Source organism: Streptomyces sp. NPDC016851 (assembly GCF_055562795.1).
In genome coordinates, this window is record NZ_JBVHEP010000043.1 from 1 (window position 1) to 47769 (window position 47769).

Below are 47769 nucleotides of genomic sequence, written 5' to 3' on the forward strand. Positions count from 1 at the left end.
TGGTGCAGATGTCGCAATCCACACCGAAACCAGGGGCCCTCACCTCATTCAAGGACCACTCAAGGCGTGTCGCCTGTCACCAACGTCCCCGGACAACACACCTAGGCTCCGGTGCATGGTGCATGTACTCAGCAGCCGGATTCTGCTCCGTCCCACCGACCCCGAGCGCTCCCGTGCCTTCTACGGTGAACAGCTCGGGCTCGCCGTGTACCGGGAGTTCGGTACGGGGCCGGAGCGCGGGACCGTCTACTTCCTCGGCGGGGGCTTCCTGGAGGTCTCGGGCCGGTCCGAGACCCCGCCCGTGCCGGCCACGCGGCTGTGGCTCCAGGTCGCCGACGCGGCGGCGGCGCAGGACGAGCTGCGGGCGAAGGGCGTGGAGATCGTCCGGCCGCCGGTGAAGGAGCCCTGGGGGCTGGTCGAGATGTGGATCGCCGATCCGGACGGGACGCCGATCGTGCTGGTGGAGGTCCCCGCGGACCACCCGATGCGCTACCGGCCGGGCATCTGAGGTCACCCGGGGCGGTGCTCCCAGCCCCGGTCGGTCCGGGTCAGTTCGCGGAAGCCCGCGCCCGTCAGGTGCCCGAGCATGGTGCTGTCGGCGGCGGATTCGTAGGCGACGAGCCGGTCCACACCGCACAGCCGGAGCCAGTCGGCGGCCTGGGCGAGCAGCCAGTGCTCCAGTCCGGTGCCGTGCTGCGCCGGGTCGATGTGCAGGTTGCCGATGTCGGCCAGGCCGGCGGCGCGGGCGTGCCGCTCGGGGCGGGCCAGGGCCGTGTCGATCTCGACGAAACCGAGGCGGGTGCCGGCGCGGGCCGTGAAGCGGGTGCCGCACTCCCCCAGCGTGCGCTCGACCGTGACACCCGGCCGGGGTTCGGGCTCCGGCAGGTCGGCCACCCGGGCGATCAGGATGACCTCGGTGTCCCCGGCGTGCCGGAAGCCCGCGCGTTCGTAGACGGCGCGGATGTGCGGCCAGTTGCGGGGCAGGCCGTGGACGAGGGGGGCGGGCAGCGCGCCGTCGGCGTACCGGACGCGGGCGTTCCAGCGGGCGAACCGTGCCAGGCACGCCCGCATCAGCAGGTCGGCGGCCTGGTCGGCGTCCGGCCAGAAGGACGCCGCCGGACGGCACACGAACCAGTTGATCTCGGCGGCGTCCCGGTAGGCCTCCCCGACGTCGGCGTCGGCGCGGTAGCGCAGCAGATGGGCCGCGGCGACGACGTACTCGCGCTGCTCGGCGACGAGCGTCGTCCGCTCGGCCACCCACGGGTCGGTGATGAACTCGCCGGGCTGCCGCTCCAGGTCGCCGAGGACGGTGTTGACGGAGACCGAGACTCCGGGGACGACGGCCGCCACGTGCATGTTGACCAGGTCGGTGAGCTGGTCGCGGTCGGCTCGGCGGAAGGGGCGCACCTCGAGCGCGGGCATGGGAAACCTCCGGGCGGGGTGAAGGAGCTGGAGGCCGCCACGCGGTGCGGTACGGGGACGAGGGTATGCCGGGGCCGGTGCGGCACACCAGTGGGTTTCCCCGGATGGCAGGGAGAACGGGCTGCGGCTTAGCGTGCTGGAGAGGCTCATGCCCGGGGACCCCCTGTGGAAGGAACGCCATGAAGCTCGACGCACCGGTGACCGGCGGGCCCTGCTGGACGGAGCTGGGGACCACCGACCTGGAGGCGGCCCAGCGGTTCTACACGAGGCTGTTCGGCTGGCGGCCCGAGACGGACCCGCGTCAGGAGGCGGGGGGCTACACCGTCGCGCACCTCGGGGACGCGGCCGTCGCCGCGCTCGCTCCGCTGTACCAGCCGTCGCAGCCGGTCGCCTGGAACGTGGCGTTCGCGGTGACCGACGCGGACGCCGCCGTCCGTGAGGTGACCGAGGCGGGCGGGGCGGTGCTGTTCGGCCCGACGGACGTGTTCGACGCGGGCCGGTTCGCGGTGGCCGCCGACCCGACCGGTGCCGTGTTCCAGCTGTGGCAGGCGGGCACCTTCCCGGGCGCCGGGCTGTTCAACGCGCCCGGTTCGCTGGGCTGGGCGGAGCTGTACACCCGGGATCCCGAACAGGCCGTGGCCTTCTACAGCCGGGTGTTCGGCTGGACCGTCAAGGCCGCGGAGCGGTACACCCAGTGGGGCGTCGACGGGGCGGATTTCGGCGGCATGGTGACGATGGACGACAAGTTCCCGCCGGAGGTTCCGGCGCACTGGCTGCCGTACTTCGCCGTGGCCGACGTGGACGCCACGACGGCCGTCGTCCAGAAGCTCGGCGACGTCCTGATGATCCCCACCTCCCTGCCCGGCGGCCGGCGCATCGCGGTGCTGCGGGACCCGCAGGGGGCGATGTTCGGTGTGTACCGGGCGGGCGACGAGGGCTGAAGACGGCGTGTGACCCCGGGGCCGTCGTCGCCTCAGCTCCGCAGCGCGCCCAGGCGGCCTTCCAGCTGGGCGAGCAACTCTCCGAGCAGGGCGGCCAGTTCGCCCTGCTCGGGGGCGTCCAGGCCGGACAGGGCGGCGGTCTCGTAGGCGAGCTGGGCGGGCAGGATGCCGTCGACGAGTTCGCGTCCGGCGTCGGTGAGGCGGAGATGGGCGACACGGCGGTCGCGGGTGTCGCCCCGGCGTTCGACCAGGCCGCGTTCGGTCAGCTGCTTGAGGCGCTTGGTGACGGCGGCGCCGGAGGAGAAGGTCTCCCGGGACAGTTCCCCGGGCGTCAGCTCGTGCCCGGTGCGGCGCAGCGCGCCGAGCAGATCGAACTCGGGACGGGTGAGCCCCGCCCTGCGCAGCGGCGCGTCCTCAGCCTGCTGGAGGAGGGCGGCGCAACGGTTGATCCGTCCGATGATCTCCATCGGCCCGGTGTCGAGCCCGGGATGGACGGCCTGCCACTGCCGGACGACGGTGGCGACGGTATCGCCCCGCCGCTGCCCGCCCGGGTCCCCACCGACCGGTTCCCGCCCGGCCGCCGGGTGCTCACCGCCCAGGCCTGCTCCGGCCACGGGGGTTTCACCGGCCAGGGCCCCGCTGCTCAGGGCAGAAACCTCTGGCCCCGGCTCCGGGTCCGCGGCCCCCGCCGCCGACTGGGGGCCGTCCCCCGGGCCGCCTCCGTTGGGCGATGGTCCCTCCGTCGCCGTCATGGCCGTGCGTCCTCCGTCTTCGTGTCCGTGCCCCGGTCCGGGAGCAGCCCCTGGCGTCGTGCCGTCGCGGCGAGCGTACGGTGTCCGGACTGTTCGGCGAGCACGACCCGCTCCTGGGGCAGGGCGCGCTGCCACCATTCGCCGGCCGCCGCGTCGGCGGTGGCGCGCAGATCGGCCAGGGCGACGGCGAGGGCGCGGCGGGCGGTCTCCAGGGCGGCGGGGTCGGGATGCGTCTCGGCAAGGAGGCGGGCGGCGCGCTCGCGGGCCCGTTCGGCGGCGGTCAGGGCGCGTTCGACCCGGTCGCCCGCCCTCCGGTTGGTGACGGCCACGGCGGCGGCGAAACCGACCAGGGCGCCGACGACCGTGTCCACGAGCCGCTCGGTCATCAGCTCGCCCGGCTTCTGGTACCCGGCGAACTCGGTGATGAGCAGGGCCATGGGGGTCACGCAGACGCTGCCGAGCCAGTAGTTGCGGCTGATCAGCAGCTCGGCGCCGAAGCTGAACGCGAGGCAGCACACCACGAGAGCCCCCTCGCCCAAGTGCGCGAGCGGTACGACGGCCGCGAAGACGAGCACTCCGACGACGTTGCCCACCACGCGCTGGACGGCCCGGTTCCAGGTCAGGGCGAGGTTCGCCTGGTAGAGCGAGGCGGCGGTGACCAGGGCCCAGTAGGGGCGGCCGATACCGAGGGCCAGGGAGGCGTAGCCGGCGAGCGCGCAGCCAAGCGCGGTGCGTACCGCGAGCGGGGTCAGCGGGCCGAGCCGCGCCCAGAGGCCTTGGGTCGCGTCCACACCGAACAGTTCGTCGGCGGCCGCCAGGGGCAGCCCGGCCTGCGGGACGGGCCCGGTGCCGCGCAGTGCGTCCGCCCAGGCCCGCAGCCGGCCGGCGTCCGCCTCCGTCGGCGCGGCGAGGGCCACCTCGGCACGGACGACGAGCCGTTCGAGGGCGCGCCGGGTACGGGACCGGGCACCGGTGGACGGCAGCGACTGCCAGGCGGCCTGCACGGCCGCGTAGCCCGCGGCCCGGGCCCGGGCCTCGCCGGTGCCGTCGGTGCCGCTCGTGTCGGCGTACGCGGCGGCGGCCTTCAGCGCGGCGGCGGTGGCGCGGCGCTCCGGTCCATGCGGGCGGACCAGCGCGGGCGCCATGCAGACCAGCCAGGCCCAGCCACCCGTCGCGGCGGCCAGTGCCAGATGGCCGGGGACCTGGGCGAGGGTCTGCGGCGCGAAGAGCGAGGCGGAGCTGACGAACGTGAGGACGACATGGCCGGGCGGTCCGACCCGGGTCGCGTCGCACAGCGCCTTCTGCGCGGCGGCCAGCAGTGCGCCGACGGTGACCAGCACGACGGCGCTGCCGGTGAGCGAGGCCGCGACCAGGGCGACGGCCAGCCCGCCGAGCATGCCGAGCACCACCCACACCAGGGCCCCGGCCCGGGCGGCGTAGGGCCGGTTGTGGGCGTACAGCGCGCACAGGGATCCGGCCATCGTGTACATCGCCAGGTCGAGCCGGCCGAGCATCAGCAGGGTGAGGTTCGGCGGGGCGATCGCCGCGACCACGCTCAGCGCGGGCTTGAACCAGATGTCCGAGGGACGGCCGACGCGCAGCACGCCCGCCAGCGGCAGACGCCGGGCGGGCGGGGAAGCGGAGGTCGCACTGCGCAAGGGACTCATGGAACATGAGATTAGCAGGTGTTTTACTCGTAAAGGATATCTCCTCACCTGCTGTGCTCCGTCGAATGCTCCCCGTATACATCCTTGCGCTCGCTTGCGCGCCGCACGGCCCGGGCATCGATGGACCGACTGCCGAGCTGACCGACCGTCGAGCGGGGAGGACGCGCGTGCACGGAACGGCTACGTCCGGCTGGCTGCTGGTGGCGCTCTGCGCGGTGACCGGCGCCTACTGCCTGGTGCGGATGCGCAGCGGCGCCGGGGAGGAGCGCGGCGCCGCGGGCGGTGAGGCGCTGATGGGTTTCGGGATGGCCGCGATGGCCGTGCCGGCGGCGGTGTTCAGTCCGCCGCCGTGGGCCTGGCCCGCCTACGCGGTGCTGTTCGGGGCGGCCGCGGTCCCCGCGCTGTGGGCGGCGCGGACCGGTGCGCACCACCTCCACCACCTGGTGGGGGCCGGGGCCATGGTCTACATGTCCGTCGTCATGGCGGGCGCTCCCGCACACGCGCACGGGCAGGGGGGATCGGGGGTTCCGCTCCTGACGGGTGCACTGCTGCTCTACTTCGCCGGATACGTGCTGGTGACCGGCGTCCGGCTGGTGCCGGTGGCCGCCATGGCGGGCGGTGGGGCCGGGGGCGGCGGGTCGGCCGGGTGGGGCGACCGGCCGGAGCTGGCGCGGGCCTGCCGGCTGTCCATGGGGATCGCGATGGTGGCGATGCTGCTGACGCTGTGAGCAGGACCGTCCCGGCCCGCCGTACGGATCCGTTGTCTGCGTCACTTCGGCGCCACAAGTCGTATCCCTGGGCGGCGCATCGCTCATAGGCTGCGCATCATGATGCTCCCCGCGGCACTGTTGCTGCTCGGCGCCCTGATCGCAGTGGTCGCCCCCCGGCTGCTCGCCCGGGCGGACTGGCCCGATCGTGAGCCGGTCGTGGCGCTGTGGGTGTGGCAGTGCGTGGTGGCGGCCGTGCTCGTGTGCTGTGCGCTGTCGATGACGCTCAGCGCGGCCGCCGCCTGGCACGTGGTCGGCGGGCCGGTCTTCGCGACGGCGCCGGGCCCGGTCGTCGAGGCCTACGCCCTCGGTACGGCGGGCCCCTGGGCGGCGGCCACCGCCGTGGCGCTGGCCGGCGGCGGGCTGTGGAGCGCGGCGATGCTGGTCCGCGAGGTCGGCGGGGCACGCGCGCGGGGCCGCCGCCGGCGAGCCGATCTGCTGGTCAGGGCGCCGCTGCTGCCGGGAGAGGTGGCCGTGTCGGGCCGGCTCGTCGTCCTGGAGAGCGAGCAGCCCGACGCCTGGTGGCAGCCCGGCGCTCCGCCGCAACTGGTCGTCACCACGGCCGCGTTGCGGCGGCTGAAGGGCCGGCAGCTGGACGCGGTGCTCGCCCATGAGCAGGGGCACGCGCGGGCCCGGCACGACTGGCTGCTGAACTGCTCCTCGGCACTGGCGGGCGGCTTTCCGCAGGTGCCGGTGTTCGCCGCGTTCCGCGACGAGATGCACCGCCTGGTCGAACTCGCCGCCGACGACACGGCGTCCCGCCGCTTCGGCCGCCTGACCACCGCCCTGGCCCTGGTCGAACTCAACGAGCACCGCGGCGTGTTCGGCCCCTGCCCGACGCCGCAGGCCCATGTCCCGGCGCGGGTGCACCGGTTGCTCACTCCCCCGGACCGGCTGCCCCCGACACGCCGACTGCGGCTGACGGCGGCGGCCGCCCTGGTGCCCGTCGTGCCGGTGCTGGTGGCGTTCGTACCGGGGCTGCGGGCGCTGGGATAGCCCGCCGCGTGCTCCGGGGCGCCTGGGGCTTCGTACCCGTCTTCGGAGACGTGGGGCGTGGCCGTCTTCGGAGACGTGAGGCATGCCCGTCTTCGGAGACGTGAGGGTGGCCTCCGGGTGGCCGAAGTGTGCGGTCCGCGTGTCGAAGATCGCCGCTGTACTGGATCCGGAGCCCCCGGTTCGGCGAGGATCGCATCATGCACACCCCGTCCGTCGACTCCCCGCCCCGCCCGCAGCACCGCACCGCCGCCCGGTCGGCCGGCGTCCTGGCCCTGTGCTCCGCCCTGCTGCTGACCCTCGTCGCGGCCAGATGGAGCCCGCTGATCAGCACGGACGGAGACATCTCCGCCACCACCCACCGCTGGGCGGTCGAGGAATCCGGCATCACGCAGGCGTGCCGCATCCTCACGGACTGGGTGTGGGACCCGTGGACCATGCGGGTGCTGTGCGCGGTGGTGGTCGTGTGGCTGGTGGTGCGTCTCGCGGCGCGCTGGACGGCGGTGTGGCTGGCGCTGGCCGTCACGCTGGGCACCCTGGTCCAGCAGGGCCTCAAGGCCCTGGTGGACCGCCCTCGCCCGGTCTGGCCCGACCCCGTCGACTCGGCCCACTACTCGGCCTTCCCGTCGGGCCACGCCATGACCGCCACGGTGGTGTGCGGCCTCCTCCTGTGGCTCCTGCGCCGGCACGGTGCCGGCCGTGCCCTGTGGCGTACGGCCGTGACCGTGGCCCTCGTCTCCGTGGTCGGCGTGGGGCTGACCCGGATCTGGCTGGGCGTCCACTGGCCGACGGACGTGGTGGGCGGCTGGCTGCTGGGCGCGCTGGTGGTGGCCCTCGCGGTGTGGACGCACGAACACCGGCAGCCGCGCGACCGCCCGGACAACGCCGCCTCGTAGGATCGCCCCATGACGGCTGTGCTGTTCGACTTCTCCGGAACGCTGTTCCGTGTCGAGTCCACCGACTCCTGGCTGCGCGGCGTCGTGGCCGACGCAGGAGTCCCCTTCACCGAGCCGGAGTTGGCCGCCGCCGCGCGTGCGCTGGAGGCGGTGGGGGCGCTGCCCGGCGGTGGTGATCCCGCGCGCGTTCCGGCTGAACTCGCCGACACGTGGCTGATCCGGGACCGGAGCGCCGCGCTGCACCGGGCCGCCTACACCGGACTCTCCCGCCAGGTCACGCTGCCCGACCCGGCGTTGCACGACGCGCTGTACGACCGCCACATGTCTCCGGCGGCATGGACCCCGTACCCGGACGCCGTCGAGGTGCTGGGCACGCTGCGGGAGCGGGGCATCCCCGTCGGGGTGGTCAGCAACATCGGCTGGGACCTGCGCCCGGTGTTCCGCGAGCACGGCCTGGACCGCTACGTCGACGCGTACGTCCTGTCGTACGAGCACGGCATCCAGAAGCCCGACCCTCGGCTGTTCGCCACCGCCTGCGAGGCACTCGGCGCCGATCCGGGCCGGACGCTCATGGTCGGCGACGACCGCAGGGCGGACGGCGGGGCCACCGCCCTGGGCTGCGGGGTGCACTTCGTGGACCACCTGCCGGTGACCGACCGGCCGGACGGGCTGCGGCCGGTCCTGGACCTGGTGAGCTGAGGCCACCCAACCAGGTCACCTGGCCGTCTGCTCGCCCGCCTCGGACGATCCCCCGTGTCGCCCGAGGCAGACGGCATCGCCGGCCCGGACCGCTCGGGTCCTGGCCGGACGCCTCTGAGTATAGTTGGCTGGCAGCCAGTCAACGCAGGAGTTACAGCATGTCCCCGCGCAGCGCCTCGGTCAATGAAGAGTTGCGGAGGCGTTCGAAGGAGCGGCTTCTGCAAGCGGCGGTCGAGCTGGTCGGCGAGCGCGGCTTCGATGCCACGACGCTCGGCGACATCGCCGACCGGGCGGGCTCGGCCCGCGGTCTGGTCTCTTACTACTTCCCGGGCAAGCGCCAGCTCGTGCAGTCCGCCGTGCACCGGCTGATGCACCGCACGCTGGAGGAGGCGCTGGAGCGCGAGCCGCGCACCGAGGACGGCCGGGAGCGGATGGCGCGGGCCATCGACGCGATCCTGGGGCTGGCCCGGGACCGGCCCGTGCTGATGCGCCAGCACATGGCCGGGCTGTTGCAGGCCGAGGGCTTCGTGCCCTGCCCGGAGCAGCGGCGCCTGGCCGAGCTGCTGCGGGACACCGTCGCCCGGCACGGGTCGCGGGACGTCGACAGCGACTACCCGATGCTGCGGGCCCTGCTGATGGGCGCCGTGTACGCCGCCCTGGTGCCGGGGGTGCCGATGCCGGTCCCGGTGCTGCGGGCGGAGTTGTTCAACCGCTACCGGCTCGACTGGGAGCTGGGCCTCCCGCCGGAGGCCAAGGCCTCCGGCGGGAGGAGCGACCGGGATCTGTCGCGGTTCTTCGCGACCGGGGACGCACCGGAGTGCGGCCCGCGGGGTCAGTCGAAGTAGTCCGGCTGGGTCTGCACGTTGAGCTCACGCAGGTGGACCCACCGTGCCGGGTCCGTGCGCCGGTCCTTGATCTTCAGGACGTCGAAGCCCTTGGTGATCTCGTTCGAGTAGATGTAGCCGTTGTAGTAGTACGCCGACCACGAGCCTCCGAAGGTGAGCTGGTCGGTGCCCAGCGGACCGCGCTCGAAGTAGGCGATCTCCCTGGGCTTCGACGAGTCGGTGAACTCCCAGACGGAGACACCGCCCTGGTACCAGGCCTGGACCATCAGGTCCTTGCCCTTCACCGGGATCAGCGAGCCGTTGTGGGCGACGCAGTTCTCGGTGTCCGCCTGGTGACGGGGGATCTTGAAGTAGCTGCGGAAGACGAGCTTGCGCTGGTCGCCCTTGCCGACGATGTCGTAGATGCCGTCGGCGCCGCGGTTCGGGCCGGTCGCCTCGTTGCAGGTGGCTCCGCTGCCGCCGCCCAGCTCGTCGGTGAACACGACCTTGTTCGCCTTCTGGTTGAAGGTCGCCGAGTGCCAGAACGCGAAGTTGACGTTGTCCTGCACCCGGTCGATGACCTTGGGGTGCTCCGGGTCCTTGACGGAGAACAGGATGCCGTCCCCCATGCAGGCGCCCGCGGCCAGGTCCTTCGACGGCAGCACGGTGATGTCGTGGCAGCCGGTGGTCTTGGACACGCCCGGGTTGGTCGGTCCGCCCGGGTTGCCGCCGCCGTCCGGCCCCTCACCGGGGAACAGCACGGGGAAGCCCACGACAGCCGCCTTCTCGGGCGCGTTGCGCGGCACCTTGATGACGGAGATGCCGTCGTGCGGCGGCTGGCAGTCCGGGTACGTGGCGTTCGGCGAGTACGAGGAGACGTACACGTAGACGTTCCGCCGCTCCGGCACCAGCGTGTTGGTGTGGGAGCCGCAGGCGGTCTCGACAGCGGCGACGTACCTCGGGTTCCGCTTGTCGCTGATGTCGAAGACCTTCACGCCCTCCCACGAGGACTTCTCGGTCGCCGGCTGCGTCGTGCTGTTGCAACTGCTGTCACTGCGCGAGGAGTCGGTGGACAGGAACAGCAGGTTGCCGGAGACGGAGATGTCGTTCTGCGAGCCCGGGCACAGGACCTGGGCGACCGTCTTCGGTGCCCTGGGGTTGCTGATGTCGAAGATGCGGAAGCCGTCGTAGTTGCCGGCGAAGGCGTACCTGCCCTGGAAGGCGAGGTCCGAGTTGGTGCCCGGCAGCACGTCCTTGGGGATGTTGGCGACGTGCTCGATGTTGGCGGAGTGGACGATCTCGTCCTGGCCGGGTATCTCGCCGTTCTCGATGGCCTCGCGCGCCTCTGCCTGCGCGCTCTTGGAGACCCCCTTCGGCGCGACCGGAGTGTCCCCGGGATCGGGGACCGCACCGGCCGGCGCGGCCGTGAGAAGCGCGGCCAGCAGTCCGCCGGCTGCTGCGGCAACTCCCAGTCGTCTGCGCCGCGTTCTGCGGTAGTTCAACAGGATCACTGTTTTCCTCCCTGGTTCCGTTCACTGCGGAACGGTTCACGCACCACGCAGTATCGTCTTCGCCATGCTCATACCAACAGGGGGCAACAGAATCGCAATGAAGATTCTCGATCAGTGAGCCGCGAAAGCGTGCTAGGACGGTCGTAACACTCACAAGGTGTCTTCCAACACGCCTGCCACAGGAGGTCGTTGTGCTCTTCCGCCGTGCGTCGTCCCGCGCGTCCGTCGTCACGACAGGGCTGGTCGCCCTTGCCGTGCTCACGGTCGGCGGCTGCGACTCCGGTCCGGACCGGAAGCCCGCCGCGGCGGACGGGCCCGCCGTGATCGCGCCGGGTGAGCCTGGAGAGCCGAACCGCACCCTGTCCGCCGAGGAGGCGGCCGGCCGGCGCTCGGAGAACGACTCCCCCAACTCGGCGGACGTCTCCTACGTCCGCATGATGATCGAACACCACGCCCAAGCCCTCGTGATGACCGAACTCGCCCCGCAGCGGGCCGAGTCGACGAAGGTGAAGCGGATCGCCGCACGGATCGCCGCCGCCCAGAAGCCGGAGATCGAGGCCATGAAGGGCTGGCTGAAGTCGCACGGCAAGCCGCTGAAGGCGGAGCGGCACGAGCACGCCGTGATGCCCGGCATGGCGACCGAGGCCCAGCTGAAGAAGCTCCGCGCGGCTGACGGAAAGGCTTTCGACCAGATCTTCCTGACGTTGATGACGACCCATCACCAGGGTGCGATCACGATGGCCACGGATGTGAAGGGGCAGGGCAACAACATCCGGATCGAGGAGATGGCCGACGAGGTGATCGCCCAGCAGACGAGCGAGATCACGCGGATGCGGGACATGCTCTAGCCGATTTCCGGTCCCGGCCGATTTCCGGTCCGGGTCGCCGCCCCGGTTCGGCCCCGTTCAGCGCCGTTCAGTGCCGTTCAGCGCCGGGCGCGGCGCGGTGTCAGGAGGCCGGCGTCCCGGGCCTGGCCGATCAGCCTGAGGGACGTGCGGCGGCTGTGCCCGGTCGCGCACATCACGGCGAGGACCGGATCGGCACCCTCCTGCTGGGCCGCGCGGTACTCCCGCGCCACCAGCCACCGTCCCTGTGCACCGGGCGGCCAGGCCGGCCGGGCCCGCCGCCCCTGCCCTCCGCCGCCTTCGGGAGTCGTCCCGGCACCGGCGCCGCACGCCTCGGCCAGCGAGTCCTCGATCCAGTCGGCGAGCACCGCCAGGTCGTCGAGGGACAGCGCGGGCTGCGCGCGTACGTCCTCCACGCCGACGCATCCCCCGGCCACGACCGCCAGCGCGTCGACGTGGGCGCCGTCCGTGAAGACCAGCCGGACGTCGAACCACCGCGTGGCGTCCTCGTTCTCCCGCACCTCCCACGCGGGCCGCACGGACACCGCGCCGTCCGCCGGAGAGCGATCGGAAAGATTAAGAAAGGATGCTTCCAGCACACACTGAACGTAACCGAATGATCACATTCCCTATAGATCGGACACGCGCCCCGAGCGGAGCACTGCACCCTGTCAGCGGAGCCCGGCCGGTGCGATGCTGGAGGCATCAGCGCTCTCGTGAGATCCCCCGGGATCCCGGGTAAGGAGTTCCGCCGTGCTGCGAGTCGCCGTCGTTGGCTCCGGGCCGAGCGGGTGCTACGCCGCCCAGAGCCTCGTCCAGCAGGACCCCGAGGTGCGCGTCGACGTCCTGGACCGGCTGCCGTGCCCGTACGGCCTGGTCCGGTACGGCGTGGCTCCGGACCACGAGAAGATCAAGTCGCTCCAGAACAACCTGCGCACGATCCTGGAGCACGACCGGGTCCGGTTCCTCGGAGGCGTCCAGGCAGGTCCCGGCGGAGTGCCGGTCACCCGGCTGCGCGAGCTCTACCACGCGGTGGTGTACTGCGTGGGCGCCTCCACCGACCGGCATCTGGGCATCCCCGGGGAGGACCTGCCGGGCAGCTGGTCGGCGACGCAGTTCGTCGCCTGGTACAGCGCCCATCCGGACGCCGTGGACGCCGGATTCCTGCGGGACGCCCGGTCGGCCGTGGTGATCGGCGTGGGGAACGTGGCTGTGGACGTCACCCGGATGCTGGCGCGCGGCCTGGCCGAGCTCAGCCCGACAGACATGCCGCAGGCGGCCCTGACGACACTGGCGGCGAGCCGGGTGACCGAGATCCACATGGTGGGCCGGCGGGGCCCGTCCCAGGCCCGCTTCACCACCAAGGAGCTGCGCGAGCTGGGCACCCTGCCGGAGACCGACGTCATCGTGGACCCGGCCGAGCTGACCCTGGACCCCGGGTACACCGACCCGTCCGCCCTGCCCGCCGCGCAGCGACGCAACGTGGAGGTACTGCGCGGCTGGTCCGAGACGCCGCCGAGCGGTGCCCCGCGCCGGATCCGGCCGCGCTTCTTCCTCCGCCCGGTCGAACTGCTCGCCGAGCGGGGCCACGTGGGCGCGGTGCGGTTCGAGCGGACCGTCCCGGACGGACACGGCGGCGTGACGGGCACGGGCCGGTTCGAGGACATCGAGGCCCAGCTGGTACTGCGCTCGGTGGGCTACCGGGGGGTGCCACTGCAGGGGCTGCCGTTCGACGCGGACAGCGGCACGGTGCCGAATCTGGCCGGACGCGTCCTGCGCGAAGGCGTCGTCGCGCCGGGCGAATACGTGGCCGGCTGGATCAAGCGGGGCCCGACAGGCGTCATCGGCACGAACCGCCCCTGCGCGAAGGAGACGGCGACGTCGCTCCTGGAAGACGCCCCCGCGCTCGCCATCAGGGCCGTACCTGACGACCCCCTTCCGGTCCTGCGTGCCGAAGGCACCGACGCGGTCGAATGGACGGGCTGGCAGGCGATCGAGCAGGCGGAAGCGGACCTCGGCGCATCACTGGGCAGGGGTGTGGTGAAGCTCCCCGACTGGCAGTCCCTCATGACCGCCGTGCACGGCGACGTGCTCTAGGGGCGCGGGGAACTGCGCGACAAGCCACGAACCACCCGCGGAAAACGACGAACGAGTCACCCACCAAGACGGACGACTTGCCGCGCCGCCGCATCGAGCACCGCATCCAACAACCCCGGAAACAGCTCATCCAGATCCCCCCGCCGCAGCCCGTTCATCTTGGCGGTCCCCCGATACACCTGCCGAATCACCCCACTCTCCCGCAACACCCGGAAGTGATGCGTGGTCGTGGACTTCGTGACCGGCAGGTCGAAGTGCGAACAGGACAACTCCCCGCTGGCCGCGGCAAGCTCCCGCACGATCCGCAACCGCATCGGGTCGGAGAGCGCATGCAGCACCCCTTCCAGCCGGATCTCGTCACGCACGGGATGCGGCAGGTCGCGACTACTGACGGCGGGAGAGGTCACGGCGGCTCCACTTTCCTTCTGGGATCCCATTTCCTTCGGGGATCCCATAGTACGAGAACCCTCGTAGTTTGACATCCACCGTACTACGATGCCTATCGTACGAGCCGACATCGGCCCCGTGACGAATGGAGTCCGCCGTGACCTCGCTCTTCGAGCCCTACACCCTGCGCGATGTGACGATCCCGAACCGCGTGTGGATGCCCCCGATGTGCCAGTACTCGGCGGCACCGGAGGGCCCGGAGACCGGCGTCCCCCACGACTGGCACTTCGCGCACTACGCCGCCCGCGCCACCGGCGGCACGGGCCTGATCATCGTCGAGGCCACCGCGGTGTCCCCCGAGGGCCGCATCTCGCCGTACGACCTCGGCATCTGGAACGACACGCAGGTCGAGGCGTTCCGCCGCATCACCCGCTTCCTCACCGCACAGGGCACGGTGCCGGCGATCCAGCTGGCCCACGCCGGCCGCAAGGCGTCGACCGACCGCCCCTGGAAGGGCGGCGCCCCGGTCGGCCCGGACGCCCACGGCTGGGACTCCGTCGCGCCGAGCCCGCTCGCCTTCGACGACCGGCACCCGGTCCCGGCCGAGCTGACGGTCGACCAGGTCAAGGACGTGGTCGGGCAGTTCGCCGCCGCGGCCCGCCGCGCGCTCGCCGCCGGTTTCGAGATCGCCGAGGTCCACGGCGCCCATGGCTACCTGATCAACGAGTTCCTCTCCCCGCACTCCAACCACCGCACCGACGCCTACGGCGGCTCGTACGAGAACCGCACCCGCTTCGCGCTCGAAGTCGTGGACGCCGTACGGGAGGTGTGGCCGCAGGACAAGCCGCTGTTCTTCCGGATCTCGGCGACCGAATGGCTCGACGAGGGCGGCTGGACCGCGGACGACACCGTCCGCTTCGCCGCCGACCTGCGCGCCCACGGCGTCGACCTGCTGGACGTCTCCTCCGGCGGCAACGCCTCCGGCGCGCGCATCCCCACCGGCCCCGGCTACCAGGTGCCGTTCGCCGCCCGGGTGAAGCAGGAGACGACGCTGCCGGTGGCCGCGGTGGGGCTGATCACCGAGGTCGAGCAGGCGGAGAAGATCCTCGCCAACGGCGAGGCCGACGCGGTCCTGCTGGGTCGCGAGCTGCTGCGCAACCCTTCGTGGGCGCGGCTCGCGGCGCGGGAACTCGGTGCCGAGGTGCGGGTGCCGGACCAGTACCACCGGTCGGTCTGAGCCGGCACCCGAACCCCAGGGCACACCGTCGGCCTCAACCGGTCGCGCACGCCGTCCCGTTGAGGGCGAACGTGGCCGGGGCGGCGCTGTTGCCGCCGTGCGCGGCCTGGTAGCCGATGCTCACGCTCGCGCCCGGCGCGATGGTGCCGTTGTAGGACACGTTGGTCGCGGTCACCGACCCGGACGAGGGCGTGTAGGTGGCGCCCCAGCCGCCCGTGACCGTCTGCCCTGCCGGGAGCGTGAAGCCGAGCTTCCAGCCGTTGACCGTCGTCGTGCCGGTGTTGGTGATGGTCACGGAGGCGGTCAGGCCGGTGTTCCAGGCGTTCACCGCAGCCGTCACCTTGCAGGCGCCGGGCTGGGGCTGGGGAGCCGGGCCCGACTTGTCGAGGCCGAAGAAGGTGAGCACCCGGGAGGCCATGCCGTGGGCGTACAGGTTGTGGCCGACGCCCTGGAGGCTGACGGCCTCCACGGGCGCCCGGTCACCCGTGCCGCCGTAGCGGGTGCGGATCCAGCCGGACTGCGGCGTGTCGGTGGCGGCCGGCGTCTGGCTCACGCCCTGGACGTTCGTCCACTGTTTGATCTGCTCCCCGAAGTTGGGGTAGCGCAGGACGTCGTCCTCGGTGCCGTGCCAGATCTGCATGCGCGGACGGGGGCCGCTGTACCCGGGGTACGCGTTCCGGACGAGGTCGCCCCACTCTTTGGGCGTGCGGGTGAGCGTGCCGCCCGAGCAGTTGCTGTTCCACTCGGAGCCGTCGGTGGTGGCGAAGCAGGCGAACGGCACGCCGGAGAAGGCGGCGCCCGCCGCGAACACGTCGGGGTAGTCGCCGAGCAGGACGTTCGTCATCATCGCACCGGAGGAGATGCCGGTGGCGAACACCCGGCCGCTGTCGGCGTCGTAGGTGCGGGCCACCCAGTCGATCATCGACTTGATGCCGACCGGGTCGCTGCCGCCGCCGCGGCGCAGCGCCTGAGGCGAGGAGACGTCGAAGCACTTGCTGCTGCGCGTGACGGACGGGTAGAGCACGATGAAGCCGTACTGGTCGGCCAGGGTGTCGTACTCGGTGCCGTTGTACATGTCCGGTCCCGAGCCGGTGCACCAGTGCACGGCGACCACGACCGCCGGGTTCGGCGTGACGCTCTCCGGCACGTACAGGTACATCCGCAGGTTGCTGGGGTTCGCGCCGAAGTCCGTGACCTCGGTGAGGGTCGCGGTGGGTACGGCCTTCGCGCCGACGGCCTCGCGGGCGGGCTCGCGGGCGGCAGCCGCGGGTGCGGTGAGCGCGGTGGCCGCCAGCAGCGGCAGCAGCACGGCGAGGAACGCGAGGAGCGTCGACCGCAGCGGTCTCCTCGTCGCGGGGTGGGGGGTGGCAGGCACGTCCGGGTCCCTTCGGTTGTGAAGCGCGGCTCGCAGGACGTCGTGCGGCGGTTCAGAGCGGTGCCCGTTCGGCATGGTGGCATGGACATGGCTCGCATGGAAGCGCTCCCACACTGCTCCCCGCAGCACCCCTGCTCCGACCAGGTCCGGCCGAATGTGTTCTGCGCGAGGCGTTGACTAGAAAGCGCTTGCCCCCTACGTTCCGTTCAGCAGTGTGACCCGGAAGCGCCTCCGCCAGGGCGCTCGCCGGGGCCTACCCCGCTCAGGGAAGTGCACCCCTGCGGCATGGCAGGACCTCCGGACCGGCCGCACACAGCGCGCGCGGTGAACAACATGGCGAACGTCATTCATGTACATGACCGACCTGGCACCATGAAGGCACCACGAAGGGACGCACCCCACATGCGTACTCATCCCCCACGTACACGTGTCCGCAGATCCACCCTGGCGCTCGCCGCCGCATCCGCACTGGCAACCGTGGCGGTCCTGGCCGTTCCCCAGCCGGCCGGGGCCGCCGAGAGCTCGCCGGTCGGGTTCGGCGCGGGGACGACCGGCGGCGGCAGCGCCTCGGCGGTCACCGTCTCCACGCTGAGCGCCTTCAAGTCGGCCGTGACCGGCAACTCGGCCAAGGTCGTCCGGGTCAACGGCCTGATATCGCTCAGCGGTCAGGTCGACGTCGGGTCCAACACGACCGTCCTGGGCGTGGGGTCGGCCTCCGGGTTCACCGGCGGCGGGCTCCGGCTGAAGAAGGTCTCGAACGTCGTCATCCGCAACCTCAACATCAGCAAGCCGGTGGCGCCCGCCGACGGCATCACCGTCGAGGCGTCGAGCAAGGTCTGGATCGACCACAACTCCTTCTCGGCCGACCGCGATCACGACAAGGACCACTACGACGGCCTGCTGGACGTCAACCACGGCGCGGACAACGTCACGGTGTCCTGGAACACCTTCAAGAACCACTTCAAGGGCTCGCTCGTCGGCCACAGCGACAACAACGCGAGCGAGGACACCGGGCACCTGAAGGTGACGTACCACCACAACCACTTCGCCAACGTGTACTCGCGCATCCCCAGCCTGCGCTTCGGCACCGGGCACTTCTACAACAACTACGTCGAGGGTGCCGACACCGCCTGCCACTCGCGCATGGGCGCCCAGATGCTGGTCGAGAACAACGTCTTCCGCTCGACGAAGGTCGCGGTCACCACGAACCGCAGCAGCGACGTCGACGGATACGCCAACCTGCGCGGCAACGACCTCGGTGGAGCCGCCACCGAGATCTCGCGGGTCGGCACCTTCACCAGCCCGCCGTACGCCTACACGGCGGCGCCGGCCTCGTCCGTCGTCACCTCAGTGACGTCGGGTGCGGGCGCCGGAAAGCTGTGACACCCCGTCCGCTCGGACATCCCCCGAACGCTCCAGACGACAGAAGGAATCGGGACATGACTTCTGCGACACGTCCGCGCGCCCGCAGGCGCGCGCTGACCGGCGCGCTGGCCACCCTCGGCCTGTCGGTTGGCATGATCATGACTACCCAGGCCCCGACGGCGAGCGCCGCCACCTGGCCGACCCCCAACGGCAGTCAGGGAACCTCGTCCACCATCTCCGTGTCCGGCACCAAGGACTACGGGATGAAGCGGTTCTACGGCACCGGAAGCCTGGCCGGTGACGGCCAGGAGGAGGGCCAGGACCCGATCTTCAAGCTCGCCGACGGCGCGGTGCTGAAGAACGTCATCCTCGGCGCTCCCGCGGCCGACGGCATCCACTGCCAGGGCAGCTGTACGCTCCAGAACGTCTGGTGGGAGGACGTCGGCGAGGACGCCGCCACCTTCCGCGGCGGCACCGGTGCCACGTACCACGTGATCGGCGGCGGCGCGAAGAAGGCGGCGGACAAGGTCTTCCAGCACAACGGCGGCGGCACCCTGAACATCTCCAACTTCGCGGTGCAGGAGTTCAAGACGCTCTACCGCTCCTGCGGCGACTGCTCCACGCAGTACACCCGCAAGGTCAACCTCAACACCATCGACGTGACCGGCACGGGCTCCACCGCCCGGCTCGTCGGCATCAACGTCAACCGCAACGACGTGGCGACGCTGCGGGGCATCACCATCCGCAACGACTCCGGCCGCAAGGTCGTCCCCTGCCAGAAGTACAACAACAACACCGCTGTCGGGTCCGGACCCGACAGCAAGAACTGCCTCTACTCCACCTCGGACATCACCTACAAGTAGCCCCTCGGGCAACCACAACCCCCCACGGTGAAGGCGGCCGTGCGCAGCGTCCCCGGCGGGCGCCGCGCACGGCCGCTCGCGTCATGCGCCGCGCACCCGCGCGCGGACCTCCCCGACCAGCTCCCGCTGGTAGTCGGTGTAGGCGGCGCGCAGCTCGGCTCCCGGCCAGTCGGCCGACAGGAGACCGGGCGGCAGGACGGGATCGGCCAGCAGGTGCCGCACGACGGCGGCGAAGGCGGTCAGGCGGTCGGCCGGGCGAGGGGCCCCGGCGATGTGCGCGAGCAGCGCCCGGGCCGTGGCGGACCAGGCGTCTAGCGGCCACAGGCTCCCGGCCAGGTCGCGGGCCGGCCGGTCGGGGCGGGCCGTGTACCGCTGGGCCACCCGGTCCAGGTCGCCGGGGAGGGAGCGGGCCAGGTTGGCGGGGCGGAGCCAGACGCCCTCGCGGAGTTCGGCGAGCCGGAGGGCGGTCAGCCGGGCGCGCAGGTCGGCGCGCTCGGCGGGGCCGCGTCCCGTCGCGGTGATCACGACCATCTCCCAGTCGCCGTCCCACGCGCGCGTGCGCGGGTGCACGGCGTCGTCCTGGCGGCGCTGGCGATCCAGCAGCCGGCCGCTGAGGCGGTAGCCGGTGCCGGTGCGCCGCAGATCACCGGCGGCCACCATCCGGCTGAGCGCCGCCCGCAGGGTGGAGCCGCCGACGCCGAAGCCCTCCGTGAGCCGCACGAGCTCCCGGACCGGCAGTTCGGGGGGATGCGTTCCGAGGAGCAGGCTCAGCACGACCGACCGCGCGGACAGCGGCCGCAGATCGAGCGCGCCGGGCCGCGCCGGGACGTTCATCGGCATGGTCACGTACTGTACGCGGCGGAATTCCGTGTTGCAGGATTGCTGCGGTCGTAGAACAAGTGCAACACTCGACGTATGGTCCCGACACTCGACGCACAGCAGGCGCACGGCACAGCCGTCACGCACGACGTCACCAACCAGGCCCCGCCGCTCGCCCCGTACGACGCCTCCGAGGACGCGGCCCTGCTGGAGGGGCTGCGGCGGGAGGGCGCCGGGTGGGCCGAGGAGGACCTGCGGCGGCTCGGCAGGCAGGCCGGCAGTGTCCAGGCGCGGGAGTGGGCCGACCTGGCCAACCGCCACGAGCCGGAGCTTCGGACCCACGACCGGTACGGCAACCGCGTCGACGAGGTCGAGTTCCACCCGAGCTGGCACCACCTGATGGGCGCCGCGATCGCCGCTGGGCTGGCCGCGTCGCCCTGGGCGGACGACCGGCCCGGCGCCCATGTCGCCCGGACCGCCGGCGGCCTGGTGTGGGGGCACACGGAGGCGGGGCACGGCTGCCCGACGTCGATGACCTACGCCGCCGTCCCCGCGCTGCGCAGACAGCCGGAGCTGGCCAAGGTCTACGAACCGCTGCTGACGAGCCGGGAGTACGAACCCGGGCTGCGGGTGCCGACGGAGAAGCGCGGGCTGCTGGCGGGCATGGGGATGACCGAGAAGCAGGGCGGCTCCGACGTCCGGACGAACACCACGACGGCCACACCCACGTCCGAACCCGGGGTGTACACCCTGCGCGGGCACAAGTGGTTCACGTCGGCGCCGATGTGCGACGTGTTCCTGGTGCTGGCGCAGGCATCCCCCCTCAGGGAAAAAGGGAGCCTGTCCTGCTTCCTGGTGCCGCGCGTGCTGCCCGACGGCACCCGCAACACCTTCCGCATCCAGCGGCTGAAGGACAAGCTGGGCAACCGGTCCAACGCCTCCTCCGAGCCCGAGTTCGACGGGACCGTCGCCTGGCTGGTCGGGCCCGAGGGGCAGGGCGTGAAGACGATCATCGAGATGGTCAACTGCACGCGGCTGGACTGCGTGATGATGTCGGCCGCGCTGATGCGCACCTCGCTCGTCGAGGCCGGGCACCACGCGCGGCACCGCAGCGCGTTCGGCGCGCGGCTGGTGGACCAGCCGCTGATGCGCAACGTTCTGGCCGATCTCGCGCTGGAATCGGAGGCCGCCACGACGCTCACGCTGCGGCTGGCCGGGGCGGCCGACCGGGCGATCCGCGGGGACGCCCAGGAGGCCGCGTTCCGCCGGATCGCCACCGCCGTCGGCAAGTACTGGGTGACCAAGCGAGGTCCGGCCTTCACGGCGGAGGCCCTGGAGTGCCTCGGCGGCAACGGCTACGTCGAGGACTCAGGGATGCCCCGGCACTACCGCGAGGCTCCCCTGCTGTCGATCTGGGAGGGCTCGGGGAACGTCAACGCCCTCGACGTGTTGCGGGCGTTGAGCCGCGAACCGGGCACGGCCGAGGCCCTGTTCAGCGAGTTCGCGCTCGCCCGGGGCGCGGACGCGCGGCTGGACGCGGCCGTGACGCGGCTGAAGAACCGGCTGCCCGGGGCGTCACAGACGACGGCCCGCCGTCTCGTGGAGGACATGGCCCTGACGCTCCAGGCCTCCCTCCTCGTCCGGTACGCACCGCCGGCGGTCGCCGACGCGTTCTGCGCGACCCGGCTCGGTGGCGACTGGGGGTACGCCTTCGGGACGCTGCCGGAGGGTGCGGATGTCGGCACGATCGTGGAGCGGGCGCTGCCTGGCGGGAACTGAACCACAGTCAGCCAACCGGCACCCGGTTCGCGCACAGTCATCGCCTGATTCCGCTTCGTTGTCAGTGCCGTGGTGCAGACTCCCCGTCAGGTGGCACTTCGCCTGGGGAGGACAACGTGTTCAGGGGGATCGACGAGGTCGACTGGGCCTCGCTGCGGCATGCCGACGGCAGCGCGGAGGACGTGCCCGGGCTGCTCCGGGGACTTGCCTCCGCCGACCCGGCCGAGCGGGAGATGGCGCTGGACCGGATGTACGGCGCCGTGCACCACCAGGGAGACGTGTACGACTCGACGCTCGCCTGTGTTCCGTTTCTCCTCGCGCTCGCCGTCCGTGAGGAGGTGCGCGACCGGGCGGGGGTGGTGGAGCTCCTCGTCAGCATCGGCGGGGCCGGTGGGGAGGGGGCCGGCGGGGGCGGGGTCGGTGATCTCGCCGCGAGGGCCCGTGCCGCCCTGTGCGCGGGTGGCGATGTGTTCGTCCGGCTGGCGGGGGACGCGGACGCCGGAGTGCGCCGGGCGGCTCCGGGGGCGCTGGTGCGGTTCCTCGACCGGCCGGCGCGTGTGCTCGCCCTGATCCGGGAGCGGATCACCGTGGAGCGGGACGACCGGGTCCTGCTCGCTCTGGCCGAGGGCCTCGGCCTGTTCGCACGGCGGCACCTGCCGGCCGGCGACACCCACGCCGCCGAAGCCGTGGACCTGCTGGCAGCGCTGAGCGGGCCGCCCTACGGGGCCGGGCTACGGCTGGCCGCGCTCGGGCAGCTGGCGCAGTGCGCACCGGAATCGCTTCCCAAGGATCTCGTACCGACCGTGGTCCGGCTGCTCCGGGACAGGTCCGGGCAGCGCGTCCGCGGGAGACTCGCCCAGGACGGCCCCGGTGTGGACACGCTCGCCGGGCGGCTGCGGCGGCTGCGGCCCTCGGACGAGGAGGGCTCCCGGCTGCTGCGGACCCTGCACGCCGCGCTCGGCGAAAGGGTGGCCGACCGGGTCGCCCTGCTGTGCGGGCAGTTGACCAGCCCTGATCACCTGGACCGGTGCAACGCCGTGTGGATGTCGGCCGGGCTGTTCCGCGAGTGGCGTGCCGACGTGGCGGAGCCGGTCGCTCTCATAGGTGCCCAAGTGGGCGCCGGGGAGGGACGGTTGCACGACGCGGCCGTCGCCGTCCTGGCGGAACTCTTCGAACTGGCCTTGCCCGCGGCGGACCACCTCCACGCCTTGGTGAACTGCCGTCCCGAGGTCCGGATACGTCACCGGGAGCGGGGAGCCCCGACGCTGGGCGGCCCCCTCAAGGCGCTGGCCAGAGCGGGGGACGCGCGGGCCACGCCGGTGCTGGCGGAGGTGCTGGCGGGCCCGGTCGTACCGCACGACCTGGGGCTGGTGATACCCCACCTGGGCCGCGCGGCCGCCCCGCTCGCGCCGGCCCTGCGGCAACGCCTCGCCCGCGTTCCCCTCGACGGCCCCGACACGCACGAGCGGGCCGTTCCCCTCCTGGCGGCACTCGCGGCGCTGGGTGACGCCGAGTCCGTACCGTCGGTGCTGCGCCTGCTGCGCGGCATGCCGGACGGACTGCGGCTGCGGTCTGCTGTCACGGGGGCGGCGGTCCGTGCGCTCGGTGCGTTCGGCGGCGCCGCGCGTGAGGCGATACCGGACCTGCGCGGGCTGCTGGAGACCGACTGCGCCGTCGCGGCCGCGGACGCGCTGTGGTCGGTCACGGGTGAGGCGGAAGCCGTCGTGCCCGTGCTGCTCCGGAGGCTTACGGAGCCCGGGAGCGGCCGGTGTCGACGCGCGTCTGCCACGGCTGCCGCGGACGTACTCGGACGGCTGGGGCCGGCGGCCGCCACGGCGCTGCCCGGGCTGCGCCGGATGACCGGCTCCGGCGAAGCGTCGGAACGGGCCGCGGCGGCGTGCGCGGTGTGGCGCATCGCCGGGGAGCCGGATCGGGGACGGGAGGAGGAGCACATTCTTCCCGTCCTCCGCGCCGCATGGGTCGAGCACCCGCGCACCCGCGCGACGATCGCCGGGTGCGTGGCGGCGCTGGGTCCCAGGGGAGCGCCCCTGCACGACCTGCTGCGAGCGGAGCTCACGTCCCCCCGACGGCATCGGGCCGACTGCGGCGGCTACGACCGTCACGACATCCATGAGGACGAGGGGCTGCTGCGGGTGTGCCGGGTGGCGCTGGGCCGGGCGGGGGGCGGGTAGGGCGGCGGGGCGGGGACGGACCTGGGCATCCCACCCCTCCCGAAGCGACCAGAAAACGTCCCACGCAGGCCGGAACGCGACGGGCCACCCTCCAGGATGGAACCGCCTCACCCGGTCACCCCGTCGTGCGCCCCCACAGCGGTCCGAAGCGGGACCACTCGGCGTCCCACTGGTCCATGCGGCTCCGCTCCAGGCGGCGGCGCACGACGCGGCCACCGGCGAGCGGCGCGGTCGCCGCGAAGAAGCCCGCCACGCCGCCGATCAGGCAAGCACGTATCCGGGCCTGGGACTCGGTGACGGGCCGGTTCACCTGGCGGCCCTCGCGGTCCGTCCAGACGGTGACGGGCGAACCGGCGCGGCTGCCCTCCAGGACCCGCACCTGGCCGGAGTGCGAGGAACCGTCCGCGGCGGTCCACCGTGCCTCCGCCCACACGTGCTCGGTACGGGAGACGTCGCCCCTCTCGGAGGCCGTCCCGGGAGCCTGCTCGGCGAGCCGGGCCACGAGGGGGCGCCACTCGACGCGCTCGCGGGCCAGCCCGTCCTCGACGGAACGGCCCACCGTCAGTCCGGCGAGCACCGCGACGAACACGGTGAGCATCCACACGCCCAGCACGACCCAGGCCTCCACCTTGTCGGCGCGCCGCTTGAGCGGATTGCGCCGCCAGCGCCACAGCCACACCTTCGGACCACGTAACGCCATCGAAGGCATCCTCCTCACGAGCGCATGACCATCCCGCTGCCCTCCCCATACGGAAGAGGGCCGCTGGATGCTCACTGCACGTACTCCGGGAGGGCGCAGCGGTGGGATCGCGGCGCCTTCGGGGACGAGGCGGACGGACGCCCGCACACGGCACCGACACGGCGCTGACCTGCGCCGCAGTCCGCTCCGGGGGTGACTGTCAGTGGTGGGGTGCAGACTGGCCCGTGTCTGAGACGAGGGCGTCGACGACGACGCCGCGGAGGTGATCGGCATGACCGAGGTACTGCTCGCCGTGGGCACGCGCAAGGGCCTGTTCATCGGGCGCCGGCGAGGCGGTGGCGCCTGGCAGTTCGACGAGAGCCCCTACTTCAACGCGCAAGCCGTGTACTCGGTCGCCATCGACACCCGCACCGCGACCCCGCGGCTGCTGGCCGGCGGCGACAGCGCGCACTGGGGCCCGTCCGTGTTCCACTCCGACGACCTGGGCCGGAGCTGGACGGAACCGGCCCGGCCGGCCGTCAAGTTCCCCAAGGACACAGGGGCGTCCCTGGAGCGGGTGTGGCAGCTGCACCCGGCCGCGGCCGAGCCGGGCGTGGTGTACGCGGGCACGGAACCGGCCGCGCTGTACCGCTCGGAGGACCGCGGGGAGACCTTCGAGCTCGTCCGGCCCCTGTGGGAGCACCCCACGCGGTCGAAGTGGATGCCTGGCGGCGGCGGTGAGGGCCTGCACACCGTCCTCACCGACGCGCGCGATCCCCAGGCGGTGACGGTCGCCGTCTCGACCGCCGGTGTGTTCCGCACGCTGGACGGCGGTGCGACCTGGGCGCCCTCCAACTCGGGCGTCTCCGCGGTGTTCCTGCCCGACCCGAACCCGGAGTTCGGCCAGTGCGTGCACAAGGTGACCCGGGACGCGGCGAACCCGGACCGGCTCTACCTCCAGAACCACTGGGGTGTCTACCGCAGCGACGACGCGGGCGCGCACTGGACGGACATCGGCGAGGGCCTGCCGTCCACGTTCGGCTTCGCGGCGGCCGCCCATCCGCGCAGAGGAGACACCGCGTACGTCTTCCCGATCACCGCCGACGCCGACCGGGTCCCGGCCGACCACCGGTGCCGGGTCTACCGGACGGCGGACGCGGGCAAGACCTGGGAGCCGCTCTCGGCGGGGCTTCCCCAGGAGGACCACTACGGCACGGTCCTGCGTGACGCGATGTGCACCGACGACGCGGATCCGGCGGGCGTCTACTTCGGCAACCGCAACGGCGAGGTGTACGCCTCGGCGGACGACGGCGACAGCTGGCAGCAGCTCGCCTCGCATCTGCCGGACGTGCTGTGCGTGCGGGCCGCGGTCGTCGGCTGAGGTGAGGACGAGACCGGCGACCGGGCGGGGGACGAGGCGAGGGATGAGCTGAGGAGCGGTCCTTGGCCACTGGTTGATCCCGGCTGCCCGTACGGCAGTAGGGTGACGCCCGTGGCACCACGACCCTTGCATGAAATCGTCGAAGCGGGCTGGGCGAAGGCCCTGGAACCGGTGGCCGAACGCGTCGCCGCCATGGGGGACTTCCTCCGTGCGGAGATCGCCGCGGGACGCACCTACCTCCCGGCCGGACCGAACGTGTTGCGGGCCTTCCAGCAGCCCTTCGACGACGTACGGGTCCTGATCGTCGGTCAGGACCCGTATCCGACACCGGGGCACGCGGTGGGGCTGTCGTTCTCGGTCGCGCCCGAGGTGCGGCCGCTGCCCGGCAGCCTCATCAACATCTTCCGGGAGCTGAACGCCGATCTGGGCCTGCCCCAGCCGTCCAGCGGTGACCTCACGCCGTGGACGCGGCAAGGCGTGCTGCTGCTCAACAGGGCGCTCACCACCGCCCCGCGCAAGCCCGGTGCTCACCGGGGCAAGGGCTGGGAGGAGGTCACCGAGCAGGCGATCCGCGCCCTCGCGGCGCGCGGCAAGCCCCTGGTGTCCACCCTGTGGGGCCGTGACGCCCGCAACCTGCGCCCGCTGCTCGGCGACCTGCCGTCCGTCGAATCCGCCCACCCCTCCCCCATGTCGGCGGACCGGGGCTTCTTCGGTTCCCGCCCGTTCAGCCGGGCCAACGACCTGCTGATCCGCCAGGGCGGCCAACCCGTGGACTGGCGTCTGCCGTGACCGGGGCGTCGGAAGGCTCGGCGGAAGACAGGGGGCCGGGAGGCTCCGGCTTTCTCGCCGTGGACTCCGGCGGATCCGGGCTCCGGGTGGTCGTGGGAACCGCCGAGCGCGGACCGCTCGCCCGGCGGGCGTCCGACGAGCCGGTGCGCACGGGCGACCGGGGCATCGATCCCGAGGACTTCATGGCGCGGCTCGTGCCCCTGGTGCGTGCCCTGACCGCCGAGGCCGGTCCCGTGCGGCTGACCGCCGCCGTCGTCGGCGCGACCGGGCTCGCCTCGCTCGGTGCCGGGCTGCGCGCGGAACTGCCGGGTGCCCTGGCCCGGGAGTTCGGCGTACGGAGAATCGCGCTGGCCGCCGACGCGGTGACCGCGTACGCGGGTGCCCTCGGGCCCCGGCCGGGTGCCGTGATCGCCGGCGGTACGGGACTCATCGCGATCGGCACCGACCTGGCGGGCTGGCGTCGGGCGGACGGCTGGGGTCATCTGCTCGGCGACTGCGGCGGCGGCGCCTGGATCGGGCGGGCCGGGCTGGAGGCGGCGCTGCGGGCGCATGACGGACGGGAAGGCGGCTCGGCCCGGCTGCTGGCCTGCGCCGAGGAGGTGTTCGGTCCCGCGGCGGGGCTGCCCGGCGCGCTGTATCCGCGTCCGGACCGGCCCGCCGTCCTCGCCTCGTTCGCGCCCCGGGTGGCCGCCTGCGCGGATGCGGACCCCGTGGCGGCGGGCATCCTGCGCGCGGCCGCCCGGCACATGGCCGACTCGGCGGCGGCCGTGTGCCCGCCCGGCGGCGAGCCGCGCGTCGCCGTCACCGGTGGCCTGTTCAAGATGGGCGACCCGCTCCTCGTACCCCTCGACGAGGAACTGGCGCAGCGGCTCCCGCACGCGTTTCGGGTGCCGGCCGCGGGCGATCCGCTGCACGGCTCGGTGCTCCTGGCGATCGAGCTGAGCGCCGGTCCGCTCACTCTGCCGGGTGACGAGGCCATGCTGAGCGTGACCACCCCGTCGGGTGACTGATCCGGTCGCACACCATCCGCACGTCATTCCATCTGTACGTAACTCATCAGACAAAACCGGACGGATACCGCTCACCTGCCCCCTCCCCGAACAGGGGAGCCCAAGAAGCCAGTAACATGCGGCGCCATGAGTTCCCCCACTGGACCCGAGTCCGGCCTCCCAGTACGAATGCCGCGACCCCGCCAGCCCGGACGGCACCGCCGTCCGGAGCCGCTGGTGGCTCCCGAGGGCGCGCCCGCGCTCGTCCTCGCCGTGCCGGGCACGCCCAGTAGCGCCACCCGCAGCCTCGCCGAAGAGGTCGTCAGCATCGCCCGCTCCGAGCTGCCCGGCCTCGACGCCCGCATCGGGTACCTCGACGGGGACAACGCGGAGTTCCCCACGCTTCAGGCCGTGCTCACCTACACCGCCGAGGAGCGCACCGCCCGCTTCGAGCAGGCGCGTGCCGCCGGCATGGACGTCAGGGAGCCCGACGGTCCCGTCGCCGTCGTCGTGCCGCTGCTCGCCGGTCCGGACAGCGCGCTGCTGCGCCGGGTCCGCCAGGCCGTCATGGAGAGCCGGATCGCCGCCGAGCTGACCGATGTCCTCGGCCCGCACCCGCTGCTCGCCGAGGCGCTGCACGTGCGGCTCTCCGAGGCCGGTCTGGCCCGGGCGGACCGTGCCCGGCTGTTCACCGTGGCGACCGCCGCCGACGGCATCATCCTGGCCTCCGTGGGCGGTGACGAGGCCGTGCAGGCGGCCGGGATCACCGGCATGCTGCTCGCCGCGCGCCTCGCGGTGCCGGTGATGGCGGCGGCCCTGGACCAGGAGGGTTCCATCGCCTCCGTCGCCGAGCAGCTGCGCTCCTCGGGTTCGCAGCAGCTGGCCCTCGCGCCGTATCTGATCGGGCCGGAGATCGAGCCGGGGCTGGTCGAGGAGGCCGCGAAGGAGGCGGAGTGCTCCGCCGCCGAGTCGCTCGGGCCGTACCCGGCGATCGGGAAGCTGGCGCTGGCCAAGTACACGACGGCGCTGGGGATCACGCCGCAGCAGGCCCAGGGCACGCCGGTCCGCTGACGTCCCCTGGTACGACTGAAGAGGCCCGCCCCGGTTCGGGGCGGGCCTTCGTCGTCCGCGAGAGACCCCCGGAACTCCTGCTCCCCTGCTCCCCTGCTCCTCTGTCAGCCGAGGATCACGCACGACGCCGCCGGCACCCTGATCGAGCCGGCGCGTCGCGGGATGCCCGTGCGCGGGTCGGTGGCGAACCAGGTCACGTCGCCGGAGCGTTCGTTGGCGACGTAGAGGAAACCGTCGGAGGTGGTGAGGGCGCGTGGCCAGTGGCCGCCGCAGGGCACCGTGGCGATCAGCCGCAGTTCCTCACCCTCGACGGTGAGCACGGACAGGACGTCCTCGCCGCGGATGGCGGTCCACACGAAGCGGCCGTCGGGTGAGGTGACGATGCCCGAGGGGTAGCCGGTGCGCCCGGCAGGACCGGGGTTTCGGCCAGCGGCGTCAGCACGCCCTCGGCCGCGTCCCAGCGGCAGACGGTGACGGAGGGGGTGAGCTCGTTGACGACGTACGCGTACGACCCGTCCGGGTGGAAGGCGAGGTGCCGTGGGCCCGAGCCGGGCCGCAGGGCGGTCTCCCGGTGCAGGGCGAGGGCGCCGTCCGTCAGCGTGCAGACCCGCACGGAGTCGGTGCCGAGGTCGACGCTGACGACCCAGCGGCCGCTCGGGTCGGGCCGCACGTGGTGGGCGTGCGGCCCCTGCTGGCGTGGGGTGTGCGGGCCCGAGCCGGTGTGCTGGAGCACGTGGGCGGCGGACCGGGCGAGGGTGCCGTCGGGGCGGACGGGGATCGCGGTGACGCTGCCGGAGCCGTAGTTGGCGGTCAGGAGGTGTCCGGCGAACAGGCTGAGGTGGGTCGGCCCGTTCCCCTCGACCGGCACGGGCGGCCCGGCCGGCTCGGGCTTCTCCCCGTCCACGCGGTACGCGGCCACCGCGCCCTCGGCCGTCTCACTGACCGCGTACAGCAGGTCCGCGTCGGGGGACAGGGCCAGGTAGGCGGGGTCGGGGACGGCGTCGACGCTGCTCAGGGCGGTCAACGCGCCGGTGCCGGCATCGACGGCCGCCGTCACGATCCCGGGGCCGCCGGCCGCCGTGAACGACCCGATGTACGCCCGCCGCCCGCCGTCGTCAGCCACGGCTGTCCCCTCTCGTCGCGCATGCGTCCCTCAACCGTCCGGAATGACGGCGCTGCCGATCATGCGCGGTCTAGACCAACCGGTCAAGGACTGAGCCGGGCCCGCTCCCGCCCTGCCCGAGCGGCGACCCCGGCGGGATACGTGCGGCGACCCCGACGGATGCGCAGTGGCCGAGCGAGACCGGCCGGGTGCCGCTCCGAGGGTGTGCGGCGCTCAGGCGCCGACCCACGGCGAACCCGACGGTGTGCGGAGCGGTCGGGCGAGTTCCGCCAGGGCCCGTTCCAGGCCGTGGAGGTGCGCCAGGGCGGGTTCCGCCGTGGCGGGGGCGTCCGCCCGCACCGAGACGTCTCCGCCGGCGGTGAGCGCCTCGACCGCGGACTGCACGCGCTGGCAGGCCGCGGCCAGCCGGGCGTCGTGCGACGCGACGGGATCGGCGGCGACGGTCACCAGGCCCCGCACTTCGCGGGCGCAGTCGTCGAGCAGGTCGATGACCTGGCGGGCACGGGCCTTCCGGGCACGGAAGGGAGTCAAAGGGTGCATCAACGGGGCGAGTGCCATCCGCACCCGGCCGAGCAGCAGTTCCAGTTCGGCGGCGTGCGGGGCGGGGTCGCGCTGCGGGTCTCCGGCGAGGCGAGCGGTCGCCTCGGCGGTGGCAGCGTGGACGCAGTGCAGTGCCCGCTGGATCCAGGCATCGTTCGTGGCGTGCGTGGTGACCGGCAGGACGAGGGTCACGGCCAGCGCGGCACACAGCGCGCCCACACCGGTCTCCGCCAGACGGAGCCCGAGCAGGCCGGGGTCCAGCACGCCCAGGAGGCCGTACAGCGAGCTGACCATGACCGTCACCGCCAGCATCATCCAGGAATAGGAGACGGCGGCGGTGTAGAAGATGGCGAAGACGCAGACGGCGACCAGGGCGGCCGTCGGCACGGGCGCGCCGTGCAGCGGGACGGCGACCAGCAGGCCGACGACGATACCGACCACAGTGCCGAAGACCCGGCGGAAACCACGGACCAGGGTTTCGCCGCGAGAAGCCGTGTTGACGAAGATCCACCAGGCAGTACCGACAGCCCAGTACCAGCGCTCCTCGGAGAGCAACTGCCCGGCCAGGAGCGCGAGAGCCGAGGCGGCAGTGGCCTGGAAGGCCTGCCGGGTGGTGGGCCGCGCCAGTCCGGTGCCGGGCAGGGCCGGCGGGGCTGCCGGGGGTGGGGTGTGACGCTCGATGGGCCAGAGCACGAAGCGCGTGGCACCGGCCGTGAGAAGGGCGAGACCCACGGCGGTGTACAGCTCGGGCAGCTGAGCGGGGACCGCGTGCAGGAACTGCGTGATGAAGAAGTTCATGAACGCGAAGATCCCGAGCGCATGTCCCCGCGGGCCCCAGCGGCGGGCGTAGACCCCGCAGAAGACGACGGCCAGGAACGCGGTGTCCCGGGCCGGGGCGATGCCGTGCAGTGTGGTGGCGAGCGCCAGCACGGGGAATCCGGCGACGGGCAACAGGGCGGTGGTGATCCGCTGGTCACGGACGGTGGCATCGGTGACCGTGAAGAGGGCGAGCAGTGCCGCGAGCCCTCCGGTGATCGATGCGGTGAGCGACAGTCCGCAGAGTTCGGAAACGGCGACGGCGGCAGCGACACCGATGACGGCGCGGGTCGCGTTCCGCAGCCTCAGGCGCCCCGGGTCCGGAGCCACGAACATCCTCTTCACGGCGGTACGCCGCCCCCCTCGCAGTGGTACGCGTCCTGCCCAACGGTCGTCCCCGGTGGCGGACGACAAGCAGGCACGACGAAGGCACCGCGGTCCGGACCGGCCTCGTCGCCGTCCGGCGCTACGCGGCGCCGCAAGTGCATGGATAGGACCAGGTAACCACCTCAAGGCCCAATGGCTCAACTGTCACGCGATCGACTGTGCCAATGGCACAGCCGGTCAGGCTCGACGCCGACCGGTGGGAGGCCAATGGAGCAGACGACCACGGCCGGCTCAGAAGGCCGGTGGGGACTGCTCGGCGGCCTGACCCTGGCGGCGCGCCCCCAGCACCGCCTCGTGCAACCTTTCCTGGGCCATCGCCAGACACGCGTAGACCGCCCCTTGCGCGGTCGAGACCCCGATCAGATGTGGCACGGTCCTGATCTCCGGGACCGCCGGAAGGCTCCGCTCGAGTCGTCCGCGCACCTCGGGAAGCACCTCGTCGACGAGCGGACGCAGACGGCCGACGAAGTAGAGCGACTCCGGGTCCAGCGTCACGGCCACGACGCTGACGGCCGTCACGATCGCCGTGGTGAAGGCCTCCAGCACCTCGGCACGCGGCGTCTCGCCGTGCGGCTCCTCCCAGAGGTTCTCCACCCGCTCCAGGTCCAGCCCCCGCTTGCGGGCGAATCGCAGGAGGCCACGTGTGCTCAGCAACTCGTCGAGGCTCTCGTCACCGACCCCGGAGGAGAGCACACCGATGTCGCCGAAGGCGGGCGTCCTCCCCCGGGCGAGCTCACGATCCGTGCAGCCGGCGAAGTTGAGTATGGTGCTGAGGCTGAACAGCGCGGCGTTGGTGACGGTGGCGTCGTCGGTGAGGATCGCGCGCAGCGACGCGTTGGCATCGCTGTCGAGGAGCACGGGCGCCTCGACCAGGCCCTCGATGGCCCGGTGGAGGCCGGAACCCGCGAAGATCTTCATCGACTCGGCGGGGCCGAAGATCTCCGTACCGTGACGGACCCGACCGGGGACCGCGACGACGATCTGGCGCAGGGGGCCCCGCGCGGACTCGGCGGCCTGCTCGATCAGGTCGACCAGCCACCGCGCGGCGTCCGTGACCTCCTGGTGGTCGGCGGTGGGCACCGTCACCTGCCGGATCTCGCGGCCCCGCAGGTCGGTCACCAGCACACCGGTCGTCTGTGCGCCGAAGCTGACCCCGACCACGTGCCCGGTCGTGCGGGGCAGGTCCAGATAGGTGGACCTGCGGCCGCGTCCGGTGACATCGTCGACCCCGCCGTCCACGACGAAGCCGTCGGCGCGGAGCTCCTCGACCGCTCTGGACACCGTGGCCTTGCTCAGGCCCGTCAGCTCGATGAGCCTGTTCCGCGTCAGGGGCGCGTGGGAGAGGACCACGTCCAGGACCGATGCCTTGTTGTAGTCGCGTGAGGTCGGGTTGGTCACGTGATGACCATAGCGAGCCCGGTCCGCGTCGTACCGGGCACCAAAAACTTTTTTGTTTCAGGCTGGAACTGGAACTAATGATGGTATGTTCTCAGCCACAGCAGCGAGCGACCTCGAAGAAACAAGACTGAAGGTGTGCCTGCAGATGACTTCCACACTTAGCCAGGCGATCGCCAACTACCCCAACCGGTTCGACCCGGCGGTGCTGAGCGAGCTTCCCGACCACCTCCAGGAGACAATCCGGCGCCGCAACAAGGTGCTGGGTCCTGGTTACACACTCATCTACAAGGAGCCCGTCGAGTTCGTCTCCGGTCACGGGGCGCACCTGATCGACCGCGACGGCAACGACTACCTCGACGCCTACAACAACGTTCCGTGCGTGGGGCACGCCCACCCTCACGTGGCCGAAGCCGTTGCCCGCCAGGTGGCCACGGTCAACACGAACACGCGCTACGTCCAGGAAGCCCTGGTCGACTATGCGGAGCGGCTCCTCGCGACCTTCCCCGAGGAGTTGTCGAGGCTGAGCATCGCGTGCAGCGGGTCGGAGGCGAACGACCTGGCGGTGCGCGTGGCACGGTTCCACACGGGCGGCGAGGGCATCATCGTCACCCGCTGGGCCTACCACGGCATCACCCGGGAGGTCGCGAGCTTCTCACCGACCCTGGGTGCGGGGTCGCCGCTGGGCCCGAACGTCCGGCTCATCGACGCGCCCGACCCGCGCCTCGTGGCGCCGGGATCCACGCTCGACGAGCACATGAGGCAGCAGGTGCGCGGCGCAATCGACGACCTCGAACGCCACGGCTACCGGCTGGCGGCGCTGATCACCGACTGCGCCCACAGCAGCGACGGCATCTTCACCGATCCCCCCGGTTACCTGCGGGCCGTGGTGGAGGAGGTGCACGCGGCCGGCGGTGTCTACATCGCGGACGAGGTCCAGTCGGGCTTCGCCCGGCTCGGGGACTCGATGTGGGGCTTCAGCCGCCACGGCGTACTGCCGGACATCGTCACCATGGGCAAGCCGATGGGCAACGGCCTGCCGATCTCGGGTGTGGTCTTCCGCCCCGAGGTCAGCGAGGAGTTCGGACGCAGCGTCCGCTACTTCAACACCTTCGGCGGCAGCTCCATCCCCGTGGCCGCCGGCGCCGCCGTGCTGGACGTCTTCGAGAAGGAGAATGTGCAGCAGCGCGTCCTGGAGAACGGCAACGCTCTGCGCGCGGGCCTGCGGGAGATCACCAAGGATTCGCCCTACGTCACCGAAGTCCGCGGCGCCGGTCTCTACGTCGGCGTGGAGATCGTCAAGGACCGGGGAACCCTCGAGCCCGACCGCGCGCGTACCGAAGACGTCATCAACGACATGCGCGACCGCCGCATCCTGATCAGCGGAACGGGCAAGTCGGCGAGCACCCTGAAGATCCGCCCCCCGCTGGCCTTCGACTCCGCCGACGTGACCCGGTTCCTGGAGACCTTCGCCGAGGTCGCGAAGAACCGTCTGTAGCAGGCTGCCGGCCCGAAGGGACTGACCGTGAACACCTCACCGGCCACCGACTTCGCCCAACGGCTCCTCGAAGAGAGCGGCCTGACATCGTCCCACGAGCCCATCGACGTGGTGCTGGTGAGCGTCTTCCTCGAGAAGCACTACCGCCTCAACGGACGCCTCGGGCGACTGGCGACCGAGAAGGACGACACCTTCAGGCTCCGGACCGAGGCGAGCGACCACCTCGTCAAGGTCTCACCACCTGGCGAGCCCGAGGCGGTGGTCGCCCTGCAGACCGCCGCGATGCGCTTCCTCGAAAGCACTGCCCCGCACCTGCCGGTCCAGCGCGTGAAGCTGACCGCCGACGGGCACGACAGCGTGGCCATCCGGCTGAGCGACGGCAGGACACGGATCCTGAGGGTGTTCGACTTCGTGGCGGGTCCGGTCCTGGCGCAGACCAGCCCGGACGCGGAGCAGCTCGCGAAGGCGGGCGCGATGCTGGGACGGGTCGACGTGGCGCTGAAGGGGTTCACGCACCCCGCGGACGGACGCGGTCTGGTGTGGGACATCCGCCACTTCCACCAGCTGACCGGCCTGGTGCAGTACACATCGAACCCCGAGCACCGTCGATTGGCCCGAGAGGTCTTCTCGAAGTTCGACGAAGCCGTCGTGCCGAGGCTGGGCGATCTCGAAACACAGGTGATCCACGGCGATTTCAGCCCTTACAACGTCGTGGTGGATCCGAAGAGCGACGATCACTTCGTCGCCGGTGTCATCGACTTCGGCGACACCGTGCGCAGCGCCGTGATCTTCGACCCCGCCGTGCCCATGGCGAATCTGCTCGGCCGGACGCCGGATCATCCCTGGCGGGAGGCCTGCGCCTTCGTCGCGGGATACCAGCGGGAGCGGCCGGTCGAGGACTCGGAACTCCCCCTGCTCCCGGTTGCCGCACTGGCACGCCTCGCCCTGCGCGCGCTTCTGGCGAACTGGCGAGCGGAGCGCGTACCCGAACGGCGTGAGTACCTCCTCGCTCACGCCAAGGACGACTGGACCAACATCGAGCGCGCTCTGGCCGTAAGCCTGAACGACGTCATCGCGCACCTCAGGTAACACATGCTCGGCATCTGACACATGGCGCACGCCCGTTCCGCACGGCACCGCTGCACGGACGTCGCGCCGGCCGCCGGGCCCGCACCGCCGTCACTGGCTCGGCAGGCCCCTTCTAGACTGGTCCATTGGTACAGCCGGAGCCGCCGCGGGGCGGCCGTGGCAGGGCCGGCGGACGAGGAGGGCGTGGCATGGCCGTGGACGAGCTCGACACGCGCATCCTGCGGTTGCTGCTGGAGCAGCCGCGCACGAGCGTGCGTGAGTACGCCCGTATCCTCGGCGTCGCGCGGGGCACGGTGCAGGCCCGGCTCGACCGTCTGGAGCGCGACGGTGTGATCACCGGCACGGCACCGGCCCTCTCCCCCGCCGCGCTCGGGCATCCGGTGCTCGCGTTCGTGCACATCGAGGTCACCCAGGGCCATCTCGACGAGGTGGGCGACGCGCTGGCGGCGGTGCCCGAGATCGTCGAGGCTTTCTCCATCACGGGCGGCGGGGATCTGCTCACGCGGGTCGTGGCGCGGGACAACGCGCATCTGGAGGACGTCGTCCAGAAGTTGATCAGCCTGCCCGGGGTCGTCCGTACCCGCACCGAGATCGCGCTGCGCGAGCGCGTCCCCCACCGGCTGCTGCCGCTGGTGGAGTCGATCGGCCGGGCGACCCGGTCCTGACCCCCGGCGGTCTGCGGATCATGGTCTTTGACATGCTGGAACCATGAACAAGCTCGGCGGCATATCGGTCATCTTCGATCTCGACGGAACGCTCGTGGACAGCGAGCCGAACTACTACGAGGCGGGCCGGCAAACCCTCGCCGAGCACGGCGTCACCGACTTCGGCTGGACGGACCACGAGCGGTACGTCGGCATCAGCACGCAGGAGACGGTCGCGGACTGGATCGGGCGGTACGGCCTGCGGGCCTCCGTGGAGGAGCTGTTCACCGCCAAGAACCGCCGCTATCTGGAACTGGCCCGCGGGTCCACGCGCGCGTACCCCGAAATGCGCGCGTTCGTCGAGCTGCTGGCGGCCGCAGGCGTGCCGATGGCCGTGGCCTCGGGGTCCTCGCCCGAGGCCATCGAGGCGGTCCTGGCGGGCACGGGCCTGGACGCCCATCTGCGGACGGTCGTCTCGGCGGACGAGGTCGCGCACGGCAAGCCAGCCCCCGACGTCTTCCTGGAGGCGGCCCGCCGGCTCGGGGCGGACCCGGCGGCCTGCGTGGTCCTGGAGGACGCCGCCCCGGGCGCCGCCGCCGCGCACGCGGCGGGGATGCGGTGCATCGCGATCCCGTACGTCCCGGCGCAGGCGGACGCGCCGGAGTTCGCCACCGCGGGTCTGCTCCTGCGGGGCGGGCAGGAGGAGTTCACGGCACGAGCCGCGTACGAATGGCTCCTGAACTCCGTCGGCCTTTCCTGAACTTCACCCCTCCCGCCCCGTTGACGCTCCCCCGTCCCCTCCCTAGGGTCTGGTCGATCATCCGCACGGTGTTCGATATATCGATCATGCCGAGTATCGTGGACTCTTGGAGGAGCACACATGGCACGGCCCCTCTCCAGAAGGACCCTTCTTCAGGCAGCGGCGATCGCCGCTGCCGCGCCCGCGCTCTCCGAGACGACGGCCGGGCGGGCCACGGCGGCTCCCGCGGCCGCGGCCGTCGCGGCGGCAGCCATGGACGTCCCGTCCGCCTGGACCGTCCGGCCCTTCGATCTGGAGGAGGTCAGTCTCGGCCGGGGCCTCTTCGCCGACAAGCGGCAGCTGATGCTGGACCACGCCCGCGGCTACGACGTGAACCGGCTGCTGCAGGTGTTCCGTGCCAACGCCGGTCTCTCCACCGGCGGCGCGGTCGCCCCCGGTGGCTGGGAGGGGCTGGACGGTGAGGCCAACGGCAACCTGCGGGGGCACTACACCGGCCACTTCCTGACCATGCTGGCGCAGGCGTACCGCGGCACGAGGGAACCGGTGTTCGCCGACCGGATCGGCACCATGGTCGGGGCGCTGACCGAGGTGCGCGCCGCGCTGCGGCGGGACCCGGCGGTGCTGAGCGTCCCAGGGAAGTTCGGGACCGGCGCGGATCAGGTGCGGGGCTCCTACCAGTACGTGGATCTGCCGGCGGCCGTGCTCGGCGGCGCTTCGGCGATCACCCTCTCCGTCTGGGTGCGTCCCACGCACGACGCCGACTGGGCCCGCGTCTTCGACTTCGGCGACGACACCACCCGTTACCTGTATCTGGCCGCCCGCAACCAGGCCGGGGTGCCACGCTTCGCCATCACCACGTCGGGCGCCGGCGGCGAGCAGGCCCTGAACGGCACGGCCGCGCTGCCGCTGAACCAGTGGAGCCACTTGGCGGTGACGATCGCGGGCGGCACGGGCACGCTCTACGTCAACGGCACCGCCGTCGCGCGGAACACCGCGATGAGCCTCACCCCGGCGGCCCTCGGCACGCTGAAGAACAACTGGCTGGGCCGCTCGAACTACTCCGCCGACCCGGTCTTCGCGGGCGCCTACGAGGAGTTCAACGTCTTCTCGCGGGCACTGACCGCCGCCGAGATCACCGAGCTGCTCAGCCGCCGGGCCGCCGACGCCTCGACGGGCCGGGGCGATCTGGCGTCGTACGCCTTCGACGAGAGCGCGGGCGGGACGTTCGCGGACGCCTCCGGCCGGGACCTGACCGCCACCCTGCGCCGCACCTGGGGCGGGCCGAGCCACCCCGGGTTCCTCGCGGCGTACCCGGAGACGCAGTTCATCGACCTGGAATCGAGAACCAGCTCCGACTACACCAAGGTGTGGGCGCCGTACTACACCGCGCACAAGATCCTCAGGGGGCTGCTCGACGCGTACACCGCCACCGACGACGAACGGGCCCTCGACCTCGCGTCCGGCATGTGCGACTGGATGTACTCCCGGCTGTCCAAGCTGCCCGAGTCCACGCTGCAGCGCATGTGGGGAATCTTCTCCAGCGGCGAGTTCGGCGGCATCGTCGAGGCGATCTGCGACCTGCACACGATCACCGGCAAGGCCGAACACCTCTCGCTGGCCAAGCTGTTCGACCTGGACCGGCTGATCGACGCGTGCGCGGCGAACACCGACATCCTCGACGGGCTGCACGCCAACCAGCACATCCCGATCTTCACCGGCTATGTGCGGCTGTACGACGAGACGGGCGAGGAGCGCTACCTGACGGCGGCGAAGAACTTCTGGGACATGGTGGTACCGCACCGCATGTACGGCATCGGCGGTACCAGCACCGGGGAGTTCTGGAAGGCCCGGGACGTGATCGCGGGCACCATCGGCGGGGCCACCGCCGAGACCTGCTGCGCGTACAACATGCTCAAGCTGAGCCGGGCCCTGTTCTTCCACGAGCAGGACCCGAAGTACATGGACTACTACGAGCGGGCCCTGTACAACCAGGTGCTCGGCTCGAAGCAGGACAAGCCGGACGCGGAGAAGCCGCTCGTCACGTACTTCATCGGGCTGACGCCCGGTCATGTCCGGGACTACACGCCCAAGCAGGGCACGACCTGCTGCGAGGGCACCGGCATGGAGAGCCATACGAAGTACCAGGACTCGGTGTACTTCGCGAAGGCCGACGGCAGCGCGCTCTACGTCAACCTGTACAGCCCGTCCACGCTGACCTGGGCCGAGAAGGGCGTCACGGTCACGCAGACCACCCGCTATCCGCAGGAGCAGGGCAGCACGCTGGCCTTCGGGGGCCGCCGGGCCTCCTTCACGCTGCGGCTGCGGGTGCCGTCGTGGGCGACGGCCGGGTTCCGGGTGACCGTCAACGGGCGTGCGGTGTCCGGGACTCCGAAGCCCGGGAGCTACTTCGACGTGTCCCGGACCTGGCGGGCCGGCGACACCGTCCGCATCGCACTGCCGTTCCGGACGCGGGTGGAGAAGGCCCTCGACGACCCGTCGCTGCAAACGCTGTTCCACGGCCCGGTCAACCTGGTCGCCCGCGACGCCGACACGGAGTACCTGAAGGTCGGGCTGTACCGCGATGCCGGGCTGTCCGGCGATCTGTCGCACTCCCTCACTCCGGTTCCGGGCAAGCCGCTGCACTTCACGCTGGACGGGACCGAGTGGGCGCCGTTCTTCGAGGGGACGGAGGATCCGACGCACGCCTACTTCCGGCGCTCGGAGCCGAAGGTCGTCTTCGGCGGCCGGGACTCGGGCGTCGCCAACCCGGCGAAGCCGGACGGCACCACGCTGCTGGACGAGGTCTGGGCGGGGGCGCCGTTCCGGAACAAGGGGGCGCTGGTCGCGCGGGTGCGGTCCACGGTGGACGCGTGGGTGAAGGCCGGGCTGCTGAGCAGGACGGACGGCGACAAGGTGGTGAGCACGGCGGGCGCGGCCTCGTACCAGTCCTGAGCGTTTCCGGCCGGGTCCGGTGCCGTACCGCCCTCGGCACCGGGCCCGGCCGGTTCACAAAATTTTTCGCGGCACGGGTGATTGTTTCGCCCCTGGCATCCGTACCTCCTGGCGTTGGGCCGTTCATATCCCAGGAGGCACGATGCGCATCTCGCGCAGCACGGCAGGAACCGCGTTCGTGGGCGGTGCGTTGATCCTTACGCTCACCGCGCTCGCCTACCCGAGCATGCTGGGCGTGCAGAACACGGCTTCCGGCCAGGACCGCATCATCGCCAACACCCAGTACGGTCCGCTGACCGAGGCGGACCGCGACTTCGTGGTGAAGGTGCGCGCGGCCGGGCTGTGGGAGCACCCCCTCGGTCTGATCGTGATGCAGCGCGGAGGGTCGGCCGCGATGAAGGAGGCCGGCGAGCACCTCGTCGTCGGACACGGGCGGCTGGACGCGGCCTGCCGCAAGGTCGCCCCCGAGCTGGGCATCACGCTGCCCAACCAGGCCTCGCCCCAGCAGCAGCAGTTCGTGGCGACGGTGGAGGGCGCCCAGGGCCAGGAGTTCGACTCGACCGCGGTGACCATCATGCGGGTCACCCACGGCCAGATCTTCTCGACGATCGCCAAGATCCGCGCCAACACGCGGAACACGCTGGTGCGTCAGCTCGCCGACCAGGCCAACTCCACGGTGCTGGACCACATCACGATCCTGGAGAAGACCGGCCTGGTCAATCACGAGCAGGTCAACCTCCAGCAGACCAGCCCGCCCAAGATGCCGGAGGAGCAGACCACGCCGCCGCCCCCGCAGCCTGGGTCTCCGGTGCTGACGCTGAACATCCCCAAGGAGCTGGAGGACCTGCGCACGGAGGCTCCGAACGCGATCCAGCCGTCTCCTTCGGCGGGGTAGCGAGACTCCCTGAGGGCTCGTGATCAGGAGCGGCGGCGGGGCTTGCCCTGCTTGCCGCTCCTGCTGTTCTTGCCGCCCTTGCCGCCCTTGGGGGTGCCGCCGGAGGAGCCGCGTCGGTTCGCGCCCGCCGGCCTGGCCGGCTGCTTGCGGCGGTCGTCGCGCTGGGGCTTCTCCTGCGCCTGAGGCTGCCGGCGGCCCCGGGTGCTGTTGGCCGTGCGGCCGCGGACGATGCCGATGAAGTCCTCCACCAGGTCCGTCGTCGCGTCCTCGGGCCAGGCCAGGGCCACGCTCGACTCGGGGGCGTCCTTGAGGGGACGGTGGGTGAGGTCCTTGCGGTGGTGGAGGCGGGCGAGCGACAGGGGGACGACGAGCACGCCGATCCCCGCAGCGACCAGTTCGACGGCGTCGGCCGTGGTGGCGGGGCGTTCCAAGGCGGGCCGTCCGGGGAGGTTCTCCCAGTCGAGGACGTCGTCGAGGGGGTGCAGCACGATGTCGTCGGACAGATCCTCCGGGGACACCTCGTCGACCGCCGTGACCAGGTGGTCCTGGGGCACGACGACGACCGTCTGCTCGGTGTAGAGGGGGATCGCGCTGAAGACCGTCCGGTCGACGGGAAGGCGTACGAGGCCCGCGTCGGCGTCCCCGCCCAGCAGCTGCCCGGCCGCCGCCCCGGCGGGCACCTGCGTCAGGGCCAGCGGGACATCGGGCTGCCGCTCGTTCCAGATGCGCACCCACTTGTCGGGCATCACCCCGGGGACGTACACGAGCCGGAACGAGGGGGATTCATCCGAGCCTGTCACCCGGCCAGGTTACCGGCCGGGGCGAGCAGCCGTGGTCAGCGGCTGTGGCGAGCGGCCGGGGTCAGCGGCTGTGGCGAGCGGCCGGGGTCAGCGGCTGTGGCGAGCGGCCGGGGGCGACAGTCGGGGCGAGCGGGTGGGGCCAGCGGCTGGGGTCGACAGCTGGGACGAGCGGGCGGAGCCAGCGGCCGGGACGAGCGGGCGGAGCCAGCGGGCAGAGCCAGCGCCCGGAGCGAGCGGGCAGAGCCAGCGGGCAGAGCCAGCGGCCGGAGCGAGCGGGCAGAGCCAGCGGGCAGAGCCAGCGGCCGGAGCGAGCGGGCGGAGCCAGCGGCCGGGGCGAGCGGGCGGAGCCAGCGGGCGGAGTCGACGGCCGGGGCGAGGGGCCGAAGTCAGCGGGCGTAGTCACCGGCCGTGGTCGGCGGTCGTGCACGCGCTCGATACGCTGGACGGCATGACGTCGCACCAGAGCACCCAGACCATGAAGCCCGCGACCGCGGCGAAGAAGCTGGGTGTGTACCTCGAGGCCACACCCGCCGAGTTCCGGGAGGGTGCCGTCTCGCGCGCCGAGCTGAACGAGCTGCAGGCGAACCCGCCGCAGTGGCTTCAGGACCTGCGGAGCAACGGCCCGCACCCCCGCCCGGTGGTCGCGGCGAAGCTCGGCGTCTCCATCGCGGGTCTCGCCCGCGGCGGTGTCACCGAGGCCCTCACCACCGAACAGATCGAGACGCTGAAGCAGCAGAGCCCCGAGTGGCTGAAGCGGGAGCGCGCCACCCAGGCGGAGGTCCGCAAGGAGGCGGCCCGCCTCAAGAAGAAGAACGCCGAGCGCGCCGAGCAGCGCGGCTGACCTCGAACCTTCTCTCACACGGCCCCAACCGGTCCATCCGGTTGGGGCCGCTGTCGTTCTCCGGGTCCGCGCACGGCCTCATGAGGCCTCGTGGGGGCTCGTGTGACCTCGGTGAAATATTTCAGCCATGTATTGACATGGTGGTGAAACGATCCTAGCTTGGCCGATCATTTAGATTCGTGAAGTTGGTTCACGGATATGAACTGACAACGGAGCCATCTATGCGGGATCGCCGACGCCTGGCTGCCGCGCTCGCCGTCTCGGGTCTCCTGTTCGGAACGGCCGCCTGCGGCTCCGGTTCCGGCAGCGCCCGGGCCGGCGATCCGAACACACTGGAGGTGTGGACCCGGAGCGATCCGGACTCCGCCCAGACCTACAAGAGGGTGTTCGCCGCCTTCACCAGGAAGACCGGCATCAAGATCGACTACCAGCCGGTCATGAACTTCGACCAGCAGTTGCAGAGCCGGGCGTCCACCAAGGACCTGCCGGACGTCATGATCAACGACACGGCCCTGATGGGCAGTTACCAGGCGCAGGGCCTGCTCAAGCCCATCACCCCGGCCTCGATCGCCGGACACGACGAGCTCACCGCCCAGTCCTGGTCGTCCACCGTGGGCCGCGACGGCAAGCACTACGGCATCCCGTACTCCCGTCAGGCCATGACGCTGTTCGTCCGCAAGGACTGGCGCGAGAAGCTCGGCCTGCCGCAGCCGAAGACCTGGCAGGACACGCTCGCCCTCGCCAAGGCCTTCGCCACCCGCGACCCCGACGGGGACGGCAAGAAGGACACGTACGGCATGGTCGTGCCCGGCAGCGCACAGAACGGCTATGTCGCCTGGTGGGGCGCCAGCTGGCTGTGGCAGGGCGGCGTGCGGATCATCGAGAAGGACGGCACCGGCTACCGGCCCGCCATGGACTCGGCGGCCGCCCTGCGCACCGTCACCTGGATGAAGGACAACCTCTTCTGCGGTGACAACGGTGTCATCCAGCCCAGCGCCCTCACCTCCGTCACCGCGAACACCACCAACTTCCAGGACGGCAACGCCGGGATGTACCTCACCGGCCCGTACAACATCTCCACGTTCGACAAGGCGCTCGGCAAGGACAAGTACGAGGTCCTGCCCGCTCCGTCGGGCCCGGCCGGCAACAACGACGTGCTCGCCGACGGCGAGAACGTCTACTTCGGCGCGAAGACCGGGAAGGCCAGGCTGGAGCAGACACTCGCGGCCTTCCTGATCTCCCCCGAGGGCCAGACGCTCGCCATGACCGGCGACCACCAGCCCGTCGTGCGCATCCCCGTCAACTCCACGCTGGACGCGGCCGAGGTGCGCGACGATCCGCGCTGGAGCGTGGTGCAGAAGGCCTACGAGACGGCCTCCGTGCAGTTCCCCAACGCGCCCGACTTCGCACCGGTCAAGCAGGACACCGCCGACGCGCTCAACGCGATCTTCACGTACTGCGGCAGCGACGTCGAGGCCGGTCTCAAGGAACTCAACGACACCCTCGCCGGTGACCTCAAGGACCAGGACCTGTTGAAATGACCGCGACCGTGACGACACCCGGGCCGCGCAGAGCCCGGCTCCTCAGCAAGAAAACCGCACTCGGCAAGAAGGCCGTACTGCCCTGGCTGTTCCTCGCGCCGGGTCTGCTGCTCGCGCTGGTCTTCAAGTTCCTCCCCATGGGCAAGGGCGTCTGGCTCAGCTTCTTCGACGTGCGGCCCTTCCTCGGTGACCAGTGGGTCGGCCTCGACAACTACACACGGGTCCTGACCGACCACCGTTTCCAGGACGCGATCGGCCACACACTGGTCCTGGGCATCGGCATGTCCCTCGGCGGCATCGTCGCCGGCGTCCTGTTGGCCCTGCTGCTCGAAGGCCAGGCGCGCTCGCTGCGGATCATCCGGACCGCCGTCTTCCTGCCCGTCGTCACCGCCACCGCGGTGGTCGGCGAGATGTGGCGGCTGATGTACTACCCGACCTCCGACGGCCTCATCAACAGCGGTCTCGGGCTCTTCGGTCTGGGGCCCGTGCCCTACCTCGACAACCCCGACACGGCGCTGTGGGCGACGATGGCCATGGGCATCTGGATGCTCGCCCCGTACAACATGGTGATCATCCTCGCCGGGCTGGCGGGCGTGGACCGCTCGCTGTACGAGGCCGCCGCGATGGACGGGGTGTCGCTGTGGCAGCGGCTGCGGCACATCACCCTGCCCGCGATCCGCCCGGCCCTCGGCATCGTCCTCACCCTCGCCGCCATCCGCGGACTGCGCGTCTTCACCGAGGTGTACGTCCTCACCGGCGGCGGTCCGGCCGGGTCGACCGACGTCTGGATGACCCGCGCCTACACCCTCGGCTTCTCCCGCAACGACATCGGCGGCGCCTCGGCCGCCTCCGTGCTCCTGCTCTGCGTGACGCTGCTGCTCACCGTCACGGTCAACTACTTCCGCAAGAGGGGAGACGTGAGATGAGCGCGCCCGCCATCGACCCCGTCCGGACCCCGGTGACCGCCTCTCCAGCGGGGAAGTCCGCCGGGAAGCAGCGCACCACCCCCGCCCGTTTCGACACCGCCCTCGGCTGGAGCGACCGGCCGGGCCTCGCCTGGGCGCTGCGCGTCCTGCTCTGCGTACTCGCCCTGGGCGTCTTCGCGGCGCCGTTCGTGACGGTCTTCTCCGGTTCGTTCAGCGAGAAGGCCAGTGGTTCGACCCTGTCGTTCCTCCCCCACCACCCGAGCCTGCTGAACTTCGAGGTGGCGGGCGAGCGCGGCATCTGGGACTACTTCGGCAACTCCCTGGTCATCGCGGGCGGCGGACTGCTGCTCCAGCTCGTCGTCTGCACGCTCGCCGCGTACGCCCTGGCCCGGCACAAGTTCCGAGGGCAGGCGCTGATCCTGACCCTGTTCATGCTGACGATGATGCTCCCCGAGGAGGTCATCGCCATCCCGCTGTCCCTGGTCCTCGGCCATGTGCCCGTGGTCGGACTCGATCTGAAGGGCACCGTCTGGGGCGTCATCCTGCCGCTCGGCGCCTGGGGCTTCTCGGTGATGGTGCTCACCGAGTTCATGAAGGACATCCCCGCCGAGATCGAGGAGGCCGCCCGCATCGACGGCGTCGGTGAGCTGCGCATGCTGTGGCAGGTCATCCTGCCGCTGTGCAAGCCCGCGCTCGGCGTGGCCGGGGTGCTCGGCTTCATCATGATCTGGGACCAGTACCTGCTGCCCCTGATCGCCGCCAAGGACCCCACCGACTACACGGTCACCGTCGCCTTGTCCATCCTGCGCACCGACCCCGAGGTCGGCTCGGGCGTGGTGCTGGCCGGTGCGGTGATCGCCCTGATCCCCAGCCTGATCGTCTATCTGCTCCTCCAGCGCTCGCTGGTCACCGGCATCGCCGCCGGTGCCACCAAGGGCTGACCACCCACCCCCCACATATGAGGGAGACATGAAGTTCCACGGAGTGCTGTTCTTCCCGGTCACGCCGTTCGCGGCGGACGGTTCACTGGACGAGGAACGGCTGGCCCAGCACATCGAGTCGGGTGTCGCCGCGGGCGCGGGAGGTGTCTTCGTCGCCTGCGGCACCGGCGAGTTCCACGCCCTGTCGGCCGAGGAGATCGAGCGGGCCACCCGGGTCGCGGTGCGGACCACGGCCGGGCGCGTCCCCGTCTTCGCCGCCGCCGGCGGTCCCGTGCCGGTCGCCCGGGACCAGGCCGCCCGCGTCGAGCGCGCCGGCGCCGACGGCATCCTGCTGCTGCCGCCCTACCTGGTCGGCGCCCCGCAGCAGGGCCTGGTGCGCTACGTCCGGGAAGTCACCGCCGCCACCGCGCTGCCCGTCGTCTTCTACCAGCGCGGCACCGCCCGGCTCACCGAGGACACGGCCGCCGAGATCGCCGCCCTGCCCGGCGTCGTCGGACTCAAGGACGGCATCGGGGACATCGAGCGGATGCACCGCGTCGTCCGCGCGGTGCGTGCCGTGCCGGGCACGGAGGACTTCCAGTTCTTCAACGGCCTGCCCACCGCCGAGATGACGGCGCCCGCCTACCGGGGCATCGGCGTCGAGCTGTACTCCTCGGCGGTGTTCGCCTTCGCCCCGGAGATCGCCCTGGCCTTCCACCGAGCCCTCGCCGAGGGCGACGAGGCGCTGGTCTCGCGGCTCCTAGACGAGTTCTACGGCCCGCTGGTCGCCCTGCGCGACGAGGTCCCCGGGTATGCCGTGTCGCTCGTCAAGGCCGGGGTGACGCTGCGCGGCCTGGACGTCGGCGGCGTACGGGCTCCGCTGCTGGATCCGGCGCCGGAGCACATCGCCCGGCTGTCCAAACTCATCGACCGCGGTCTGGAGGTGGTCGGCGCATGAGCCAGACACGCATCCGGGAGCTCATCGTCACCCCGATCGCCTTCGGGGACCCGCCGCTGCTCAACTCCAACGGCGTGCACGAGCCGCTCGCCCTGCGAATCATCCTCCAACTCGTGCTGGAGGACGGCACGGTGGGGCTCGGCGAATCCCCGGGCGGCACCGCCCGGCTGGAGCGGCTGCAGTCCGCGGCCAAGGTGGTGGCCGGCATGGACGTCTTCGACACGACCGCCGTCGCCGCCGCTATCGACTCGGCCCTGCTGCCGACCGTGCCCAGCTCCCACGAACGCGGCTGGACCACCTCGGCGGTGGAGGTGGCCTGTCTCGACGCGCAGGGCAAGCTGCTCGGCCGTCCGGTCAGCGATCTGCTGGGCGGCAGGGTGCGCGACTCGGTGCCGTTCGCCGCGTACCTGTTCTACAAGTGGGCCGAGCACCCCGCGCTCGACGGCCGTGCGGCCATCGCCGACGACTGGGGCGAGGCCCTCGACCCGGCCGGGATCGTGGAGCAGGCCCGGCTGATGCAGGAGCGGTACGGCTTCAGGTCGTTCAAGCTCAAGGGCGGTGTGTTCCCGCCCGACGAGGAGATCGCCGCGATCCGGGCGCTGGCCGATGCCTTCCCCGGGCAGCCGCTGCGACTGGACCCGAACGTGGCGTGGACGGTGGGGACATCCAAGTATGTAGCCCGTGAACTCGACGGTGTACTGGAGTACTTGGAGGACCCGACCAAGGGCATCGAGGGCATGGCCGAGGTGGCGAAGGACTCCCCCATGCCGCTCGCGACCAACATGTGCGTGATCGCCTGGGAGCACCTGAAGCCGGCCGTCGAGCAGAACGCCATCCAGGTCCTGCTCACCGACCACCACTACTGGGGCGGGCTGCGCCGGACCCGGGAACTGGCCGCCGTGTGCGAGGCGTTCGGGCTCGCCCTGTCGATGCACTCCAACTCGCACCTGGGCATCAGCCTCGCCGCGATGACCCATGTCGCCGCGGCCATCCCCAACCTCGACCACTCCTGCGACACGCACTACCCGTGGAACTCGGCGGACGACGTGATCGTGCCGGGCGTGCTGGAGCTGCGCGACGGAGAGGTCCGGGTGCCGACCGGGCCGGGGCTGGGCGTCGAGCTCGACCACGACAAGCTGGAGCAGCTGCACCGGCGGTACGTCGACTCCGGGATGCGCGGCCGGGACGACACCGGTTACATGCGGCGGATCCAGCCGGAGTACGAGCTGCGGCTGCCCCGCTGGTGAACAACGGGCGTGCGGGCCGGCGCCCGCGCCGGCGCGCCCCCCAGCGGCAAATGGAGAAACGAGACAAAAAAACGCACCACAAGATAGTGGGGCGGGT

Annotated in this window: 42 protein-coding genes and 1 pseudogene; 30 read left to right on the forward strand and 13 right to left on the reverse strand. The window is 71.9% G+C overall.

The window, feature by feature from the left end:
- The first annotated feature begins 115 nt into the window (after positions 1 to 115).
- Complete coding sequence (locus ACZ3I3_RS39925) at positions 116 to 508, forward strand: VOC family protein (RefSeq protein ID WP_399411475.1); 393 nt, start codon at positions 116 to 118, stop codon at positions 506 to 508.
- A 2-nt stretch (positions 509 to 510) separates the two neighbouring features.
- Here the strand turns inward: ACZ3I3_RS39925 and ACZ3I3_RS39930 are convergent, their stop codons facing one another.
- On the reverse strand, positions 511 to 1422 hold the full coding sequence (locus ACZ3I3_RS39930) for a GNAT family N-acetyltransferase (protein ID WP_467372712.1): 912 nt from the start codon (positions 1420 to 1422) through the stop codon (positions 511 to 513).
- A 179-nt stretch (positions 1423 to 1601) separates the two neighbouring features.
- Here ACZ3I3_RS39930 and ACZ3I3_RS39935 point away from each other — a divergent pair, with 179 nt between their 5' ends.
- Positions 1602 to 2363 carry a VOC family protein gene (locus ACZ3I3_RS39935; protein ID WP_467372713.1) on the forward strand — a complete coding sequence of 254 codons (762 nt, stop codon included), beginning with the start codon at positions 1602 to 1604 and terminating at the stop codon, positions 2361 to 2363.
- Between the two features lie 32 nt (positions 2364 to 2395).
- Here ACZ3I3_RS39935 and ACZ3I3_RS39940 read toward each other — a convergent pair whose 3' ends face one another.
- Both ACZ3I3_RS39940 and ACZ3I3_RS39945 read right to left on the reverse strand, forming a co-directional pair.
- Positions 2396 to 2962, reverse strand: a complete 567-nt coding sequence (locus ACZ3I3_RS39940) for a MarR family winged helix-turn-helix transcriptional regulator (protein ID WP_467372760.1) — start codon at positions 2960 to 2962, stop codon at positions 2396 to 2398.
- Positions 2963 to 3111: 149 nt separating this feature from the next.
- Complete coding sequence (locus tag ACZ3I3_RS39945; RefSeq protein WP_467372715.1) at positions 3112 to 4782, reverse strand: FUSC family protein; 1671 nt, start codon at positions 4780 to 4782, stop codon at positions 3112 to 3114.
- Positions 4783 to 4949: 167 nt separating this feature from the next.
- Here ACZ3I3_RS39945 and ACZ3I3_RS39950 point away from each other — a divergent pair, with 167 nt between their 5' ends.
- The 5 genes from ACZ3I3_RS39950 (at position 4950) to ACZ3I3_RS39970 (ending at position 8982) form a co-directional block, all read left to right on the forward strand.
- Positions 4950 to 5510, forward strand: a complete 561-nt coding sequence (locus ACZ3I3_RS39950) for a DUF5134 domain-containing protein (RefSeq protein ID WP_467372717.1) — start codon at positions 4950 to 4952, stop codon at positions 5508 to 5510.
- A 99-nt stretch (positions 5511 to 5609) separates the two neighbouring features.
- A complete protein-coding gene (locus tag ACZ3I3_RS39955; protein ID WP_467372718.1) occupies positions 5610 to 6545 on the forward strand; it encodes a M56 family metallopeptidase in 936 nt (311 codons plus the stop codon).
- 197 nt (positions 6546 to 6742) lie between these two features.
- Positions 6743 to 7438, forward strand: coding sequence for a phosphatase PAP2 family protein (locus tag ACZ3I3_RS39960; protein WP_467372720.1), 696 nt, complete (start codon positions 6743 to 6745; stop codon positions 7436 to 7438).
- Between the two features lie 9 nt (positions 7439 to 7447).
- Positions 7448 to 8137, forward strand: a complete 690-nt coding sequence (locus tag ACZ3I3_RS39965) for an HAD family hydrolase (protein WP_467372721.1) — start codon at positions 7448 to 7450, stop codon at positions 8135 to 8137.
- Positions 8138 to 8295: 158 nt separating this feature from the next.
- On the forward strand, positions 8296 to 8982 hold the full coding sequence (locus ACZ3I3_RS39970) for a TetR/AcrR family transcriptional regulator (protein ID WP_467372723.1): 687 nt from the start codon (positions 8296 to 8298) through the stop codon (positions 8980 to 8982).
- Here ACZ3I3_RS39970 and ACZ3I3_RS39975 read toward each other — a convergent pair.
- On the reverse strand, positions 8970 to 10472 hold the full coding sequence (locus ACZ3I3_RS39975; protein ID WP_467372724.1) for an LVIVD repeat-containing protein: 1503 nt from the start codon (positions 10470 to 10472) through the stop codon (positions 8970 to 8972). The two genes, ACZ3I3_RS39970 and ACZ3I3_RS39975, sit on opposite strands and share 13 nt — an antisense overlap.
- A gap of 191 nt (positions 10473 to 10663) precedes the next feature.
- Here ACZ3I3_RS39975 and ACZ3I3_RS39980 point away from each other — a divergent pair, with 191 nt between their 5' ends.
- Positions 10664 to 11320, forward strand: a complete 657-nt coding sequence (locus ACZ3I3_RS39980; protein ID WP_467372725.1) for a DUF305 domain-containing protein — start codon at positions 10664 to 10666, stop codon at positions 11318 to 11320.
- Positions 11321 to 11397: 77 nt separating this feature from the next.
- On the opposite strand, the gene ACZ3I3_RS39985 is transcribed toward ACZ3I3_RS39980, so the two are convergent.
- The gene (locus tag ACZ3I3_RS39985) at positions 11398 to 11862 is read right to left on the reverse strand and encodes a DUF6214 family protein (RefSeq protein ID WP_467372726.1); all 465 of its coding nucleotides are present in this window, start codon (positions 11860 to 11862) and stop codon (positions 11398 to 11400) included.
- 208 nt (positions 11863 to 12070) lie between these two features.
- Between ACZ3I3_RS39985 and ACZ3I3_RS39990 the strand changes: the two genes are divergently transcribed.
- Positions 12071 to 13414 carry an FAD-dependent oxidoreductase gene (locus tag ACZ3I3_RS39990; protein ID WP_467372728.1) on the forward strand — a complete coding sequence of 448 codons (1344 nt, stop codon included), beginning with the start codon at positions 12071 to 12073 and terminating at the stop codon, positions 13412 to 13414.
- A gap of 56 nt (positions 13415 to 13470) precedes the next feature.
- Here ACZ3I3_RS39990 and ACZ3I3_RS39995 read toward each other — a convergent pair whose 3' ends face one another.
- Positions 13471 to 13821: an ArsR/SmtB family transcription factor gene (locus ACZ3I3_RS39995; RefSeq protein ID WP_467372729.1), complete on the reverse strand. Its 351-nt coding sequence runs from the start codon at positions 13819 to 13821 to the stop codon at positions 13471 to 13473.
- Between the two features lie 137 nt (positions 13822 to 13958).
- Between ACZ3I3_RS39995 and ACZ3I3_RS40000 the strand changes: the two genes are divergently transcribed.
- Positions 13959 to 15038, forward strand: a complete 1080-nt coding sequence (locus ACZ3I3_RS40000; protein ID WP_467372731.1) for an NADH:flavin oxidoreductase/NADH oxidase — start codon at positions 13959 to 13961, stop codon at positions 15036 to 15038.
- Positions 15039 to 15072: 34 nt separating this feature from the next.
- Here ACZ3I3_RS40000 and ACZ3I3_RS40005 read toward each other — a convergent pair whose 3' ends face one another.
- The gene (locus ACZ3I3_RS40005; protein WP_467372732.1) at positions 15073 to 16413 is read right to left on the reverse strand and encodes an extracellular catalytic domain type 1 short-chain-length polyhydroxyalkanoate depolymerase; all 1341 of its coding nucleotides are present in this window, start codon (positions 16411 to 16413) and stop codon (positions 15073 to 15075) included.
- 402 nt (positions 16414 to 16815) lie between these two features.
- Here ACZ3I3_RS40005 and ACZ3I3_RS40010 point away from each other — a divergent pair, with 402 nt between their 5' ends.
- On the forward strand, positions 16816 to 17796 hold the full coding sequence (locus ACZ3I3_RS40010; protein WP_467372733.1) for a pectate lyase family protein: 981 nt from the start codon (positions 16816 to 16818) through the stop codon (positions 17794 to 17796).
- 56 nt (positions 17797 to 17852) lie between these two features.
- Positions 17853 to 18641 carry a pectate lyase gene (locus ACZ3I3_RS40015; protein WP_467372734.1) on the forward strand — a complete coding sequence of 263 codons (789 nt, stop codon included), beginning with the start codon at positions 17853 to 17855 and terminating at the stop codon, positions 18639 to 18641.
- 81 nt (positions 18642 to 18722) lie between these two features.
- Here ACZ3I3_RS40015 and ACZ3I3_RS40020 read toward each other — a convergent pair whose 3' ends face one another.
- Complete coding sequence (locus ACZ3I3_RS40020) at positions 18723 to 19481, reverse strand: PaaX family transcriptional regulator C-terminal domain-containing protein (protein ID WP_467372735.1); 759 nt, start codon at positions 19479 to 19481, stop codon at positions 18723 to 18725.
- Between the two features lie 75 nt (positions 19482 to 19556).
- Between ACZ3I3_RS40020 and ACZ3I3_RS40025 the strand changes: the two genes are divergently transcribed.
- Both ACZ3I3_RS40025 and ACZ3I3_RS40030 read left to right on the forward strand, forming a co-directional pair.
- A complete protein-coding gene (locus ACZ3I3_RS40025; RefSeq protein ID WP_467372737.1) occupies positions 19557 to 21239 on the forward strand; it encodes an acyl-CoA dehydrogenase family protein in 1683 nt (560 codons plus the stop codon).
- A 116-nt stretch (positions 21240 to 21355) separates the two neighbouring features.
- Positions 21356 to 23431, forward strand: a complete 2076-nt coding sequence (locus tag ACZ3I3_RS40030) for a HEAT repeat domain-containing protein (protein ID WP_467372738.1) — start codon at positions 21356 to 21358, stop codon at positions 23429 to 23431.
- Between the two features lie 115 nt (positions 23432 to 23546).
- On the opposite strand, the gene ACZ3I3_RS40035 is transcribed toward ACZ3I3_RS40030, so the two are convergent.
- Positions 23547 to 24131 (reverse strand): Rv1733c family protein, encoded by a 585-nt coding sequence (locus tag ACZ3I3_RS40035; RefSeq protein WP_467372739.1) that lies wholly within the window; start codon positions 24129 to 24131, stop codon positions 23547 to 23549.
- A 262-nt stretch (positions 24132 to 24393) separates the two neighbouring features.
- On the opposite strand from ACZ3I3_RS40035, the gene ACZ3I3_RS40040 reads away from it, so the two are divergent.
- The 4 genes from ACZ3I3_RS40040 to ACZ3I3_RS40055 all read left to right on the forward strand — a co-directional run bounded on the left by ACZ3I3_RS40040 (position 24394) and on the right by ACZ3I3_RS40055 (position 28340).
- On the forward strand, positions 24394 to 25491 hold the full coding sequence (locus ACZ3I3_RS40040; RefSeq protein ID WP_467372740.1) for a WD40/YVTN/BNR-like repeat-containing protein: 1098 nt from the start codon (positions 24394 to 24396) through the stop codon (positions 25489 to 25491).
- Between the two features lie 111 nt (positions 25492 to 25602).
- Positions 25603 to 26280, forward strand: a complete 678-nt coding sequence (locus tag ACZ3I3_RS40045; protein WP_467372741.1) for a uracil-DNA glycosylase — start codon at positions 25603 to 25605, stop codon at positions 26278 to 26280.
- A 59-nt stretch (positions 26281 to 26339) separates the two neighbouring features.
- A complete protein-coding gene (locus tag ACZ3I3_RS40050; RefSeq protein WP_467372742.1) occupies positions 26340 to 27290 on the forward strand; it encodes an N-acetylglucosamine kinase in 951 nt (316 codons plus the stop codon).
- Positions 27291 to 27416: 126 nt separating this feature from the next.
- Entirely contained in the window at positions 27417 to 28340 is a 924-nt protein-coding gene (locus ACZ3I3_RS40055; protein WP_356929170.1) for a sirohydrochlorin chelatase, read from the forward strand.
- A 104-nt stretch (positions 28341 to 28444) separates the two neighbouring features.
- Here the strand turns inward: ACZ3I3_RS40055 and ACZ3I3_RS40060 are convergent.
- From ACZ3I3_RS40060 to ACZ3I3_RS40070, 3 genes and pseudogenes are all read right to left on the reverse strand, one after another.
- Positions 28445 to 29463 (reverse strand): annotated as a pseudogene (locus tag ACZ3I3_RS40060) (lactonase family protein).
- A 213-nt stretch (positions 29464 to 29676) separates the two neighbouring features.
- Complete coding sequence (locus tag ACZ3I3_RS40065; protein WP_467372761.1) at positions 29677 to 31155, reverse strand: FUSC family protein; 1479 nt, start codon at positions 31153 to 31155, stop codon at positions 29677 to 29679.
- A gap of 282 nt (positions 31156 to 31437) precedes the next feature.
- Positions 31438 to 32604 (reverse strand): ROK family transcriptional regulator, encoded by a 1167-nt coding sequence (locus tag ACZ3I3_RS40070; protein ID WP_467372743.1) that lies wholly within the window; start codon positions 32602 to 32604, stop codon positions 31438 to 31440.
- Between the two features lie 145 nt (positions 32605 to 32749).
- Here ACZ3I3_RS40070 and ACZ3I3_RS40075 point away from each other — a divergent pair, with 145 nt between their 5' ends.
- From ACZ3I3_RS40075 to ACZ3I3_RS40100, 6 genes are all read left to right on the forward strand, one after another.
- On the forward strand, positions 32750 to 34099 hold the full coding sequence (locus tag ACZ3I3_RS40075; protein ID WP_467372744.1) for an aspartate aminotransferase family protein: 1350 nt from the start codon (positions 32750 to 32752) through the stop codon (positions 34097 to 34099).
- A gap of 27 nt (positions 34100 to 34126) precedes the next feature.
- Positions 34127 to 35188 carry a phosphotransferase gene (locus ACZ3I3_RS40080; protein WP_467372745.1) on the forward strand — a complete coding sequence of 354 codons (1062 nt, stop codon included), beginning with the start codon at positions 34127 to 34129 and terminating at the stop codon, positions 35186 to 35188.
- Between the two features lie 188 nt (positions 35189 to 35376).
- Positions 35377 to 35853, forward strand: a complete 477-nt coding sequence (locus ACZ3I3_RS40085; protein ID WP_467372746.1) for an Lrp/AsnC family transcriptional regulator — start codon at positions 35377 to 35379, stop codon at positions 35851 to 35853.
- Between the two features lie 43 nt (positions 35854 to 35896).
- Positions 35897 to 36592, forward strand: a complete 696-nt coding sequence (locus ACZ3I3_RS40090; RefSeq protein ID WP_467372747.1) for an HAD family hydrolase — start codon at positions 35897 to 35899, stop codon at positions 36590 to 36592.
- Positions 36593 to 36712: 120 nt separating this feature from the next.
- Positions 36713 to 39544 carry a beta-L-arabinofuranosidase domain-containing protein gene (locus ACZ3I3_RS40095; RefSeq protein WP_467372748.1) on the forward strand — a complete coding sequence of 944 codons (2832 nt, stop codon included), beginning with the start codon at positions 36713 to 36715 and terminating at the stop codon, positions 39542 to 39544.
- A 142-nt stretch (positions 39545 to 39686) separates the two neighbouring features.
- Positions 39687 to 40439, forward strand: a complete 753-nt coding sequence (locus ACZ3I3_RS40100; RefSeq protein ID WP_467372750.1) for a DUF4142 domain-containing protein — start codon at positions 39687 to 39689, stop codon at positions 40437 to 40439.
- Between the two features lie 23 nt (positions 40440 to 40462).
- Here ACZ3I3_RS40100 and ACZ3I3_RS40105 read toward each other — a convergent pair whose 3' ends face one another.
- A complete protein-coding gene (locus ACZ3I3_RS40105; RefSeq protein WP_467372752.1) occupies positions 40463 to 41239 on the reverse strand; it encodes a LysR family transcriptional regulator substrate-binding protein in 777 nt (258 codons plus the stop codon).
- Positions 41240 to 41687: 448 nt separating this feature from the next.
- On the opposite strand from ACZ3I3_RS40105, the gene ACZ3I3_RS40110 reads away from it, so the two are divergent.
- From ACZ3I3_RS40110 to ACZ3I3_RS40135, 6 genes are all read left to right on the forward strand, one after another.
- Positions 41688 to 42080 carry a DUF5997 family protein gene (locus tag ACZ3I3_RS40110; RefSeq protein WP_467372753.1) on the forward strand — a complete coding sequence of 131 codons (393 nt, stop codon included), beginning with the start codon at positions 41688 to 41690 and terminating at the stop codon, positions 42078 to 42080.
- Positions 42081 to 42301: 221 nt separating this feature from the next.
- A complete protein-coding gene (locus ACZ3I3_RS40115) occupies positions 42302 to 43621 on the forward strand; it encodes an ABC transporter substrate-binding protein (protein WP_467372755.1) in 1320 nt (439 codons plus the stop codon).
- Positions 43618 to 44547 carry a carbohydrate ABC transporter permease gene (locus ACZ3I3_RS40120; RefSeq protein ID WP_467372756.1) on the forward strand — a complete coding sequence of 310 codons (930 nt, stop codon included), beginning with the start codon at positions 43618 to 43620 and terminating at the stop codon, positions 44545 to 44547. The genes ACZ3I3_RS40115 and ACZ3I3_RS40120 overlap by 4 nt, the downstream gene beginning before the upstream one ends.
- A complete protein-coding gene (locus ACZ3I3_RS40125; protein ID WP_467372757.1) occupies positions 44544 to 45488 on the forward strand; it encodes a carbohydrate ABC transporter permease in 945 nt (314 codons plus the stop codon). The genes ACZ3I3_RS40120 and ACZ3I3_RS40125 overlap by 4 nt, the downstream gene beginning before the upstream one ends.
- Before the next feature lie 28 nt (positions 45489 to 45516).
- Positions 45517 to 46425 carry a 5-dehydro-4-deoxyglucarate dehydratase gene (locus ACZ3I3_RS40130; protein WP_467372758.1) on the forward strand — a complete coding sequence of 303 codons (909 nt, stop codon included), beginning with the start codon at positions 45517 to 45519 and terminating at the stop codon, positions 46423 to 46425.
- A complete protein-coding gene (locus ACZ3I3_RS40135) occupies positions 46422 to 47672 on the forward strand; it encodes a glucarate dehydratase family protein (protein WP_467372759.1) in 1251 nt (416 codons plus the stop codon). The genes ACZ3I3_RS40130 and ACZ3I3_RS40135 overlap by 4 nt, the downstream gene beginning before the upstream one ends.
- Positions 47673 to 47769: the final 97 nt, after the last annotated feature.

Bases quoted from the DNA above. Each gene is read 5' to 3' on its own strand.
- ACZ3I3_RS39925 (WP_399411475.1), top strand. From the start codon at position 116: ATGGTGCATGTACTCAGCAGCCGGATTCTGCTCCGTCCCACCGACCCC.
- ACZ3I3_RS40125 (WP_467372757.1), top strand. From the start codon at position 44,544: ATGAGCGCGCCCGCCATCGACCCCGTCCGGACCCCGGTGACCGCCTCT.
- ACZ3I3_RS39960 (WP_467372720.1), top strand. From the start codon at position 6,743: ATGCACACCCCGTCCGTCGACTCCCCGCCCCGCCCGCAGCACCGCACC.
- ACZ3I3_RS40085 (WP_467372746.1), top strand. From the start codon at position 35,377: ATGGCCGTGGACGAGCTCGACACGCGCATCCTGCGGTTGCTGCTGGAG.
- ACZ3I3_RS39930 (WP_467372712.1), bottom strand. From the start codon at position 1,422: ATGCCCGCGCTCGAGGTGCGCCCCTTCCGCCGAGCCGACCGCGACCAG.
- ACZ3I3_RS39935 (WP_467372713.1), top strand. From the start codon at position 1,602: ATGAAGCTCGACGCACCGGTGACCGGCGGGCCCTGCTGGACGGAGCTG.
- ACZ3I3_RS40020 (WP_467372735.1), bottom strand. From the start codon at position 19,481: ATGCCGATGAACGTCCCGGCGCGGCCCGGCGCGCTCGATCTGCGGCCG.
- ACZ3I3_RS40025 (WP_467372737.1), top strand. From the start codon at position 19,557: ATGGTCCCGACACTCGACGCACAGCAGGCGCACGGCACAGCCGTCACG.
- ACZ3I3_RS40035 (WP_467372739.1), bottom strand. From the start codon at position 24,131: ATGGCGTTACGTGGTCCGAAGGTGTGGCTGTGGCGCTGGCGGCGCAAT.
- ACZ3I3_RS40010 (WP_467372733.1), top strand. From the start codon at position 16,816: ATGCGTACTCATCCCCCACGTACACGTGTCCGCAGATCCACCCTGGCG.
- ACZ3I3_RS40015 (WP_467372734.1), top strand. From the start codon at position 17,853: ATGACTTCTGCGACACGTCCGCGCGCCCGCAGGCGCGCGCTGACCGGC.
- ACZ3I3_RS40075 (WP_467372744.1), top strand. From the start codon at position 32,750: ATGACTTCCACACTTAGCCAGGCGATCGCCAACTACCCCAACCGGTTC.
- ACZ3I3_RS40055 (WP_356929170.1), top strand. From the start codon at position 27,417: ATGAGTTCCCCCACTGGACCCGAGTCCGGCCTCCCAGTACGAATGCCG.
- ACZ3I3_RS40095 (WP_467372748.1), top strand. From the start codon at position 36,713: ATGGCACGGCCCCTCTCCAGAAGGACCCTTCTTCAGGCAGCGGCGATC.
- ACZ3I3_RS40130 (WP_467372758.1), top strand. From the start codon at position 45,517: ATGAAGTTCCACGGAGTGCTGTTCTTCCCGGTCACGCCGTTCGCGGCG.
- ACZ3I3_RS39970 (WP_467372723.1), top strand. From the start codon at position 8,296: ATGTCCCCGCGCAGCGCCTCGGTCAATGAAGAGTTGCGGAGGCGTTCG.
- ACZ3I3_RS39965 (WP_467372721.1), top strand. From the start codon at position 7,448: ATGACGGCTGTGCTGTTCGACTTCTCCGGAACGCTGTTCCGTGTCGAG.
- ACZ3I3_RS40135 (WP_467372759.1), top strand. From the start codon at position 46,422: ATGAGCCAGACACGCATCCGGGAGCTCATCGTCACCCCGATCGCCTTC.
- ACZ3I3_RS40090 (WP_467372747.1), top strand. From the start codon at position 35,897: ATGAACAAGCTCGGCGGCATATCGGTCATCTTCGATCTCGACGGAACG.
- ACZ3I3_RS40120 (WP_467372756.1), top strand. From the start codon at position 43,618: ATGACCGCGACCGTGACGACACCCGGGCCGCGCAGAGCCCGGCTCCTC.
- ACZ3I3_RS40100 (WP_467372750.1), top strand. From the start codon at position 39,687: ATGCGCATCTCGCGCAGCACGGCAGGAACCGCGTTCGTGGGCGGTGCG.
- ACZ3I3_RS40065 (WP_467372761.1), bottom strand. From the start codon at position 31,155: ATGTTCGTGGCTCCGGACCCGGGGCGCCTGAGGCTGCGGAACGCGACC.
- ACZ3I3_RS39945 (WP_467372715.1), bottom strand. From the start codon at position 4,782: ATGAGTCCCTTGCGCAGTGCGACCTCCGCTTCCCCGCCCGCCCGGCGT.
- ACZ3I3_RS40110 (WP_467372753.1), top strand. From the start codon at position 41,688: ATGACGTCGCACCAGAGCACCCAGACCATGAAGCCCGCGACCGCGGCG.
- ACZ3I3_RS40115 (WP_467372755.1), top strand. From the start codon at position 42,302: ATGCGGGATCGCCGACGCCTGGCTGCCGCGCTCGCCGTCTCGGGTCTC.
- ACZ3I3_RS39955 (WP_467372718.1), top strand. From the start codon at position 5,610: ATGATGCTCCCCGCGGCACTGTTGCTGCTCGGCGCCCTGATCGCAGTG.